This window comes from Curtobacterium sp. SL109 (assembly GCF_026672405.1).
GTDB lineage: Bacteria > Actinomycetota > Actinomycetes > Actinomycetales > Microbacteriaceae > Curtobacterium.
In genome coordinates this window covers 1527050-1584720 of the sequence record NZ_JAPPRB010000002.1, presented here as the reverse complement: position 1 = coordinate 1584720, position 57671 = coordinate 1527050, and the positions used below count along the sequence as shown (strand labels likewise).

The window sequence follows — 57671 nt, the reverse complement described above, 5'->3', positions numbered from 1 at the left end:
TCAGGACGCCCTTCGCCTTCACGACCTGCTGATTGTGCAGCGTGGCCTGGCGCACGACGGACCCGGCGACCTCGGCCGGCGCCATCACGGCGAACGGGGTGGCACGGCCCGTGCGACCGACGCTGACGACGATGTCCACGAGCTTCGTGTGGACCTCTTCTGGCGGGTACTTGTAGGCGATCGCCCAGCGGGGCGCCCGGGACGTCGAGCCGAGTTCCTCGTGCAGCCCCAGGTCGTCGACCTTGATCACGATGCCGTCGATCTGGTGTTCCACGGCCGACCGCCGTTCGCCGTAGTCCTGCACGAAGGCGAGCACGTCGTCGATGCCGTCGAAGACCCGGTGGTGCGTGCCGGTGGGCAGCCCCCACGTGTGCAGGAGCTCGTAGACCTCGGACTGGGAGCGGACGTCGGTGTCCCGCTCGAGCTCGGCGACGGGCCAGGCGCCGATGCCGTGCACGAGCATGCGGAGGCGCCGCAACCGGTCCACCATCAGCTCGCGCTTCGCCGGGGACTTGCCCTCTTCCTTCTGGCGGAGGGACCCGGCGGCGGCGTTCCGCGGGTTGGCGAAGAGGCGCTCCCCCGCGTCGCGCTGCCGGGCGTTCAGCTCGTCGAACTGCTCGACGGGGAAGAAGATCTCGCCACGGACCTCGACCAGGGGCGGGTGCCCGGTGCCGCTGAGGCGGTCGGGGATCGTGCCCATCGTGCGCACGTTGCCCGTGACGTCCTCGCCCACCACGCCGTCGCCGCGGGTGGCCGCCGTGACGAGCCGACCGTGCTCGTAGCGCAGGTTGATCGCCAGGCCGTCGATCTTCAGCTCGGTGAGGAACCGGACGCGCTCGGCGCCGGCGTCCCGCTGCACCTTGACCGCCCAGTCGGTGAGCTCGTCCGGGCTGAACACGTTGTCCAGGCTCAGCATCCGCTCGGCGTGCTCCACCGGGGCGAACTGCGTCGTCTGCGCCTGCCCGCCGACCGTCTGCGTGGGGCTGTCCTCGGTCAGGAGCTCCGGGAAGCGCTGCTCGACCGCGGCGAGCCGGTGCATGAGCGCGTCGTACTCGGCGTCGCTCGCCGGGGAGGCGTTGTCCTCGTAGTACCCGTGCCGCAGCTCGTTGACCAGCGCCCGCAGCCGGTCGACCTCGCGCTGCCCCTGGGCGGCGTCGAGCTCGGCGGGGTCGATGGTCTCGAACGTGGCGTCGGTCTCGCTCATGCAACAGTTCTACAGGGAGCCACCGACCCTGGCGTCAGCGGCCACGCACCCCGGGAGCGGCGGCTCGGGCCCAGGGACAGGCCCCGGGTCAGGCCTCGACGGGGACGGCGCTGACCGTGGTGTCGATCGTGCACTGGCCGAGCACCCGCGTGCCGACGTAGACCACCGCGGTCTGGCCGGGGGCCACCCCGTGCAGCGGCTCGTCGACGTCGATGACGAGCGTGCCGTCGTCCACCCGCGCGGTCGCGGGCACCGGGTCGGCGTGCGCGCGGATCTGCACGTCGCAGGCGAAGGGGGTCGTCGGGTCGGCGGGAGCGGAGCCCGCCCAGGTGAACCGGGAGCCGGCCATCGAGGACACGGCGAGCGCCTCCTTCGGTCCGACGACGACGGTGTTGTCCTTCGGGCGGATCTCGAGCACGAACCGGGGCTTGCCGTCCGGTGCCGGCCGACCGAGCGCCAGCCCGCGGCGCTGTCCGACGGTGTAGCCCGTGGCGCCGTCGTGCGCGCCGACGACCGTGCCGTCACGCTCCACCACGTCACCGGGTGCGGTCCCCACGCGGTCGGCGAGCCAGCCCCGGGTGTCGCCGTCGGGGATGAAGCAGATGTCGTAGGAGTCGGGCTTCTGCGCGACCGTCAGGCCCCTGGCCGCGGCCTCGGCTCGGACCTCGTCCTTGGACGGGGTGGCCCCGAGGGGGAACATCGCGTGCTGGAGCTGCTCGGCCGTCAGCACGCCGAGCACGTAGGACTGGTCCTTCGCCCACGCCGCGGAGCGGTGGAGCTCGCGGGAGCCGTCGGGCCCGGTGACCATCGAGGCGTAGTGCCCGGTGCAGACGGCGTCGAAGCCGAGGGCCAGTGCCTTCTCGAGGAGCGCGGCGAACTTGATCCGCTCGTTGCAGCGCATGCAGGGGTTCGGGGTGCGACCGGCCTGGTACTCGGCCACGAAGTCGTCGACGACGTCCTCCTTGAACCGCGCCGAGAAGTCCCACACGTAGTACGGGATCCCGAGGGCCGACGCGGCGCGCTGGGCGTCCATCGAGTCCTCGATGGTGCAGCACCCACGGCTGCCGGTGCGGAGGGTCCCGGGCATCCGGCTCAGCGCCAGGTGCACCCCGACCACGTCGTGGCCGGCATCGACCGCCCGGGCCGCGGCCACCGCCGAGTCGACACCACCGCTCATCGCCGCCAGAACACGCATGCGTCCAGGGTAACTCCGCCCCGGGCGTAGCGTGGAGTCCGCGATGACGACTGCCGAGCCCTCCCCCTTCGACTTCAAGGCCGTCCTGCTGTCCGGGTTCCTGCCCGCCGCGCTCTTCGCGATCGGCGAGGGCGCCATCATCCCGATCATCCCGATCGCCGCCGACTCCCTCGGGGCCAGCCTGGCGATCGCCGGGTTCGTCGCGTCGCTCATCCTGGTCGGTGAGCTCATCGGCGACGTGCCGTCCGGCGTCGTCGTGGCGCGGATCGGCGAGCGCAACGCGATGATCGGCGCCGCGCTGGTCTCCGTCGTCGGCCTGGTCGTCTGCACGGTCGCGCCGAACCCCGTCGTGCTCGCGGTCGGGGTGTTCCTCGTCGGGCTGTCCACCGCCGTGTTCGCCCTGGCCCGACACGCCTACATGACCACCGCGATCCCCCTCGCCGTCCGGGCCCGGGCGCTGTCGAGCCTCGGCGGCGTCTTCCGCTTCGGGTACTTCGTCGGCCCGTTCATCGCCGCCGGCGTCGTCCACCTCACCGGCACCACCCAGAGCGCGTTCTGGATCCACGTCGTCTGCTGCCTCGCGGCGGCGGTGACCCTGCTCGTGCTGCGCGACCCCGCGACGGGCGTGCGCGGTCTGCGACGGCCGAGCCGAGCCTCCCGTCCGGACCGACAGGACGGGCGCGACGATGGGTCGACCGCCGCCGGCGACGCGACCGACACGGGCGCGGTCCTGGTGCAGCAGGAGTCGCACGGCCTGTTCCGCACCATCGCCGCGAACCGGGCCGTGCTGCTGCGACTCGGCAGCGGGGCGGGCCTGATCGGTGCGATGCGTGCCGGGCGGCAGGTGATCCTGCCGCTCTGGGCGGTCAGCGTCGGGCTCGACGACGCGACCGCAGCCCTGGTCATCGGCATCGCGGGTGCCGTCGACTTCGCGCTGTTCTACACGAGCGGCCAGATCATGGACCGGTGGGGACGGCTCGCGAGCGCCCTGCCGTGCATGCTCGGGCTCAGCATCAGCTACTTCCTGCTCGCGTGGAGCGGGCACCTCGATGCCCGGGTGGGGTGGTTCGTCGGGATCGCCATGGGGATGTCGCTGGCGAACGGCGTCGGGTCCGGGATCCTGATGACGCTCGGGGCGGACCTCGCCCCGCGGGGGAACCCGGCACCGTTCCTCGGGGCGTGGCGGTTCACCGGCGACCTCGGGCAGGCCGCGGCACCGCTCCTCATCTCGGGCATCACGGCCGTGGCCACGATCGCCGTCGCCAGCGGGGTGATGGGCGTGCTCGGACTCGTCGGGGCCGGCGTCCTGCTCCGCTACGTGCCGCGGTACCTCCCCCGTCGCCTGCGCTGAGCGCTCGGCGACCCCGGAGCGCTGAGCGCTCGGCAGCCCCGGCTCGGTACGCTGTCGGTGCTCGCGGGAGTGGTGGAATCGGTAGACACGCAGGATTTAGGTTCCTGTGCTCAGGCGTGAGGGTTCGAGTCCCTCCTTCCGCACCAGTGCTGCGTCCTCCCGCATCTCGTCCGATCGGAGGACCGGCCGGACACGCCCGCGCTGTACCCTCGTCCTGCGGGTGACCCTCCCGTCTCCGCACCAGCACGACGGAAGAAGCATGCACAGCGTCGCACTCGCCCTGATCCCATGGCTGGATCCGCAGTACATCCTCGACCACTTCGGGGCCGTGGCCGTGCTCGTGGTCTGCGCGATCGTGTTCGCCGAGACCGGCCTGCTGATCGGCTTCGTGTTCCCGGGCGACAGCCTGCTCGTCATCACCGGCCTGTTCGCGTTCGACCGCGGCGGGGAGATCGGCGGGATCCCGATCTGGGTCGCCGCGCTGATGATCGGCGCGTCCGCGTTCCTCGGTGGTGAGCTCGGCTACCTCATCGGCAAGAAGGCCGGGCCGCCGATCTTCGAGCGCAAGGAGAGCGGTCTGTTCTCCAAGGCGAACGTCGACCGCACGAACGCCTTCTTCCACCGCTTCGGCGCCCTCGCCGTGATCCTCGCGCGCTTCGTGCCCGTCGTGCGCACGTTCGCGCCGATCGCCGCCGGTGTCGGGCGCATGAACTACAAGAAGTACTCGCTGTACAACGCCGTCGGCGCGGTCATCTGGGGCGTCGGCGTGACGTTCCTCGGGTACTTCATCGGGCACATCCCGTTCGTGGCGCACATCGTCCGCGAGTACATCGACGTCATCCTGCTCGCCGCCGTCGTCGTCACGGTCGTGCCGATGGTGCTCACCTACGTGCGGAACGTGCGCAAGGCGAAGAAGCACGAGCAGGGCATCTCCACCGCCGAGTAGCGCCGGTCGCGGCGGCGGCGCACCGGCGCCGCCGCCGCGCCTACGCCGTGAAGTACTCCCGCACGATCGGGGCGATCCCCCGGAACGCCTTGGCCCGGTGCGAGAGCGCGTTCTTCTCCGCCCGCGTCAGCTCCGCCGAGGAGCGGTCCGCGTCGTCCGGCTTGAAGACGGGGTCGTACCCGTGGCCGCCGTCCCCGACGGGCGCGGTGAGGACCTCGCCGTTCCACACGGCCTCGACCACGTGCTCGACCCCCGCGGGCGTGACGAACGCCGCGGCGCAGACGAAGGCCGCCGTGCGCTCCACGACACCCTCGAGGTTCGTCAGCAGCAGCGCGATGTTGTCCGCGTCCGACCGGGTGCCCGCATAGCGCGCCGAGTGGATGCCCGGCGCTCCGCCGAGCACGTCGACCGCGATGCCTGAGTCGTCCGCCAGCGCGGGCAGCCCCGTGTGCGCGACCGCTGCACGCGCCTTGATCAGCGCGTTCGCGGCGTAGGTGTCGCCGTCCTCGACGGGCTCGGGCCCGTCGTAGCCCTGCAGCTCCACGCCGTCGCCCAGGGCGTCGCCGAGGATGTCCCGCAGCTCGACGACCTTGCCCTGGTTGTGGGTGGCCAGGACGACGGCGCGGCTCACGCGAGCCCCAGTGCGGTCTTCTGGATGGCCGCGAGCGAGGTGTTGCCGGCGAGCCCGAGGTCGAGCAGCACGTTCAGCTCGTCACGGTCGAACGGCGCGTGCTCCGCGGTGCCCTGCACCTCGATGAACTTCCCCGAACCGGTCGTGACGATGTTCATGTCCGTGTCGGCGCTGGAGTCCTCGGTGTAGGCCAGGTCGAGCATCGGCTCGCCCTTGACGATCCCGACGGAGATGGCCTGCACGCTGTCCGTCAGCGGCGTCGCCTTCTTCGCGATGAAGCCCTTGCCGCGGCCCCACTCGATCGCGTCGGCCATCGCCACGTAGGCCCCGGTGATGGACGCGGTGCGGGTGCCACCGTCGGCCTGGAGCACGTCGCAGTCGAGCACGAGCGTGTTCTCGCCGAGCGCCTTCATGTCGACGACCGCGCGGAGCGAGCGCCCGATGAGCCGCGAGATCTCGTGGGTGCGGCCCCCGACCTTGCCCTTGATCGACTCGCGCTGCATGCGCTCGTTCGTCGAGCGCGGCAGCATCGAGTACTCGGCGGTGACCCAGCCGCTGCCCTTGCCGGCCATCCAGCGCGGCACACCGTTGGTGAAGGACGCGGTGCAGAGCACCTTCGTGTTGCCGAACGAGATGAGTGCGCTGCCCTCGGCCTGGGTGCTCCATCCGCGTTCGATCGTGACGGGACGGTGTTCCTCGGCCTGGCGGCCGTCGATGCGGGTGGTCATGGTGTTCCTCTCGGTCCGGCCTGGAGGCTCGGTGCGGGTGGTCGGGGCGGGCAGCGGCAGGCGGCTGGTCGCCGCTCAGAGCCGCCCGCGGGGAAGCGTGATGGCGCCGGTCTGGAGGTGGCCGACGTTGACGATCTCGGGGCCGAGGAACCGGCGGGCGAGCCGCAGGAAGGCGTCCTCGTCGTCGCCGGTGGCCTCGAACGCGTAGCTCGGGGGTTCGGTGGTGGTGCGCTCCAGGCCGTGTTCGACCAGGCGGCGGTAGACGTCGTTCGCGGTCTCCTCGGCACTCGACACCAGGGTGACGTCCGGCCCCATCACGTACTGGATCGCGGCGGACATCAGCGGGTAGTGGGTGCACCCGAGCACGAGGGTGTCGACGTCGGCGGCCCGGATCGGCGCGAGGTACCCGGCGGCGACCTCGCGGAGCCGGGGCGAGGAGGTGTCCCCGGCCTCGACGAACTCGACGAACCGCGGGCAGGCGGCGAGCGACAGGGTGACGTCGGCGGCGACCGCGAAGGCGTCCTCGTACGAGCGGGACGCGATCGTGCCGACCGTGCCGATGACGCCGATCCGGCCCGTCCTGGTCTGCTTGACGGCGGCACGGGCCGCGGGCTGGATGACCTCGACCACGGGGATGCCGTACGCCTGCTCGTAGCGTTCCCTGGCGTCGCGGAGCACCGCGGAGGACGCCGTGTTGCACGCGATCACGAGGGCCTTCACGCCCTGCTCGACCAGGTCGTCCATGACCTGCAGCGCGTAGCGGCGGACGTCGGCGATCGGCTTCGGGCCGTACGGGGAGTGCAGGGTGTCCCCGACGTACCGGATGCTCTCGCGCGGGAGCTGGTCGATGATCGCGCGGGCGACCGTCAGGCCACCGACGCCGCTGTCGAAGACTCCGATCGGTGCATCCGTCACGGCGACCAGCCTACCGACGCGCGCCGACGTGCCGGGCGTCACCCGAGCCTCCCCCACCGGCACGGCCGGGCCGCCGCTGGCGCGTCGCCCCGGAACCGGCGGCGTGGGCCCACAGTCAGGGTTTCTGTAGTGTCGATCGCGTGACCACCGCGCTCCTGACGGACCAGTACGAACTCACCATGGTCGACGCCGCCCTGAAGGACGGCACGGCCGACCGGCGCTGCGTCTTCGAGGTGTTCGCCAGGCGACTGCCCGACGGGCGTCGCTACGGCGTCGCGGCGGGGCTCGGTCGCTTCCTGACCGCGCTCACCGACTTCCGGTTCGGCGACGACGAGATCGCGTTCCTGCAGGGTCGGGGCGTCATCGACGGGGGCACCGCGTCGTGGCTGGCGGACTACCGGTTCACCGGCGACGTCCGGGCGTACCGCGAGGGCGAGGTGTTCTTCCCGAACTCCCCCGTGCTGCAGATCGAGGGCACCTTCGCCGAGTCCGTGCTGCTCGAGACCCTCGCGCTGTCGATCTTCAACGCCGACTCCGCCATCGCCTCGGCTGCCGCGCGCATGGTGTCCGCCGCCGACCGTCGCCCGCTCGCCGAGATGGGCTCCCGCCGCACGGGCGAGTGGAACGCGGTCGCCGCTGCCCGCGCCGCGTACATCGCCGGGTTCGGCGCGACGAGCAACCTCGAGGCGGGACGCACCTGGGGCATCCCGACCATGGGCACCGCGGCGCACGCGTTCACCCTGCTGCACGACTCCGAGGAGACGGCCTTCCGGTCGCAGCTCGACGCCCTCGGGGACGGCACCACCCTGCTCGTCGACACCTACGACATCGAGGCGGCCGTCGACACCGCCGTCCGCCTGACCTCCGGCCGGCTCGGGGCCGTCCGGATCGACAGCGGAGACCTGCCCTCGGTCGTGGCCGCGGTCCGTGCGCAGCTCGACCGGCTCGGCGCGACGTCGACGAAGATCACCGTGACGAACGACCTCGACGAGTACACGATCGCTGCCCTGCGAGCAGCCCCCGTCGACTCGTACGGCGTCGGCACGTCGGTCGTCTCCGGCTCCGGTCACCCGGCCGCCGGCATGGTGTTCAAGCTCGTCGCGCACCAGACCGAGGCCGGCGAGTGGGTGTCGGTGGCGAAGAAGTCCGCCGTGAAGGCCTCCGTCGGCGGCCGGAAGGACGCCGGACGGCGGCTCCGCAACGGCATCGCGACGGCCGAGGTCGTCCGGACGTCGGGCTCCCTCGGCGCGGACGAGCGGGCGCTCATGGTGCCCGTCGTCACGCACGGCGAGGTCGACCCGGCGTTCCTCGGTGAGCGCGGGGTCGAGGCCGCGCGGGCCCACCACAAGGGCGCCAAGGCCGAGCTGCCCGCGGACGCGGCCCGGATCGGCCGGGGTGACCCGGCGATCCCGACCCTGATCGACTAGCGCCTACTCGGACTTCATCTTCTCGTAGATGGCCTTGCAGTCGGGGCAGACCGGGAACTTCTCCGGGTCGCGGCCCGGGATCCACTTCTTGCCGCACAGGGCCTTGACGGGCTTGCCGCTCAGGGCCGACTGCAGGATCTTGTCCTTCTTGACGTAGTGCGAGAACCGCTCGTGGTCGCCGGGCTCGATCGCCTCTTCCTCGAGGAGCTTCTCGAGCTCGCGGTCCATCACGTCGAGTCCGCCGCCGCCGGGTTCCGTCATGCTCATGCTCCAAGAGTACGACGGTCGCGCGTGGCGCGTCGTGCGCGTGTGGGGGCGGAGAGCCAGCCGCGCTAGTTGCGCAGCGCCGCTGCGAGCAGGTCGGGCCCGCGGCGGTCGAAGGCCCGTCCACCGGCGAACACCCCGACCACGAGCACGACCACCCCGACGGCGAGTCCGACGACCAGCGTCAGCACGCCGGAGGACCGGGAGTCGTCCATGAACGCCAGCACCGCGAGCCAGCCGGCCGGCACCGAGAAGACCAGGATCCCGATGATCGTCACGGCCTGCGACACCGTCGACGTGACGCCGGCGGCCTGCGGCTGCTGGAACGGTCGGTCGCCCGGTCGCACCGTCGGGTAGGCCAGCAGGACGGACACCACGCTGGAGATCCCGAGCCCGATGAGCAGCGCCCCCACGCACACGCCAACCAGCACCGGGAACGCCGCCAGGTCGCCGAAGAGCCATGCGGAGAGCCACGAGCCGGCGACGACGACCGGGACACCGACGACGAGCAGCGGGGTGAGCCGTCCGAGCCGGTCGCTCCACCCGGGAGCGCCCGACGCCACGTGCAGCCAGACCGCCGTGTTGTCGTAGGCGACGTCGTTGTGGGGCAGGAAGCCCGCGATCACGGCCATGAGCGGCAGCGGGACGAGTGCCGTCCAGTGCCAGGGGACGCCGGCGACCCCGAGCGGGACGACGACGATCGGCACGAAGAGCAGGATCACGTAGGACGTGCGGTACCGCGGGTCACGCCCCCAGTAGGTCAGCGCGCGGGCCGCGACGGCGGCGACCGGGGCGGAACCCAGACGGTCGAACCACCCCAGCCCACGGTGGGTGCGCGCGGTCGTGCGGTCGTCGACGGTCCGCGTCAGGCGCCCGACGAGTGCCCACCACGCCCACGCCAGCAGCGCGACGACCCCGACTGCGATGAGGAGCTTCGCCACGCCCTGGCCCGCGTGCCCGGCGGCGACGTCGGCCGGTGCTGCCCAGGCGGCGCCCCACGGCGTCCACCCGGCGACGTCCGCGATGCGCTGGAGCTCCGCGCTCCGCGGGTCGAGCCAGTCCGCGCCGAGCAGCAGGGGGACGGCTGGCACGAGCAGCACGACCACGACGAACGCCACGAACCAGCCGGCGTCGCGGCCCGGTCGGTGCGACCCGATCAGCCACGCACCGAGCGTGCACCCGACGCGGACGAGCAGCCCGCACGTGGCGATGACGAGCAGCGCCGCGACGATCCCGAGCACCCCGCTGCCGGCACCGCGCATCCAGGCGACGGACTGTGCCACCGCGACGACCGCGACGCCGACGACCGGCACGCCGAGCAGTCCCGCCAGGGCGAGCCCGGTCGTCAGTTCGCGCCGACCCAGCCCGAAGACCGCGAACCGTCGGGGGTCGAACTGGTCGGCGTCCCCGAGTGCGAACGGGACGAAGGTGAACCCGAGGGTGACGAGCATGCCCACGGGCACGATCACGGCACGGGCCGCGACGGGGTCGACGGTCCGGAGGTCGACGACGGCCATGGCCACCAGGACGGCGACGAGGAGTCCGACGAGGCTGCCGAGGACCACGAGCACCGAGCGCCTGGCGCCGCCGCGGACCTCGCCCGCGAGCAGGTCGGCCCTCAGCCGGAGAAGCTGTGCAACCATTCCATGCTCTCTGCGACGACGCGTCCGCCGGCGAGTTCGACGAACTTGTCCTCGAGGCTCTTCCGCCCGCGGACCGCCGGCATGGTCCCCGACGCGAGCACCTTGCCGCCGACGATGATCGCCACGGAGTCGCACGTGCGCTGGACGAGCTCCATCGAGTGACTCGACAGGACGACGGTCCCGCCGCCCTGCGTGTACCGGCGGAGGACCTCGACGATGGTGGCCGAGCTGACCGGGTCGACGGACTCGAACGGTTCGTCGAGCACGAGCACGCGCGGCGAGTGGATCAGGGTGGCGGCGAGGGCGATCTTCTTCGCCATGCCGACGGAGTAGTCCGCGACCTGGCGTCCGAGCGCGTCCCCGAGCCCGAAGGCCTCGGCGAGGTCGGCGCTCCGGGCACGGGCGGTCCGGCCGTCCAGCCCGCGGAGGGTCGCCGAGTAGTACAGCAGCTGCGCACCGGTGAGCCGGTCGAACAGCCGCAGCCGGTCGGGCAGCACGCCCATGCTGCGCTTCGCGGCGGCGGGGTCGGCCCACACGTCGTGGTCGAGCACGGTCGCGGTGCCGGCGTCGGGACGCAGCAGGCCGGTGAGCATCGAGAGCGTCGTGGTCTTGCCGGCGCCGTTCGGGCCGACGACGCCGAAGAGCGAGCCGCGGCGGATCTCGAGGTCCACGGCGTCGACGGCGAGGGTCTGGCCGTAGCGCTTCACCAGGCCGTCCGCGCGGAGCACGACGGGCTGCTGCGGGGCGGACGTGCCCGGACGCTGCGTGGACGTCTGCTTCGGGGGCGCTTCTTCGCGGTCGCCCCGGTCGCCTTCTTGGTCGGTCGCGACGCCACGCCGGTCCGATGCCCGTCCGGTGAACCGTCACCGGGCCTCCCGGCATCGCGCGTCGCGTCGTCGGGACCGGTCGCTCCGTCCCGGACGGGAGGCTCGCCACGGCTGCCGTCGTCGGCCTGCGCCGCGTCCGTGGCCGGCTCCGGCCTGATCGCGGCTGCCGCGCCCTGCGGCCGCGTCGCGCGCACGGGACGCTTGGCCCGCGGCTTCCCCTTCGTGCTCGGGGCGACGTTCGTGCTCGGGGCGACCACGGCCGGCAGGACTGCCGGTTCGCGGACGTCCGTCAGGGCGTCGTCGTCGGTCATGCCGTCCTGTCCAGGGCGGTCGTCCGCATCGTTCTCCCCCGTGTCGATCTCACCCGTGTCGATCTCACCCGTGTCGTGCGCGGCCGGGTCGCCCCCGACCATGTCGTCCGTCATGCCCCCGACGGCCTCACGATCCGCCGCCGCCTCCGCGGCGTCGGCCGCGTCGTCGATCTCGGTCGTCTCCGTCATCCAGGCAGCATCCGACGTCGTGTACACGTCCTCGTCGTCCCCAGCAGCCACCACGCGCCAACCGTACCAACGCCGGAGGGCCATCGACGAAGCGGACTTCCCAGGGTCACGAAATGACCACGATCCGTCACGGAAGGGCGCTCTGGGCAGGACTTTCCGTATGATTCACCGGGGCACGACGGAGTGTTCACCACTTGGAAACCTGCCCGGCTCCACCACCGCACAGCCGCCTGACGCACCGTCCGGCGCGGCTCACGGACAATTCGGATGCATCCGGAGCAGACTCGACGAGGCCCGCCCGTGCCCCAGGGCGCGCGGGCGGACACCGGAAGGGACCACCATGACCACGCAGATCGTCATCCTCGCAGCGGGGATGGGCAGCCGCCTCGGGCGCAGCCTGCCGAAGCCGCTCACCGAGCTCCGCGACGGCCGCACCATCATGCAGCAGCAGTTCGACAACATCCGCGCAGCGTTCGGCTCGAGCGCCAAGGTGACCGTCGTCGTCGGCTACAAGTCCGAGTACATCATCGAGGCCTTCCCGGAGGCCTCCTTCGTGCACAACGAGTCCTACGACTCCACCAACACCTCGAAGAGCCTGCTCCGTGCCCTCAAGGCCACGGGCAAGGACGGCGTCCTCTGGATGAACGGCGACGTGGTCTTCGACCCGCGCGCCCTGGTCCGCGCCGCCGACATGATGGACCAGAAGCGGTCCTTCGTCAGCGTGAACACCGAGAAGGTGTCCGACGAAGAGGTCAAGTACACCGTCGACGCCGAGGGCTTCATCCAGAAGCTCTCGAAGCAGGTCGTCGGTGGCCTCGGTGAAGCCGTCGGCATCAACTACGTCGCCGCGGCGGACAAGCAGGCCCTGATCCACCACCTCGGCCGGGTCGACGACCAGGAGTACTTCGAGGGCGGCATCGAGGCAGCCATCGCCGAGGACGGTCTACGCTGGACGCCGATCGACATCTCCGACCTGTACGCGGTCGAGATCGACTTCGCCGAGGACCTCGAGCGCGCGAACGAGCTGTTCGCCTGAGCATCGGTCTCCTCTCGGTGATCCCGGCCGGAAGGACCCCATGACGACAGCGAGTGCGCCGACCGCACCGGTGACCGCCGCACCGCCGGCGTCACGCGGTGCAGGTCGGCGCTATCGTCATGCGCTCTGGTTGCTGACCAAGCGCGACCTGCGCGTCCGCTACTCGACGTCGGCGCTCGGCTACGTCTGGTCGATCCTCGACCCGCTGGTGATGTCGGGGATCTACTGGTTCGTCTTCACCCAGGTGTTCCACCGTGGTTCGGTGGGCGAAGAGCCGTACATCGTGTTCCTCCTGGCGGCCCTGCTGCCGTGGATGTGGTTCACGGGGAGCGTCTCCGACTCCACGCGCGCGTTCATCAAGGAGTCGAAGCTCATCCGCTCGACGACGATCCCCCGGAGCATCTGGGTCGCCAGGATCGTCGCGTCGAAGGGGATCGAGTTCCTCCTGAGCATCCCGGTGCTCGCGGTCTTCGTCATCGGGACCGGTGCCCACGTGCACTGGCAGGTCGTGCTCTACCCGCTGGCGATCGTGCTCCAGTGCGCGCTCGTCTACGGGCTCGGGCTGATCGTTGCTCCCCTGGTCGTCTTCTTCCGCGACCTCGAGCGTGCCGTGAAGCTGGTGCTCCGCTTCGCGTTCTACGCCTCCCCGATCATCTACAGCACCCAGGCGCTCCCCGACTCCCTGCACGACCTCGCGGCGGTCAACCCGCTGACCGGCATCTTCGGGATCTACCGATCGGCCTTCTTCCCGAGCCAGCTCGACTGGTTCGAGGTCCTCGTCTCGGTCGTCATCACGGCGGTCGTGGTCGTCGTCGGCCTCGTCGTCTTCCGGCGCAGCGAGCACCGCGTCCTCAAGGAGCTGTGATGACCGCCACCCAGTCCAGCCCGTCGACCACGGCCGGCGCCCCGGTCATCTCCGTGCGCGACGCCGGCATCCGGTTCAAGCGCAACCGTCGTGCCAGCCGCAGCTTCAAGGACCTGTTCGCCGGTCGGACGCGACGCAAGCGCGGCGACGAGTTCTGGGCCCTGCGTCACGTCTCGTTCGACGTCCGCCCCGGTGAGGCCATCGGGGTCGTCGGACGCAACGGTCAGGGCAAGTCGACCCTGCTGAAGCTCGTCGCCCAGGTGATGCTGCCGGACGAGGGCCGGGTCCACGTCGGTGCGGGTGTCGCGCCGCTCATCGAGATCACCGGCGGGTTCGTCGGCGACCTCTCCGTGCGCGACAACGTCTACCTGACGGCCGGGCTGCACGGCATGACCCGTGCCGAGATCCGTGCCGACTTCGACGAGATCATCGAGTTCGCGGAGATCGGCGACTTCGTCGACACCCCGTACAAGCACCTGTCGAGCGGCATGAAGGTGCGGATCGCGTTCGCCGTGATCTCCCGGCTGGACGAGCCGGTCATCCTCGTCGACGAGGTGCTGGCGGTCGGCGACAAGGCCTTCCGCGAGAAGTGCTACAAGCGCATCGAGGAGCTGCTCGCCGGCGGTCGGACGCTGTTCTTCGTGTCCCACAGCGACAAGGACCTGCGACGCTTCTGCGACCGCGGGCTGTACCTGGACAAGGGCCGTCTGCAGCTGGACGGCCCGATCGAGGACGCGCTGGCGCGGTACTCGGCGGACTACGGGGTCTGAGCGCGGCGGCGTCCTGCCTCACCTCCCCACCACAACCCGCCCACCCCGCACCCCCTCCACAACCCCGTGCCCCCGGGGCCGTCCCCGCGCCCCCACCGTCGGACCCTCCCCCTACCCTCACCACCATGCCCACCACACCAACCGCCTACGCTGTCCCCTTCGCAGTCGACCGCACGGCCGCGCCCCGCCGCTACGACCTCGTCAACATCGGCGACGAACCCGTCGACGGACTCAGCCTCACCCACCTCGGCACCGGGTACTGCCCGCCGCTGGTCGTCCGTCGGCTCGATCCCGGTCGCAGTCTCGGCATCGCGGTGTTCGGCGCCGCACCCGACGAGACCGGCGTGGTCATCGTCCGCTGGCGTCGGCCCGACCGCTCCGAGTACCTGTGGCGCATGTCGCTCGTCGGGCCCGGCATGGCGCCCTGACGACGCCTCACGCCGGTCGTGGTGGCGCGCCGCTGTGCGTCAGGCGGCGCCGCGGTCCCGAGCGACCTCGTGCCAGCGGGCGATGAGCCGCTCGACGGCGTCGTGGAAGCGGGCCGTCGCGGTGCCGGGCGTCGTGTCCCCGAAGTACCGCTCCACCCACCGTCGCAGGTCCGCGAGCTGGCTCGCGTCGTGTGCCGCGGCGTCCACCCGGGCCACCACCTGGTCCGCGTCCTCCGCCAGCAACCAGTTCGCCGCGGTCAGGTAGCCGCGCTCGTCGACGTCGGCACCGGGCGCCACCGGGCGGGTGACGATGAGGGGCTTCCCCACCGCCAGTCGGTCGTAGATCATCGCGCTGATGTCCGTGATGGCGACGTCCGCGTCGGCGAGCTGCCAGCCCAGCGCGGGCCCGTCGTCGTGCACGTGGTGCGCCGACGGGTCCGCGGTGTTGGCGGCTGCGATGGCGGCGACGATGCGCTCGTGCGCGGCCCGGTACGCCGGGTCGACGACGCCGCTGCGTGGGTGCGGGCGGTACACGAGCCGGTGCCGGGGCGACGCGAGCACCCGGTCGGCGATGGTGGTGCCGTGGCTCGCGATCGACCCGTAGGCGGCGGCCTCCCGGTCCCCCTCCCAGGTGGGCGCGTAGAGCACGACGGTGCGGTCGTCAGCCGGGTACGGCGGCTTCCCCGCGAAGTGGTCCGCCTGTGGGCGCCCGATGGCGATCGCCCGGTGCTCGACGTCGTAGTCCCAGAGCGCCTCGGACAACCGGTCACGCGCGGCCGCACCAGCGATCAGGGCGTAGTCGTACGCCTTGAACTGGTTCGTCGTCATGTACATCTTGTCGCTCTCGCCGTGGTTCACGAAGACGTGCCACATGCGCCCGTACCGCATCATCTGGAAGTTGCGGGCGTTCTGGTTGACGTACAGCACCAGCTTCGGCGCCTGCTCGTCGACGAACCGCTCCAGGTCGACGACCTGTCGGGCGTACACCGCGGCGACGGGCGCCTCGTCGAGCAGGGTGAGCATCGTCCCCGGGTTCCGCGAGACGATCGCGACCCGGTGCGTGCGGGAGAGCTCGGCGAGCGGCTCGTACCACTGCCGCACCTGGTACATGTTCACGGGCCCGTCGGCGAAGTACACCGCGACCTCGATGCGCCCCGGCGCCAGCCGCTCCTGCGTGGGGAGCCGGCGTGCCAGGGCCCGTCGGCTTGATCGGGACCGCAGGAGCCGTCGGACGAGCCGGACGGCAGTGCGGGCGTCGCGGAGGATCGACATGCTGCGCTGCTCTCTCGTGGTGCGGTCGGGATCGGGTCAGACGACGGGTGGACGGCCGGCCAGGGTCATCCGGGCGATGGTGAGCCAGCCCATGGGTCGGACCGGACCGCAGTCACTCGTCCAGCCCTCGCGGACGCCGTCGAACCACACCCGCAGGCGGCGCGGGTGCCGCCACCAACGCAGGACCTGGATCACGGCCCACGACCCGACGTACACCGGGCGGAGCGGCGCCGGCAGGTTGCGCCGTGCGAGCCAGACACGGTTCCGGGCGTTCAACCGGACGTACTCGCTGTGGCGGGCCGGGTCGATCGCCGGGTGGTGCGCGACGAGGTCCCCGGCGTACCAGGTCCGACGGCCGGCGTCCCAGACGCGCCAGGCGAGCTCGATGCCCTCGTGTGCGTAGAAGTACGGCGCGCCCCAGCCCCCGACGGCGCGGTACACGTCCATCGGCAGCACCACGGCGCCCTCCCACACGGAGAATACCGGCGACGACTCGGTGGGGTCGCCCTTGCGGATACGAGGCACCCACCGCAGGGGGCTCGCCGTGCCGGACGGGTCGACCACGCGCGGCTGCACGAGCCCGAGGGAGGGGTCCCGCTCGAACAGCGCGACGGCGTCCACCAGGAACGTCGCCGACGGGATGGACGCGTCGTCGTCGAGGAAGAACAGGTAGTCGCCGTCGACGACCTCGGCGCCGGCGTTCCGCCCCGCCGGGATCCCGACGTTCTCCGGCAGGGCCAGCGACCGGACGCCCTCCGGCAGCCCCGTCGGTTCCCAGCCGTTGCCGACGCAGACGACGTCGAGCTCGACGCCCTGCTGCGCGAGCACGCTGTCGAGGCCGCGTCGCAGGTCTGCGGGCCGGGTGCCCTGGGACAGGCTGACGACCCCGACGCGCGGGCGCTCGCGGTGCGGGACCGCGTGGCGTCTGGCGGTGGCCGGGGTCACGCGCGGACCCGCTTCGACGAGATGATCGCCAGGAAGTGTCCGGCGGTGGCGACGACGGCCAGCGGCAGGAGCGCGCCCACCAGGACCCGGTCGATCAGCGGGTGGCCGACGACGAGCCCGATCAGTGCGAAGACGAACGCCAGGATCGAGAGCTCGACGGAGTGGTACAGCCGGTGGAACGGCAGGAAGCGGGCGACCTTGCGCAGCGAGGCGAGGCGTCGTCCGGACGGTGCCGTCGAGGCGTCCCGACGGTCGACGAGCTTCTCCAAGCCGGAGTTGGCGCGTGCCACGTGCACCATGTCGTTCAGCGCCTTGTTCAGCACGATGACCAGGCCGAGCGCGCACCCGATCGTCGTCCACATCCAGTCCGCGCCGTGGATCGGCCACGTCGCCGCACGGACGCCGAGGGCGATGGGGATGAGCCCCTCGGTCGTGTAGTGCCCGACCTTGTCGAGGAACACGCCTGCGGGCGACCGGGTGCCGCGCCACCGGGCGACCTCGCCGTCCGAGCAGTCGACGAGCATCTGGAGCTGCCCGAGCACGAGCGCGAGTGCGGCGCCCCAGAACCCCGGGATCAGCAGTGCCGCGGCGACCGACCACCCGACCAGGATCATCAGGCCGGTCACCTGGTTCGCGCTGACACGGGTCTTCAGCAGCACCCACGTCAGGTACGGCGAGATGTCCCGGAGGTACAGCGACGCGGTCCAGTGCTCCGCGTTGGCGCGCGCTCGGACCTCGTCCGGCTGCGCGACCGCCCGCAGCTCGGCGATGGAGGTGGGGTGGGCGTAGCCGCGTTCGCCGCGGTCGTGCTGGGGGTCGCTCACGTGCGTCACCGTCCGGTGTGGGTCGTCAGCTCGGAGGTCCGCGTCAGGAACCCGACGATGAACCCGACCCCCCAGCCGATGTGGATGCAGGGCAGGACGACGAGCAGCCACGCGCGTGTGGCCGCGTCCGAGCGCCGGGACACCGCGAGGGCCCCGACGACGACGAACACCAGGTAGACCGCCGGGACGACGAAGCCGAGCAGCGCCCAGGCGGCACCGCTGCCGAGCGCCGCGCCGACGATGCCGACGATCCCCGCGACGAGCCCGAGGCCGAGCCCCGCGACCATCACCGGGGGCACGAAGTAGCGCAGGCCGTTGCCCGCCGGGAACCGTCGTGCGAGTTCGCCACGCCACAGCCCCGTGGCGACGAACTGCCGGATGAGACGTTTCAGACCCGGCCGGGGCCGGTAGGTGACGACGAGCTCCGGCGTGAACCAGACGGTTCCACCGGTGGTGCGCAGCCGCCGGTTCAGCCCCCAGTCCTGGCCACGCTTGATACCCTCGTCGAACAGGCCGACCGCGAACAGGCGGTCACGGCGGAAGACGCCGAGGTAGGCCGTCTCCGCCGGTCCGGCCTGGCCGCCGACGTGGTGGGGCGTGCCGCCGAGGCCGACGCGGCTGCCGTACGCGAGGGCGACCGCCTTCTCGAACGGCGTCCGACCCTCGGCGCGCATGATGCCGCCGACGTTGTCCGCGCCCGACTCGGTCAGGGTCCGGACGGCGATGCGCGTGTAGTCCCGCGGCAACACGGAGTGCGCGTCGACGCGGACCACGACGGGGTGCTCGGAGGCGCGGATCGCCAGGTTCAGGCCGGCGGGGGTCGAGCCCACCGGGTTGTCGACGGCGCGGATGCGGGGGTCGGCGGCGCTCATCTCGGCGACGAGTTCGTTCGTGCCGTCGATCGAGGGGCCGAGCGCCAGCACGACCTCGAACGGTCCCGCGTAGTCCTGGTCGAGGAGGCTCGCGACCGCAGCGCGCACCTCGGTCACCTCGTTCAGGACGGGCATCACGTACGAGACGCCCGGCAGGCGCTGTCCGTCTGTCTGCATGCGATCCCTCGGGGTCCTGGCGGTGAGCGACCTGCAGCCTATCAATCCCCGGACTCCCCCACCTGTCGCCGCCCTGGGCACCGGTCCCGCCGCTCGTCCCTCCCTCTCCCCCTCGCTCTCCCCCTCGCCGAGCGGGCGGAAGCGCGGGGTCGGTCCGCCCCGCACGCCGGCATTGCGCCCGTTCGGCTTCCCGAGGGCGAGCGGGCTGAAGCGCGGGGTCGGGTCCGTCCCGCACGTCGGCATTCCGCCCGTTCGGCCCGGCCACCGCCGAGCGGGCGAAATCGCGGGGTCGGGTCCGCCCCGCACGCCGGTATTTCGCCCGCTCGCCCCTTCCACCGCCGAGCGGGCGGAAGCGCGGGGTCCGGTCCGCCCCGCACGGCGGCATTTCGCCCGTTCGGCCCGGCCATCGCCGAGCGGGCCGAAGCGCGGGGTCGGGTCCGTCCCGCACGTCGGCATTCCGCCCGTTCGGCCCGGCCACCGCCGAGCGGGCGGAAGCGCGGGGTCCGGTCCGCCCCGCACGTCGGGATTTCGCCCGCTCGGCCCGGCCACCGCCGAGCGGGAGGAAGCGCGGGTTCCGGTCCGGCGGGCACCACGGCATTTCGCCCGTTCGGCTTTCCGAGGGCGAGCGGGCGGGAGCGCGGGGTCGGGGCCCGCCCGCACGCCGGCATTTCGCCCGTTCGTGCGTGGGCGGTGCGACGACGACGGGAACGGGCGCATGGCGGCGCAGGGACAGACAGACGGGAGGCACGGTGCCAGCTGGCACCGTACCTCCCGTCTGTGGTGGGGTGCGTCAGCTCTTGCTGTCGTACGTCCCGAGGGTCACGTCCGCCTGGCGGGTGTCGCCGTTGCGGACGTAGGTGATGGTGGTCTTCGCGCCTCCGGCGAAGAACCGGACCTGCGCGGTGAGGTCGGTCGCGTCCGCGACGGTGGCGTCACCGATCTTCGTGACGACGTCGCCCTTCTGCAGACCGGCGCCGGCGGCGGCACCGCCCGAGGAGACGGACTTGATGAGGGCGCCCATCTGGGTGGCGTTGGTGTCCTCGTTCGCGTCGCCGACCGTCGCGCCGAGCAGGCCGTGCGTGGCCGAGCCCTTGTCGATGATCTCGTTCGCGACGCGCTTGACCAGGTTCGAGGGGATGGAGAACCCGACGCCGATGCTGCCCGCCTGCGACCCGGACGACTCCGAGGCACCGGCGCTGGCGATCGCGACGTTGATCCCGATCAGCTTGCCCTTGGAGTCCAGGAGCGCACCGCCCGAGTTGCCGGGGTTGATCGACGCGTCGGTCTGGATGACCGGGAGCGAGACGGTCGCGGAGGCGCCGGAGCTCGAGCCGTTGTCGCCGTTGCCCCAGAAGTCGAACGGGCCGTTGCCGTTGTTGCCCTGGCCTTCGTTCGAGTCGCCGCCGGCCTTCGGGTCACTCGACGTGACCTGGATGCTGCGGTTCAGGGTCGAGACGATGCCGTCCGTGACCGTGTTCGAGAGCCCGAGCGGGGCGCCGATCGCGACGGCGGTGTCACCGACGTTGAGGTCGGACGAGTCCGCGAAGGTCATCGGCTTCAGGTCGGTGGCGTCGATCTTGATCACGGCGAGGTCGACCGTTGGGTCGGTGCCGATGAGCTTGCCGGTGTAGATCTCGCCGTTCGACGTCGTCACCTTGATGGTGCCGCCGGAGCTGTCGCCGTCGAGCGTCACCACGTGGGTGTTCGTGACGATGTAGCCGTCCTTGGTGAGGACGACGCCGGAGCCGGTGCCGGCCTCGCTCGAGGCGGAGACGTTGATCGTCACGACCGAGGGTGTCGCCGCCGCGGCCACCGCGGTGACGACGGTCGCCGAGTCGTAGTCGTTGACCGTGAGGTTGCCGCCGCCGGAGCCCGACGAGCTGACGATCGAGCCGCCGTTCGAGGTGGCCGCGACCCAACCGCCGCCGGCAGCGCCACCGACGAGGGCGGCGGCGATGAGGCCTCCGACGATCGGCAGCACGAGACGCGACCGGCGCTTCGGCTCGGTGGTGGTGCCTGCCGCTGCGCCCGACGCACCGGCAGCGGTGGCGCCGGAGAAGTAGTGGCCGTTGCGGGGTGCGCCGTCCTGGTCGGCGTAGGCGCTCGAGGTGGGCGCCTGTGCGGACTGGCCGTAGCCGTACTGGCTGTTCGTCGGCTGCTCGTACGCGGAGGTCGGAGCCTGCGCGGAGCCCTGGGCGTACTCGCCGTAGCGGGGACGGTCCTGCTGGCCGGACTGGCTCTGGCCGTACTGGTCCGCCTGACCGTACTGCGACTGCTGCCCGTACTGCGACTGCTGACCGTACTGACCGGAGTTGCCCTGGCCGTACTGGCTCTGCCCGTACTGGCTCTGCCCGTACTGTCCGGTGTCGCCCTGGCCGTACTGCGAGTGCTGGCCGTACGGCGACTGCTGCCCGGACTGGCCGTACCCGGACTGCTGTCCGTACTGGCCCTGCCCGGACTGCTGGCCGGACCCGTACTGCTGGCCGGACCCGTACTGCTGGTCGCTGCCGTACTGCGCCGTGGGGTACGGCGCCGTGTAGCGGTCGGTGTCGCCGGCCGAGGAAGCTGGGTGGATCACGTCGGTGTGGTCGGCATCCGTGCTCGCGCCGGGGGCCTCCTGCCCGCTCGCGCTGGTCGGTGCGTCGTTCGGCGTCGACGCGCCGGCGTCGCCCGTCTGCTGCGCGGCATCGTCGGCGGCGACCTCAGAGGTCGTGTCGTCCGGACGGATGTCGTCGCCGTGCCCGTTGGGCGTGGTGTCGGTCATGCTGGACGTGCTCCTTTCAAGCTCGTGCAGTCTGTCGCACGAGCCTGGGCAGTCCTGATGACGACCCTGCAAGTGCCTTGAGGCGAGCTTATGCGTCACCTGTGGACGCACTCCCGGGAGCGGCAGCGCCGACGCACTAGGTTGGGGACCGTCCAGCGCGAGCGCCCGTCGGAGGGAACCCCATGCGGCACACCGGACCCTGGCTGCGAGCGGCGGAGGGCGCGATGCTCCTCGGCCCCGACGGCGTCCCCGCCCCCACCGTGTTCGCCGAGATGAGCGCGCTGGCGGCCAGCACGGGTGCGGTCAACCTCGGGCAGGGCTTCCCGGACGAGGACGGTCCCGTCGAGGTCCTCGACGCCGCGGTGCAGGCCATCCGCGACGGCGTGAACCAGTACCCGCCGGGGCGCGGGACCCCCGACCTGCGTCTGGCGATCGCCGAGCACCAGCGCCACTGGTACGGGCTCGAGGTCGATCCCGACCAGGAGGTCCTCGTCACCGCCGGCGCGACCGAAGCGCTCGCGGCGACGCTCCTCGCGCTGGTCGAGCCGGGCGACGAGGTGGTCACGTTCGAGCCGTTCTACGACGCCTACGGTGCCCTGATCCGCCTCGCCGGTGCCACCCACGTGACGGTGCCGCTGACCGCGCCGGACTTCCTGCCCGACGAGTCCACGCTCCGCGCGGCGTTCTCGGACCGGACCCGCGCGGTCCTGGTCAACACCCCGCACAACCCGACCGGACGTGTGCTGCCGACCGAGGTCCTGCGTGTCGTCGTCGAGCTCGCCGAGCGCCACGACGCGGTCATCATCACCGACGAGGTCTACGAACACCTCACCTTCGAGACGGAGCACGCGCCGCACGTGCCGCACGTGCCGCACGTGCCCATCGCCACGCTGCCCGGCGCCCGGGAGCGGACGGTGACGGTGTCGAGCGCCGGGAAGACCTTCAGCACCACCGGCTGGAAGATCGGCTGGCTCACCGCTCCCCCGGCGCTCGTGACCGCGATCACGACCGTCAAGCAGTACCTGACCTTCGTCAACGGAGCGCCGTTCCAGCCGGCGGTCGCCGCGGGCCTCCGCCTGCCGGACACGGTCTTCGCCGGGATCGCCGCGGACCTCGCGGCCAAGCACGCCGTGCTCGCGGCAGGACTCACCGCAGCGGGCTTCGGGGTGCACCGGCCCGACGGGGGCTACTTCGTCATCGCGGACACCGCCCCGCTCGGGTACGAGGACGCGCGCGCCTTCTGCCTCGAGCTGCCGCACCTGGCGGGCGTCGTCGGTGTGCCGGTGTCGGCGTTCGTCCGCCCGGACCACGCCGCCGGCTACCGGTCGCTGGTGCGCTTCGCGTTCTGCAAGAAGCGCTCCGTGCTCGAGGACGCGGCCGCCCGCCTCGCCACCCTCAGCCGGGCGTGACGTCCGCGGCACCGCGGACCGTCACGTCCGCGGTGCCGCGGCGGTCACGTCCGCGGCGCCTCGGACCGTCACGTCGTACCGCCGCAGTGACAGCGAGGGGTTCGTCCGCCGCACTCCGTCCGTGACGTCGGTGTCCACCGTGGTGACGAGCAGCCCCGGTGCCGGCCCGAGCGCGGCGACGGCGACACCCGACGGGTCGAGGGCCACCGATCCCCCGATGCCGATCGGCGGCGCCTGGCCGACACCGACGACCCAGACGGTGTTCTCGATCGCGCGTGCCGTGAGCAGCGTCCGCCAGTGGTGTTCCTTGCCCGGCCCACGCACCCACTCGGCGGGCACGAGCACGACGTCGGCAGCAGCACCACCGGCGAACACGCCATCCGAACCGGAACCGGCACCGGCACCGGCACCGGCACCGGCCGACCCTGCGACGAGCCGCCGGGTCACCTCGGGGAACCGCAGGTCGTAACAGGTCTCGAGACCGACCAGCACGCCGCCGAGCTCGAACACGGGCAGCTGCTCGGGGTCCCCCGCCTCGATCCGGTCGGACTCCCGCGACCCGAACGCGTCGTACAGGTGCACCTTCCGGTACGTGCACACGAGCGAGCCCTCGGGGTCGATCGCGACGAGCGTGTTGCGGAACCGCGCGGTGTCCGGGCCGGCCTCGGCCACCCCGACCACGAGCGCCACCCCGGTGCTCCGCGCGATCCGCCGGAGCCCGGTGACGAAGGGCCCGTCGAGCGGCTGCGCTGCCGCGACGAACCGGTCGTCGATGTCCGCCGTGAAGTACGACGTGTACTCGGGCGTCACCAGGAGCTGCGCGCCACGGGCCGCCGCGTCCTCCGCTGCCGCCCGCACGGTCTCGAGGTTCACGGCGGGGTCGTCCACGGGGGCGAACTGCGCCGCGGCGATGGTCAGTGTCGTCACCGGGCCAGGCTAACCGGGGCCACGACCGCGCGCGACGCCCGGCGCCGCGCCCGGTGCAGCTACCGCACGTCGAGCACGTCGAACGACCGCCGCAGGATCCCCGTCACGTCGCCGTCGTCCCCGGTCGCCCACGCTGTGATCGACACGTCGAAGCACCCCAGCGCAGCCTGGACCACCGTCCGCGCCCACAGATCGGCATCAGCCCCGACGGACCGTTCCGCACCACCGAACCGCGTGGCGACCAGCGGTGTGAGCACCTCGGCCCACGCGTGGTGCTTCTCGAGGTTCCGCGCCCGGAGCGACGGCGTGCTCGTCATCACCCGGACGGACCGACGAGCCGTCTCCGGGTCACCGCCGTCGCCGCGCAGGAGCATCGTCGCGAAGGCCTCGCGCAGGGCGCTCCAGACCGGCTCGTCCGCCGGCCGGTCGAGGAACGCCGCGGCGAGCACGTCGCTGTGGCGCGCCGGGTCGCCGATGACGGCGTCCTCCTTCGCCGGGAAGTACCGGTGGAAGCTCCTGGCGGAGATCCCCGCCTCAGCCGCGACCTGGTCGACGGTGACCCGGTCGAACCCGTCGGCGTCGAACCGCGCCATTGCGACGGCGGCGATGCGGGCGCGCACGGCCTCGCGGGTGATGTCCCGCAGTCCCGGTCGGCTCTCTGCCGTGCTCTCACTCATCGAAAAAGCATATCGCCGTGTCAGTGGCAGCCCTTCTTGACAGTCTCTGCCATGTCTGGCGTACAGTGCCACTGGTATTCAACCCGTCTCGGAAGGACGACCATGCAGCACCGCACACTCGGACGACAGGGCCTCGTCGTCAGCGCCATCGGCTACGGCGCGATGGGCACGACGTTCGCCTACGGACCCGGCGACGACACCGAGTCGATCGCCGCGATCCGCCACGCCCACGACCTCGGCGTCACCCACTTCGACACCGCCGAGCTCTACGGCTGGGGCACCGGCGAACGACTCCTCGGCGCCGCCCTAGCCCCGGTCCGGGACGAGGTCACCATCGCCACCAAGTTCGGCTTCACCGACACCTACGGCCAGGACTCCCGCCCAGACCACATCCGGCAGGTGGTCGACACGAGCCTCCGCAACCTCGGGACGGACTCGATCGACCTGCTCTACCAGCACGTCCACGATCCCCAGGTCCCCATCGAGGACGTCGTCGGCGTGATGCAGGAGTTCGTCCAGGCCGGCAAGGTCCGGTACCTCGGGCTGTCGAACACGGACGCCGAGAACATCCGGCGGGCGAACGCGGTCCACCCGATCTCGGTGCTCCAGACCGAGTACTCGGTCTTCGCCCGCGAGTCCGAGGACCTCTTCCCCGTCGTCGACGAACTCGGCATCGGCATCGTCGCGTACTCGCCGCTGGCACGCGGCTTCCTCAGCGGTGCGGTCCAGCCCCGGAGCGCCTACGCCCAGGAGGACATCCGGCAGTTCCTGGAGTGGTGGGCACCCGAGCACTGGGACGCCAACACGGGCGTCGTCGCCGGCCTGACCGAACTGGCCGACACGAAGGGCATCTCGCTCTCACAGCTCGCGCTGGCCTGGATACTCGCGCAGCGGGACGACATCGTCCCGATCCCGGGATCACGGAACCCCGGACGTGTCGCCGAGAACGCCGCCGCAGCAGCCGTGACCTTCACCGCAGAGGACCTCGAGCGGATCACGACGCTCGGTCAGGGGGTCCGCGGCAAGCGCCACCGGCTGAGCCACAGACCGAGTCGCGACGCAACCAGGGGACGGACGGGAGGCTCCCCACCAGCTGGCAGGGAGCCTCCCGTCCGGAACGGCGTCCGGACTCACGACGCCCACAACGCGAAGAAGCCCCGGTCCGAGAGGACCGGGGCTTCTCGTGTCGCGTTGGTTGCGGGGGCAGGATTTGAACCTACGACCTCTGGGTTATGAGCCCAGCGAGCTACCGAACTGCTCCACCCCGCGGCACGTTTAGAAGCTTACACGGCAACGGGCGGGGTGCCAAATCGGCCACCCCGCCCGTGTCGTCAGTTGCCGGACGAGCCCGATTCCTCGGCTTCGACCGCGGCCTGGATCGCGTTCTGCAGGCGCTGGTCGGCCTCGGCGGCAGCGACGAGGTCGTTGTCCGCGTAGGCCTGCTGGCGGTCCTGCAGGGCAGCGCTGGCGTCGGCGAGCGCCTTCTGCACGGCGGGGTTGTCCGAGTCGGACGCCGAGCCGCCGGTCGAACCGGTGCCCGAGGACGAACCCGAACCGGAGTCCGAGTTCCCGTTGTCCGAACCGTTGTCGGTGCCGGTGTCGGAACCGCCCGCAGCCGCGCCCTGGTCACCCGCCGCCGCACCGGAGTCACCACCGAACAGCTGGTTGAGCGCCTCGTCGAGGGTGTCCTCGAACGCGATCTTGTCGCCGAAGGCCACCAGGACCTTCTGCAGCAGCGGGTAGGAGCCACTGGACGTCGACTGCACGTAGACGGGCTGCACGTAGAGGAACCCACCACCGACGGGCAGCGTCAGCAGGTTGCCCTGCTTGACGGTGCTGTTGCCGCGCTTCAGGATGTTCAGCTCCTGCGACACCGTGGTGTCGGAGTTGAACAGGTTCTGCACCTGCAGCGGACCCGGGATGTTGTCCGTCTTGGGGATCGTCAGCAGCGTGAGCTTGCCGTAGCCCGACGCCCGCTTGCCCTCGCCAGCGCCGCCGGCGTCGGAGTCGACGGCGAGGTACCCGGTCAGCACGTTCCGCGCGTTCGAGCCCGTCTGCTGCGGGATGTACGTCGTGTAGAGGCGAGTACGCGGTCCCCTGCCCCGGCACCTTCATCGTCAGGTAGTACGGGTCCTGCAGGTTGGCCCGTGCCGCCGACGTCTGGGTGCCCAGCGCGGTCGTCGTCGTGGTGGTGTTCGCCGCCGTCGTGTCGGCGTCGTTCGACCCGCTCGTCGGCTCGGTGGGCGTCGTCCAGGCGTCGTCACCCGAGTAGAACGAGTTGGCGTTGGTGACGTGGTACGTCCCGAGGATCGAGCGCTGCACCTTGAACAGGTCGGTCGGGTACCGGACGTGGTCGAGCAGGTCGGCGCTCATCGCGGAGACCGGCTTGAGCGACGTCGGGAAGACCTTCTGCCACGTCTTCAGGACCGGGTCCTTGGTGTCCCACGTGTAGAGGGTCACCTTGCCCGTGTAGGCGTCGACCGTGGCCTTCACCGAGTTGCGGATGTAGTTGACCTGGTCGGTGCGGAACGTCGAGGACTCGGTGCCGTTGATGCTGTCGGCGAGGCTCTGGCTCTGCGAGTACGGGTACGCGTCCGAGGTCGAGTAGCCGTCGACGATCCACTGCAGGCGGTGGTTCACGATCGCCGGGTAGGCGTCGCTGTCGAGCGTCAGGTACGGCGCGACCTTCTGCACACGGGTGATCGGGTTGCGGTCGTACAGGATCTGCGAGTCCTTGTTCACCGCGTTCGAGAGCAGGATCTGCTCCGACTGGAACTTCGCCGCGTAGACGAGCCGGTTGAAGAAGTTGCCGATCGACGGCCCGCCGTCGCCCTTGTAGGTCGTCGTCGCGTTGCCGCCGTTGTCGTCGTCCGAGCCGGACGGGTAGTCGAGCTCGACGTTCTTCGACCCCTCGGGTGCACCGACGATCGAGTAGCCGGGCGAGGTCTCGCCGAAGTACACGCGCTGCTGGTAGTCGCCGAGGGCCCCGGTGGACGGGATGCCGGACTCGAGGAACACCGGCTTGCCGTCGCTGGCGCGCTGGTTGCCGTAGGCCGCCGCGACGCCGTAGCCGTGCGTGTAGACGAACGTGCGGTTGTACTGCGTGTTCGCCTTGGCGCTCAGGCCGTCGAGGTCGATGTCGCGGACCGCGATCACGGTGTCCTCGGTCTGGCCCTTGATCTGGTAGCGGTCGACGTCGAGCTCCGACGGGAACTTGTAGTACTGCCGCGACTGCTGCAGCTGGCTGAACGTGTCGGACACGATCTTCGGGTCGATCAGTCGGATGTTCGCCGTGGTCTGGGCGTCCTGCGCGAGGGCTCCGGTGGACGGCGAGGTGGTGGCGTCGTAGTTCGACTCCTTCACCCCGGACACGTCGTAGGCGTCTCGCGTGGCGTCGATGTTCCGCTGGATGTACGCGGACTCGAACGACCGCTCGCTCGGGGCCACCTGCAGGCGCTGGACGATCCACGGGTAGATGCCGCCGATGACGATCGCGGAGACGAGCAGCAGCCCGGTGCCGACGATCGAGATGCGCCAGCGGCCGATGACCGCCGTGACGATGAAGAGCAGGGCGACGATCGCCGCGATGCCCGCCATGATCTCGCGACCGGGGATCGTGGCGTTGACCTCGGTGTACTGCGCACCGGTGATGAGCGAGTTGTTCTTGGTCAGGGCGGCGTACTGGTCGAGCCACAGGCTGACGGCCTGCAGCGCGATGTAGAGCGCGGCCGTGATCGCGAGCTGCACGCGGGCGGCGCGGGAGATCCGGACCTCTCGCCCACCGAAGCGCATGGCGCCGTAGAGGTAGCACGCGGCGAGCGCGGCGAGCCCGGCGATGAGGACCACCGCGGACGAGTAGGCCACGACGGAGCGCCAGAACGGCAGCTCGAAGACGTAGAAGCCGATGTCCAGGCCGAACTGCGGGTCCTTCTTGCCGAAGGGGGTCCGGTTGAAGTACTCCAGGACCATGCTCCAGCGCGGAGCGGTCGCGAGTCCGGCGAAGATGCCGAGGACGACCGGGATGCCGATCATGACGACACGGCGCAGCGGTTCGATGACCTGCTGGTAGCGGTCGAGCTGGGACCCGAGCTTGGCGTAGACCGGTCGGAACCGGAACGCGAACAGGATGCTCAGGTACACCGGCACGGCCATGCCGAGGAACCCGGCGAAGAACATCACCGCCCCCGCGATCCACCGCGTGGTCAGCACCTGCTGGAAGCCGAGCTGCGCGAACCACGCGTAGTCGGTGTACAGGCTGGCGAAGATGAAGAAGGCGATCACCAGTGCGGCCAGCACGATGATCGTGACCACGATCGGGACACGCGGCGAACGCCGGCCCGCAGTGGACGAGGTGGACGAGGTTGTCGTCACGTGATGTGCTCCAGACGTGTCGGACCGGCCGGCCCGGCGCACCGGGCCGTCAGTCCCACGATCCTATGGGACGTCACCGCCAGAGAACCTGTACCCGACCTCAGGAAGACCCCCCGATCCTCCCCTCCGGTCTGGAGGCTCGGTGCATGTCACCGACGCCGGTCCCGTTGACGAGACCCGCGGCCTGCGACCGGCGGTCAGCGACCGCAGGTGGCCAGGCCGGCCGTGCTCTTCCCGCTCGCGATCGTGCCGAGGTCGGAGACCGCCTGGTCCAGGGTCTTCACGGCGTAGACGTCGAGTCCGTCGGGGACGTGACCGACGACCTCGTCGCAGTTCGACGCCGGGGCGAGGAACACGGTCGCTCCCGCCGCCTTCGCGCCGTAGAGCTTCTGGCGGATGCCGCCGATGGGGCCGACCTCGCCGCCGGCGGTGATCGTGCCGGTGCCGGCGACGTGCTTGCCGCCGTTGAGCTTGCCCGGGGTGATCTCGTCGATGATCCCGAGGGCGAACATCATGCCGGCGCTCGGGCCGCCGACGTCCTGCAGCTTGATGGTCACGTCGAACGGGAAGTCGTACCGCTCCACGACGCCGACCCCGAGCAGGGCGGTGCCGTCCTGCTCGACCGGGGTGACCTCGACCTGGCGGGTGGCGTCGCCGCGACGGACCGTCACGGTGGCCGGGCTGGCGGTCCCGTGGTCGGCGACGAGTCCGCGGAGCGTCGTGGCGTCCGCGTTCGTCGTCAGGGGCGTGCCGCCGAACGCGGTGATGACGTCACCCTTGCGGATCGGGCCGTCCGCCGGGGAGCCCTCTGCGACGGTGCCGACCTCGAGCGTGGTGGGGATCCGCTCCCCCTGGTGGATGAGGGCCGCGGCGACGGCGGACTGCTGGGAGTTCGTCATGTCGGCGGCGTCCTGCTTGTCGACCTGCTCGGTCGTCGTGCCGGGCGGGTAGATCGCCGAGGCGGGGACCACTGCCTGCGACTTCGTGAAGAGCGCGCGGATCACGCTCGTCCACGGGGGTCGCTGTGTCGCCGTGCCCTGGACGCTGACGGTGAGCATGTCGAGCGCGCCGGCGGTCGGGTAGGTCTGGTGGCCGTCGACCTCGATGAGCTCGACGTCCTTCGCGTCCTTGCCGGTCCCCTGCTCCTGCGTGCCGATCGTGTTGAAGACCGGGCCGGGCAGCTCGATGACGTACGGGCTCGGCAGCACGCTCGCCACGATCGCCAGCACGACGGCGCCGACGACGAACGTCCAGCCGATGGTCCGACGGCGGGAGCGGCGGCGGGGAGCGGTCGCGAAGATGGTCAACGGGGTCCTTCCGGCAGGGTGCTCGGGAGCTGTCGGCCCGGTCGTCACCGACCGGTCGTCGACGGGCTGTTCGCCCTGGGCGCACCCGCAGGAGCGTTCCCACGGGGCCGTCCCAGGCGCGGTCCCACGAGCAGCGATTAGCGTAGTCGGCATGCCTGATGAACCGCAGCCGGGGCCGGACGACGACTTCCAGGAGATGCTCCGCAAGCTCCTCGCCGGAGAGGGCCAGATCGACCCGTCGCAGCTCGCGGGCGCCGCTGGCCTGCCGAACGACCCGGCCTTCGTGGCCAACCTGATGAGCCAGCTGCAGCGCGCGGCGCAGAACGGCGGCGACGGCATCGACTTCACGGTGACGGCCGAACGCGCCACCGCGATCGCGAAGGACGGCGCCCACGGCATCGACCCGGCGACCAGCCAGGCGAGCGTGCAGGCCTTCCAGGTCGCGGCGCTGTGGCTCGACGAGGTCACCACCGTCGCGGAGCTCACCGCCACCCCGAGCCTCTTCACGCGCGACCAGTGGGCGAAGGCGACCGCCCCCGTGTGGACGCAGATCGCCGAACCCGTGGCCGCGAGCATCGCCGGTGCCCTGACCGAGGCGATCGACCAGCGCGCACCCGAGGAGCTGAAGGCGATGCTCGGCGACGTCTCGAAGGCCATGCGCGGCGTCGGCGGAGCGCTCTTCGCGATCCAGCTCGGCCAGGTCGTCGGCCAGCTCTCGAAAGAGGTGGTGTCCGGCGGTGACGTCGGCGTGCCCCTCCTCGACGAGCAGGTCGCCGCGCTCCTGCCGCAGAACGTCGCCGAGTTCGCCGAGGGCCTCGACGTCCCCGAGGACGAGGTCCGCATCTACCTCGCCGTCCGCGAGCTCGCCCACGCCCGGCTGTTCCGCTCGGCGCGCTGGCTGCGACTGCACATCATCTCCTCCATCACCGAGTACGCCCGTGGCATCCACATCCCGTTCGACCGGGTCGAGGAGCTCGCGGCCGACATCGACCCCACCGACCAGGAGCAGCTCCGCGACGCCCTCGCGTCCGGCGCGCTGATCCCGCCGCGCACCCCCGAGCAGGACGCCGCGCTGGCCCGCCTCGAGACGATGCTCGCCCTGGTCGAGGGCTGGGTCGACACCGTCACCGCCGCGGCCACGGCGCGCCTGCCCCGGTCCGGCGCGATCGCCGAGACCGTCCGACGCCGTCGAGCCGCCGGCGGCCCGGCCGAGTCCGCGTTCGCCACGCTGGTCGGCCTCGAACTCCGCCCCCGTCGACTGCGCGAGGCCGCGGCGATGTGGCAGCGGGTCACCGACGAGCTCGGCGCCGAGCAGCGGGACGCCCTGTGGGAGCACTTCGACCTGGTGCCGACGTCCGAGGACGTCGATGCCCCGGACGCGCTCGTCGCGCGGCTCCGGAACCCCGGGCACACCCAGGAGGACGACGAGTTCGACCGGGCGCTCGAGGACCTGTTGAACGACGCCACCGGTTCCCGTCCGCGTGAGGACGAGTCCGGCGGGATCGACGACGAGCCCGGCGACGGTCCGGACGCGACCGGTCCGGACGCGACCGGTCCGGACGCGACCGGTCCGGCGCCCGACACCGGCTCGCGCTGACCCGACCGGGAGGCCCTGGTCGGCTCCGGCTGTCGGCTGGCGGTCCGGCGGGTTCTCCACAGATCCCCCGGCGACCGCCCGTCGGCTCCTCGCGTCCGCCACGGTGGACGCATGGGCATCCGCATCGACCCGTCGCTCGAGTTCGTCTGGCGTGACCCGGCGACCGTCCAGCTCGGCGTCGACCCGCCGCGTGCCGTGATCGGCGTGCCGACCACGGCCGAGGAGCGCTTCCTCTGCGCCCTCCGGCGGGAGACCAGCCGAGACGCCCTCTCCGGCCTCGCAGCGAGTGTCCGGTGTCGACCCGAGATGGCGGCGCAGGTGCTCGGTGCGGCGTCCCCTGCGGTGCTCGACATGCTGCCGGAGCCCCTCACCCGGGTGGAGGTCCACGGCAGCGGTGCCCTCGCGTCGACCCTCGACGCCTTCCTCACGGGCGAGGGCATCACCGTCGTCCGCACCGCTGCTCCCCGCGGCGGTCCCGTCACGCTGCCGGACCCGGAACCGCGTGTCGCCGTCGTCGTCGCGGACCACGTCGTGGACCCGGCGCTCCGCTCGGCCTGGACACGACGCGGCACACCGCACCTGCCGGTCGTGGTGGGCGACGGTCGGGTCCGCGTGGGGCCGCTCGTCGTGCCGGGCAGCGGCCCGTGTCTGCAGTGCCTGGAGTACGCGCACGTCGACGACGACCCGGCGTGGCCCGCGATCGCCGCGCAGGTCTGGGGACGTCCCGCGGCGCCGCTGTCCCCGTGGCGCTCCGGAGCGGTCGCGGCGGCGGTCACGCGGTCGGTGGTCGAGCTCCTGCCGCGCGCCGCGGTGACCCCGGGCACCGACCAGCTCGTGTTCGAGCGGGACGACCTGTCGGTCAGCCGCCGACCGGTGCGCCCGCACCCGCGGTGTGCGTGTCGAGCGCTGCCAGGAACCGACTCGGCGCCCGGGACCCCCCGCGCGACGACCCCTGCCGTGACCACGTGACGGTCACGGTGCGACGCGCTCGGGTCAGGCCGACGTAGAACAGACGGCGTTCCTCGTCGACCTCGTCCTCGGTGATGGCGTGCGAGATCGGCAGCAGGCCCTCGGCGGCGCCGACGATCATCACGTTCTCCCACTCCAGGCCCTTGGACGAGTGCAGCGTCGCGAGCGTGACGGTGTCGAGCTCGGGCTCGTGGTGCGTCGCGGCGCGGTCGACCAGGTCCTGCGTGAACTCCTGCATGCTCGTGCCGGCGGGGGCGTCCTCGGCGAGGCCCATGATCGCCTGCAGGGCCTCCCACTGCTCGCGGACGGCGCCGGTGCCCTCGGGTGCGGTGGGGGTCCATCCGCTGACCTGCAGCACCAGGCCGACACGGCGCGTGAGCTCGTCGTCCGTCTGGCGGATCGCCTCGCCGCGCATGTGGTGCACGGCGAGCTTGACCTCGGGTCGGTCGAAGAACCGGGTGCCGCCCTGCACGCGGTACGGGATCCCGGCGCGACCGAGCGCTGACTCGAGCGCGGCGGACTGCGCCCCGACGCGGAACAGCACCGCGCAGTCGCCGTACGCCGACCCGGCCTGCACGAGCTCGGTGATGTGCCGGGAGACCGTGGCGGCCTCGTCGCCGTCGTGCACGCAGGGCAGGACGACGGGCGCCGGGCCCGGTTCGGTCTGCTGCGCGGCGAGGTCGAGCGCACCGGGACGCCCGCGCATCAGGGCGTTGGCGGCGTGCACGACCTCGCGCGTGGAGCGGTAGTTCCGTTCCAGGCGCAGGACGGACCCGCGCGGGAACTCGGAGCCGAACCCGAGCAGGTACCGGCTCGACGCCCCCGCGAACGAGTAGATGGTCTGGCTGGCGTCCCCGACGACGCAGAGGTCCTGCCGGTCGCCGAGCCAGGCGCGGAGCAGGTCGTGCTGCACGGGCGAGACGTCCTGGTACTCGTCGACCACGAAGAACCGGTACTGCTGCCGGACGTAGCTGGCGACCCGCGGCTCGGACTCGACCATGCCGAGCGTCGCGAGCAGCACGTCCTCGAAGTCGAGCTGACGGCGGTCGTCCTTCAACCGCTCGTACGCGCGCATCAGGTCGATGACCCGGGACGGCGAGGTCTCGCGGGGCATCACCCGGTCGGCGGCGGCGGCCTCGTACTCGTCGTACGTCAGGCGCTGCACCTTGCGCCACTCGACCTCTCCCGCCAGGTCGCGCAGCACGGGCTTGTCGACGCGCATGCCGACGGTGTCCGCCGCGTGGGCGATGATCCGCGCCTTCGACTCGACGATCTTCGGGGCGTGCCCGCCGACCGTGTCCGGCCAGAAGTAGCTGAGCTGGGACATCGCGGCCGCGTGGAAGGTGCGCGCCTGCACCGCTCCGGCACCGAGTGCCCGCAGGCGCGAGCGCAGTTCACCGGCGGCGCGGGTGGTGAAGGTCAGCGCCAGGACGTGGTTCGGCGAGTACGTGCCCGTCGCCACCCCGTACGCGATCCGGTGTGTGATCGCCCGGGTCTTGCCGGTGCCCGCACCCGCGAGGACCGCGACCGGGCCGAGCAGGGTCGTCGCGACCGTGCGCTGTTCCGCGTCGAGCGCGGCGAGCAGGGCCTCGGGCGACGGCGGCTGTGGCAGGGGTCGCGGCTGGGACTGCGGCTGCGCGCCCGACGGTGGGCCTGGGTTCACGGCAGGTCCAGCGGGGCGCCGTACCACTCCTCGATGATCGCCCGCGCGATGGACGTCCGACCGGGCAGCATCAGGGTGGTGCCGGCGCGCTCGCGGATCTCGTCCCGCGAGAACCACCGGACGTCGAGGATCTCCACGCCGTCCGGGCGGACGGTGGACGGGTCGCCGTCGAGGGCCCTGGCACGGAAGCCGACCATCAGCGACGCCGGGAAGGGCCACGGCTGCGAACCGAGGTACTCGGGTTCCTCGACGTGCACGCCGGACTCCTCGTGGACCTCGCGGCGGACGGCGTCCTCGAGCGACTCCCCCGGTTCGACGAAGCCGGCGAGCAGCGAGTAGCGGTCGTCGTCCCACGCGGCGTTCGAGCCGAGCAGGATGCGGTCGTCACGGTCGGTCACGCCGACGATGACCGCGGCGTCGGTGCGCGGGAAGAGCTCGTGGCCCTGGTCGTCGCGGCGCACCCACCCACCGGTGACGACCTCGGTGTCGGAGCCGGTGCGGGGCGAGAAGCCGTGCACCGCGTGCCAGTTCGCCATCGCCACGGCCTCGACCGCCAGGCCCTGGTCACGAGCGGACAGCTCCGTGCCGAACATCCGCAGGTTCTCCCAGACGTCCGTGTCCGGCTCGATCCGGGCAGCGGTGTCGGCGTCGACGAGCGCGGCGACGAAGCGGGTGCCCGCGGGGGCGTCGGCCGCGTCGGACAGGGAGCGTCCGAGGTAGACCAGCGGCGCGGACTCCGGGACGGACTCGGCGGGGACGAACCGCAGCGTGCCGTCGGCGTTGCGCAGCATCGCGGCACCGTGCACGGCCAGGAACCGCGTCGAGGGGTCTTCGCGCAGGACCCGTCCGAGGTCGGGGGTGCTGCGGTACTCGGCATCGCGGTCGAGCTCGTTGCGGGCGAGCGGCAGCCGGGCGGCGAACTCCTCGGTCACAGGGTGACTCCTCGGGTCGGGATCGAAGCGGCTCGCACTCGGCGAGCCGACGGCGGGCATCCGGTCGGGCCAGCGTGGCGCGCACCGTTCGTGACGCCGACGGACCTACCCTGTGGGGCATGGCGGGATCCCAGTTCACTCTAGCGGCGTTGGCGACGACGACCGTCCCCGGACTCGAGGTCACGGGCACACGCACGCTCGGCTCGGTCGCCTCTGGCGACTACGAGTCGGCGCTCCTCCACGACTCCGAGGGCCGCGCGTCGGTGATCCGGCGTCCGCGCAACCAGCGGGCGGAGGCCCGGCAGTCAGCCGACCTCCTCGCGATCCGGGCGCTGAGCGCCGGGATCAGGTCGCGCCTCCCGTTCGCCGTCCCGGAGTACCGCGGACAGGCGCCCGTCGGGTCGACCCGCGCCATCCTCACCACGTACGTCCCCGGCGCGCACCCCGCCCTCGGCACGCTCGCGGAGCGTCCCGAGCTGGCGACCAGCGTCGGACGCGCGATCGCCGCCGTCCACGTCCTGCCCACCAGCTTCGTGACCGACGCCGGCCTGCCGTCCCTCACCCCGTTCGAGGTCCTGCGCTCCGCCGTGTCTGTGATGGACCGCGCGGTCGCGACCAAGCTCGTCCCCGCCGCCCTGCAGGAGCGCTGGGAGGGCGCAGCCCGTGACCAGCAGCTCTGGCAGTTCACCCCGACCGTGGTGCACGGTGCCCTCGGCACCGAGGCCCTGCTCGTCGACGGCGACGAGGTCAGCGGCGTGCTCGGCTGGGGCGAACTGCGGCTCGGCGACCCGGCCAAGGACCTGGCCTGGGTGCTCCCCGGCCGGCGTGAGGCCTTCGCCACCGTCCTCGCCGCGTACGAGGCGAACGGTGGCGGTCGCGACCGCCAGCTCGCCCAGCGGGCGCGGGTGTACCACGAGCTCGAGACCGCGCAGTGGCTGCTGCACGGGGTGCAGGCGAAGAGCACGGAGGTCGTCGACGACGCCGTCGCGATGATGCACCGCCTGGTCGACGCCGTGCACGCGCCCTCGGCGGCGCCGCTGCAGTCGGTCTCCCCCGAGACGATGGAGATCGGCGAGGTCGAGCAGCTGCTGACGTCGACGGAGCGTCGGCACGGCTAGACGCCGTTCCTCCGGCTGACACGTTCCGTCCGGCTGGCACGGCCTGGAGGCCCGGGGCGCGTCCGCTCCGCCGGTCCGGTCAGCCCACGGCCTGCTGCCAGGCTCGCTCGAGTCCGGCGCGGTCGAGCAGTTCCCGGGGCCGGACCTCGAGGTCGTCGGCCACGAAGTAGAACACGGCGTCGACCTGGTCGATCGGGCGTCCGGTGAACTCGGCGTACGCGACCCGGTACAGCGCCAGCTGGAGCTGCCGCTGCTCGAGGTCTGCCACCCCGGACGGCGCCTTCCCCGTCTTCCAGTCGACGACCTCGATGCGGCCGTCGATCTCGTAGACGGCGTCGAGCTTGCAGACGACGCTGTGGCCGAGGAACGGGATGTGGATCTCGCGCTCGACCTCGACCGGCGTCAGCGCCGCCCAGCGCGACCGGGCGAACGTGGCCTGGAACTCGCCGAGCCGGTGGGCGTCGTCGTCGCTGACGACCGCGTCCGTCGGGGTCGTCGTGCCTTCATCCGGGTCGAGGTCGAGTTCGCCGTCCCACACGTCGAGGGTCTCGAGCGCACCGCCGGACCGACCGCGGGTCTCGACCCACTGGTGGAACAGCGTGCCGAGACGGGTGGCGCGGTAGGGACGCTCGGGCATCGGGCGCCGGAGCCGCTCGGCCACCGCGTCCGGGGCGGTGAGGTAGTCCTTGAAGCCGGACGCCGGGACACGGTGCGGCACCACGACCCGGTGCCTGGCGGACCGGGCCGCGCGGCGCTCCGCGAGCAGCAGGTCGATGTCCGCCGCGTACCGGCCGGACGCGCCCGGGTTCGCGTTGCGCACCCGGTCGGCAGCGGCCAGCACGCGGGGTGCCCGGTCGCCGAACGGCACGTGCGGCCAGGTCTGGGTCGCGCCGGCGTCCCCGAGGGGGTTGGACTCGTGGGTCGTGGTCTCCGGGATCGCCGACGCCGGCAGCACGTCGGCCTCGACGAGGTCCGCGAGGTACCGGCTGGGCATCGTGGGCTTCACGCCGCCGGCCCAGAACGAACCGCTGACCAGGAGCTCGTGCCGTGACCGGGTCAGGGCGACGTAGGTCAGGCGGCGTTCCTCGTCCTCGTTGCGGGCCTTGACCTCGTCCTTGAAGGCCTCGATCGCCAGGGTGACGTCCTTCTGCGAGTCGTGCCCGCGCCAGGCCAGTCGTGGGAGCTCGTCGGCGTCGCCGCGGAACTCGTACGGCAGGCGTCCGAACCCGATCCAGCCGGAGGAGCCCTCCTGCGGCCGGGCGGGCAGCGCGCCCTCGACCATCCGGGGCACCGCGACGGCGTCCCACTCCAGGCCCTTCGACCCGTGGATCGTCAGGATCTGCACCGTGCCGCCCTCGGGTTCCTCGGACCGCGGCCCCATGTCGTCGCGGCGCGCGGCGGCGTCGACCCAGCCGAGGAAGGCGCCGAGGTCCGCACGGTCGTCCGTGCCGACGAACCCGGCGAGCTCGTCGACGAAGGCGTCGAGGTAGGCGCTGCTGCCCTGCTCGTGCGCCGCGACCTCGATGTCGAGGTGCATCTCCTGGATCACGAGCGTGACGAAGTCGACGAGGTCCCCCGCGGCGCGGGACCGGAGCGCCGCGAGCTGCTGGCCGAGCCGACGCATGCGGTCCCGCCCGGCGTCCGTGATGCCCTGCAGGGCGCCGTGGTCGTCGGGGGCGACGGCCACGAAGTCGAGCGCGTCGACCACGGAGCCGTGCTCCCCCGCCGCGACCGAGGCCCGGAACGCGGCGGTCACGTCGTCGTCGAGGCGCTGCTGGGTGTGGTCGCGCTTGAACAGCCAGCTCGCGAGCGCGTGCAGCGCCGCCACGTCAGCAGCGCCGACGCGCCACCGGGCCCCGGCGAGCAACCGGATGAGGTCGTTGCCGGCAGCCGGGTCGTGGAGGACCCGCAGGCACGCCACCAGGTCCACGATCTCCGGTCGCTGCAGCAGCCCGCCGGTACCGAGGACGTGGAACGGCACGCCACGGTGCGTGAACGCCGCGGTGAAGGCGGCCAGGTCCTTCCGCGCCCGCAGCAGGAGCGCCATCGACCCGGACGGGTTGCGCCGTCGATGGTCCTCGAACCACGCGGCCACCGCGAGTGCCTCGTCCGGGAGGGTCTCGGTGAAGACGACGTCGACCGTGCCGTCGTCGGCACCCGGCCGCGGGGACAGGCGCTCGACGTCGACCTCTGAGGCCTCGGACAGCGGTGCGACGACGGCGTTCGCGGCGGCGAGGACGTCGACCGGGTTCCGCCAGCTCGTCGACAACGCGAACGTGTGGGCCGTCTGCTCCCCGTCCCCGCCGAAGTCACGAGGGAACCGGGCGAGGTTCGCGGCGCTCGCCCCGCGGAAGCCGTAGATCGACTGGTGCGGGTCGCCGACCGCCATCACCGCGTGCTCGCGGAAGAGCCGGGCGAGGAACCGGGTCTGCACGACCGAGGTGTCCTGGTACTCGTCGAGGAGCACGACGCGGAAGCGCTGCCGCAGGTCCGACACGACGCGCGGGGCCGCCTCGGCAGCGGCGAGGGCGAGGGCGATCTGGTCGGAGAACTCGACGAAGCCCCGGTCGACCTTCTGCCGTCGGAACTCCGCGACCAGGTCGGTCAGGGGCTCGAGCGCGCCGATCGCCGAGACGGCAGCGGTGACCGCGGCGTAGGGCTTGCCACGGTTGCCCGGCAGTTCGAGCAGCTCGGAGAACTCGATGGCGAACCGGCGCAGCTGCTCGGGTTCGACGAGGTGCTCGGACGCGGCGCCGGCGAGCGACACGACCGCCGCGGTGATGGTGTCGACGTTCCGGTCGAGTCCGGCGAGGCGGTCGTCCCGCGCCGCCACGACCACGCGGCGTGCGAGCTGCCAGGCCGACGGCTCGGTGAGCACCTGGGACTCGCCGTCACGGCCGACGAGCAGCGCGTTCTCACGGAAGACGCTGTTCGCGAAGGCGTTGTAGGTGGAGACCGTCGGCGCTTCGAAGGCGTCGCCCGGGGCGATCAGGCCGGCGTCCTCGAGCGCGCGGATCCGGTCGTTGATGCGGATGGAGAGCTCGCCGGCGGCCTTGCGGGTGAACGTCAGTCCGAGGACCTGGTCCGGGCGCACCAGGCCGTTCGCCAGGAGGCAGACGACGCGGGACGCCATCGTCTCCGTCTTGCCGCTGCCGGCTCCGGCGACGACGAGCGCCGGCGCCAGGGGGGACTCGATCACGGCCCGCTGCTGCGCGGTCGGGCGGGGGCGGCCGAGTGCGTCGGCGATGGTGTCCGCGTCGCGCGTGGGCGGTGTCGTCGTCTCCGACTCCGTGGCTGTCGCTGCGGTCGTCACGACCAGGTCCTCGTTCACCAGGTGACCTCCCCGACGACGTGGATGCGGCACTCGACGCCGGTGCGGGCCTTCTCGCAGTGGTCGTCGACGTTGGCGATGAAGGTGCGGTCGGCCATGCCCCGGGCGACCTCGTGCAGGCGCTCGCGGTAGGCCTGGCGTGCGTCGGGGTCGAAGGCCTGCTGGGTGCGCTCGGAGTAGGCGTGGCCGCCCTTCGGGTTCTGCACGAACACCAGGCGGGCATCGGCCATCGGCGACCCGGCTGGCACGCCCTCGACGGCACCGTCCTCGACCGCGAGCTGGTACGCGCCGAGCTGCGGGTGCTCGGGCATGTCGTTCTTCTCGCTCGGCATGCCGCGGCCGGTCTTCAGGTCGACGACGCTCACCCGGCCGTCGGGGTCGATCTCGATCCGGTCGATGCTGCCGCGCATGCGGGCGGGGCCGGTGACGAGCGCGAAGGAGGTCTCCGCGCCGAGCAGCCGACGACCGACGCTGGCGAAGGTCCGGAGGTAGTCGCTCAGGCCCTCGATCATCCGTCGGGTCCTGGCGCGCTCACGGTCGGCGATCCACGGCGACTCGAACGTCAGCTCGCCCCAGCGGGACTCCACGCGCTCCCAGAGCGACTCGACGTCGACCTCGGTCGCGTGCTCCATGGCCTCGTGCACGATCGTGCCGATGCCCATCGCCGGGCTCGGGGCACCGCCACCGAAGGTCTGCACGAACCAGTGCACCGGGCACTCCTCGAACGTGCCGATCCGCGACGGGGACACGGAGACGGTCGGGGCGACGTCCTCACCGGTCACGGGGTCCTGCTCGGGGTCGGCGGTCAGGTCGACGAGCGGGTCCTCGGTCGTGGGCTCCGCCGTGCCGTACCAGTCGTCGGGTGAGGCCCCCGGGACGTCCTCGGCCGCCAGCCGGGCGAGGGCCGACGCCGCTTCGTGGTCCCCGGTCGTGACGACACGTCGGCGGAGGGTGCCGGCGAGGCCGCGGAGCGAGAGCGGGTGGGCCGACGGCTGCCGGTCCGGCGGGACGGGGACCAGGCGGACGAACGGCGACGGGCTCTCGTCGTCGTTCGCGATCGTGCCGATGACCACCTGCGTGGTGGCCCGGGACACGGCGCGGGCGAACAGTCGGAGTTCGTCGGCGACGACGGCCGCGCGGTCGTCCACCGGGGTCTGTTCGAGCCCGTCGGCGGCACGGACCAGGCCGTCCGGGTCGAGCAGACTGCCGCGCACGCGGGTGTTCGGCCAGACGCCGTCCTGCAGCCCGAGGACCACGACGACGTCGCACTCGACACCGATGGTCGCGGAGGGCGTCAGCACGCGGACCCGCCCCGCCGTCCGGTCGGGGCCGATGCTGTCCTCGGCCAGGTCAGCACCGAGCAGGTCGTCGACGAACACGCGGGCGGGGGCGTCGGGTGTGCGCTCGACGAACCGCTTCGCCGCGGTGAACAGCCCGAGGACGGCGTCGAGGTGCCGGTCGGCCTCGGCCGCACCGACCCCGCCGGCGAGCGACTGCCCGCCCCAGACCTTCGCCAGGCCGCTGCGCTCCCAGAGGCCCCAGAGGATCTCCTCGATGCTCGCACCGGTGTCGGCGTCCGTCCTGGCCTGCACGAGGCTGCGCGCCAGCCGGGTGGCACGACGGGCGAAGGCGGCGTCGACCGTGGCGAGTCGTTCCGGGGCGCCGAGTGCGTCCACGAGCAGCTCGTCGGCGGTCCTGGTGCCGCCGCCCGCGAGCTCCTCGCGCCGCAGGGCGAGCCGGAGTCGGCGCATCGCGAGGGTGTCGAGCCCACCGAGCGGACCCGTCGCGAACGCGGTGGCCAGGTCGGCGTCGAGGGGCAGCACACCGAGTGCGACCCCGGCGGCGTCGAGGAGCGACCGCGCGGCGGAGTCGTCGCGGGGGCGGGTGGGGGCGGACCCGGCCGTGGCGGGGACCTCGGCCACGGAGAGGGCCCGGACGAGTTCGGGGATCGCCGCACCGCTGCGGGTGACGACGACCATCTCGTGCCACGGGACCCCGTCGAGCAGGTGGTGCTCACGGAGCCGCCGGGCCACCGCCACGACGAGCGCCGATCGACTGCCGCCCTCGAGGTGCAGGACGGAGTCCCCACGACCGTCCGTCCGGCTGGCGAGGGCGGTGCGCTGTCGCCCGGCCGCCGCCGCGCCCACGCGCCCGGTGATGCCCGTGACGAGCGTGCGGATCGGCGCGGGGTGTCGGTGCACGGTCCCGAGCACGACGTCCTGCACGTGGTCGACGCCGAGGCGGGACGCCAGTCGACCGAGCACGTCCGGCTCGGCGCCACGGAAGGCCGAGGCCGCGATGTCGGGATCGCCGAACGCCACGACCTGCACGCCGGCACGGGCCAGCGCGCCGAGGAGCGCGACCTCGCCCTCCACGAGCTCCTGGGTGTCGTCGACCACGAGCAGCCGCAGTGCGGCGACGGCCGGCGGCAGCTCCCCACGGAGCACGGCGGCGGTCGCGAAGGCCACGAGCTCCGCGGCGTCGAGGCTGGTCGTCCGGAAGGCCGTGAGCGCCGCGCGGTACTCGTCGACGAGGTCCCCGACGGCACGCCACTCGGGTCGGCCGTGGTCGTCCGCGAGCTCCCGCATGTCGTCCGGCTCGACCCCGGCGGCGACGGCGCGCATCATCACGTCGCGGAGCGCCGTGCGGAACCCGGCCCGCTCGCGGACGACCGCGGTGATCGGGTCCGGCCAGTGCGGTCCGGTGCCGTCGGCATCGTGCCCGGCGAGCAGGTCGCCGAGGATCCGGTCCTGCTCCCCACCCGTCAGCAGCGTCGGGGCCGGCTGGCCCTGCTGCGCGGCGGCGTGGGTGACGATCTGGAACGCCAGGGAGTTCACGGTGCGTGCGAGTGCGCCGGGGGTCACGCGCTCGACCGTGGCGGCCAGTCGGTCACGCAGCCCGGTCGCCGCGGTGCGTGCGGACGTCAGTGCGAGCACGGTCGCGTGGCCGTCGGCGCTGACGGCGTCCGGACGACGGAGCCGGGCGGCGACGAGCCGGGCGAGCGTGGAGGTCTTGCCCGTCCCCGGGGCACCGATGACCGCCGCGTGGACCCCGTCGGGCAGGGCCAGCACCTCGGCCTGCGCAGGGTCGTCCACCAGCGCGCGCGACACCTGCGTCAGCGCGGGAGCTGGCGTCAGCGTGGTCGTGGGCACATGCGTACGGTACCGAGCGCGACCGACATCCCCGGGCACCGCGCCACGGCCGTGACGAGCCCTGCCGTGCGCCCGCGGCGAACGTGCGGGACCGGTCGGAGGTGCTCGGATATGGTGAGCACGTGGACATCAAGATCGGCATCATCAACAGCCCCCGCGAGATCGCCTTCGAGTCGAAGCAGACCGCTGAGGAGATCGAGAAGGCCGTCTCCGAGGCGCTCACCTCCCAGACGCACCTGGCCCTCCAGGACGAGAAGGGCCGCAAGTACGTCGTGGCCGCAGCAGCCCTCGCCTACGTCGAGTTCGGCTCGGAAGAGGCCCGTCGCATCGGCTTCGTCGCCTGACCGACCCCGCCTGACCAATGGAGCTCCTCTTCGCCGTCCTCGGTGGTGTCATCTGCGGTGCCGTCGCGCACCTCGTGCTGCCGTGGCACTCGACGCGCGGACAGCTGCTCGGCCCGGTGGTCGGCGGCATCACGGCCGCCGTCCTCTGGGAGGTCCTGACCTGGGCGGGGTGGCAGTACGACGCCACCTGGATCTGGGTCGTGGCGCTGGTGGGCTCCGGCGTCGTCGCGCTCGGCGCGGAGTGGCTGCTCGGACGCCGCCGCATCGCTGCTGACGTCGCGTACTACGAGGCCGCCAAGGCCCGCGGCGCCAGCACCACCTGACGGACCCGACGCAGACGATCGCGACGGCAGCTGTCGGCCGTGACGCAGCTGTCTGCCGCGACCCAGCCGTCGGCGCGACAGACCGCCCTACGCGGTGAGCCCGAGGGCGTCCATCCGGCGCGTGTGCGCCGCGATCAGCTCGGTCCAGACCGGCTCGAGCCGCTCCTGGTCCTCCCGGGCGTGGGACGCCAGGGCCGAACGGGCGACGAGCAACGTGTCGCCGACCAGTCGTCGTCCCCACATCGCCAGGCGTGACGCCACCTGGGGCTCCTCGTCGATGCGCGCGCTGAGCTCCTCGACGACGGCGGCGGCCTCGCGCGAGTCGAACACCGTGCGCAGCCGCTGGCGGACGTCGGCCGGCAACGACCGCAGCAGGTTCGCGAACAGGTCGTTGAGGATGCCCGCCGTGACGTACCCGGTCAGCATCGACTCGTACCAGTCCGCGCCGCTCGTCCGTTCGAGGAAGCGGTCGATGGCCTGCCGGTGCGGCGCCATCAGCTCGGCGGGGTCCTGCCCCATCTGCTCGATCTCGGCGACGATCGACCGGTGGCGTTCGAGCGCCGTGGTCGCGAGCACGCCGGTGACCAGGCGGCCGGAGAGCGTCGGGGCGCCGGCTCCGGCGCGGCCCATCGTCTCGTACAGCGAGAGCTGGAGGTAGGCGGCCTGGCCGAGGAACACGTCGAGCTCGGGGCTGACGTCGTCGAGCTGCAGACGCTCCACCTGGGAGGTGTTCTTCGGGTTCCGCGACGCGAGCCACGCGGCCGCGAGCTGCGCCGCGCGCTTCCGGTTCCACCACGACACCACGCCACCAGCATAGGGGGAACGACCGGAGGGCTCTGCGCGCCGGTAGACTGCCCGGGACTCCCCGATAGGACAGGGTGACCTTTTTGACTTTCTCAGACCTCAACATCGAGCAGGACATCGTCGATGCCCTGGCCGGCAAGGGCATCATCGAGCCCTTCCCGATCCAGGAGCAGACGATCCCGCTCGCCCTCACCGGCCAGGACATCATCGGCCAGGCCAAGACCGGTACCGGCAAGACCCTCGGGTTCGGCCTCCCCCTCATCCAGCGCCTCGGCGCCGACCCCGCGCACGGCGTCAAGGCCCTCGTCGTGGTCCCGACCCGCGAACTCGCGGTGCAGGTGGCCGAGGACCTCGAGCTCGCGACCTCGAACCGCCCGACGGCGGTCGCCGCGATCTACGGCGGCAAGGCGTACGAAGGCCAGGTCGAACAGCTCAAGGCCGGCGCACAGATCGTCGTCGGCACCCCCGGGCGCCTCATCGACCTGCAGCGTCAGCGGATGCTCGACCTCTCCCACGTGCAGGAGATCGTCCTCGACGAGGCCGACCGCATGCTGGACCTCGGATTCCTCTCGGACATCGAGCGGATCTTCCAGGCCGTCCCCGACGTGCGCCACACGATGCTGTTCTCGGCCACGATGCCGGCGCCGATCGTCGCTCTCGCACGTCGGTTCATGTCGCGTCCGGTCCACATCCGCGCGACGGACCCCGACGAGGGCCTCATGCAGGCCAACATCAAGCACCTCGTCTTCCGGGCGCACTCGCTCGACAAGGACGAGGTCATCGCCCGCATCCTCCAGGCCGAGGGCCGCGGCAAGACCGTGATCTTCACCCGCACCAAGCGTGCGGCGGCGAAGCTGGTCGAGGAGCTGAAGGACCGCGGCTTCAACGCCGCGGCCGTCCACGGCGACCTGAACCAGGAGCAGCGCGAGCGCGCCATGGCCGCCTTCAAGGCCGGCAAGCACGACGTGCTCATCGCGACCGACGTCGCCGCCCGTGGCATCGACGTGGACGACGTCACGCACGTCATCAACCACACGATCCCGGACGACCCCGACACGTACCTGCACCGCGCCGGCCGCACCGGCCGCGCCGGCAAGACCGGCATCGCGGTCACGTTCGTCGACTGGGACGACCTGCACAAGTGGACGCTCATCGACAAGGCCCTCGAGTTCGGCATCCCCGAGCCCGTCGAGACCTACTCGTCGTCGCCGCACCTCTTCGAGGAGCTCGACATCCCCGCCGGCACGAAGGGCCGCCTGCCCGGCGCGTCGTCGCACGCCGCCACCGCCGGTGCCCCCGCGCAGCGCACGGGGAGCGCGCGTCCGCCCCGGGAACCGCGCGAGTCGCGTGAGTCGAGCGACTCGCGTCCCCGTCGTCGGACCCGCTCGGGAGGCTCGGACCGGCCCGCAGCGTCGGCCCCGGAGTCGAAGCCGGAAGCCCAGAGCACCGGTCCGGACAGCACGGACGGCGAGGCAGCCGCCACCAAGCGTCGTCGCCGCCGCCGTCGTCGCGGAGCCGGCGCGGGGGGCGAGGCGACCGCCTCGTCGCCGCAGCCGGCGTCGGACGGCGAGTAGCGCCTCCCGGCAGAAGGGCCCGTCGCTGACGCGACGGGCCCTTCGTCGTCCCAACGCGCACCGAGTCTCGCCCGGGCGGGCAGAGCACGCGGGCCGGGGCCCGCACGGTGTCCGCGGGGCCGGGTCCCGGTCAGGACAGGCGCGAGCCGGGGCCGACCACGGGCGCGCTGCCGGTGGCCTGCGCGACGATGGCGTCGAAGGAGCGCCGAGCCGTGCGGTGTTCGCCGAGACGGTTGGGCTTGCCCGTGCCGTGGTAGTCGCTCGACCCGGTGACGAACAGACCGTAGCGGTCGGCCCACTCCAGGAGCGTGCGCTTGCCGTGTGCGACGTTCTCGCGGTGGTCGACCTCGACACCGCCGAGGCCGGCGTCGACGAGTTCGCGGAGGTCGTCCTCGTCCATGACGACCCCGCGGGACGACGCAGCCGGGTGAGCGATCACGGGCACGCCGCCGGCAGCGCGGATCAGCTCGACGCCGCGCAGGGGCGAGGGAGCGTCGTGCGGCTCGTAGTAGCCGGAGGCCGGGTGCAGGATCCCGCGGAACGCCGCGCTCCGGTCGGGCTCGAGGCCGAGCACGACGAGGGCGTCGGCGATGTGCGGCCGGCCGATCGTCGCGCCCGTGCGGGCCTGCGCGAGGACGTCGTCCCACGTGATCGGGTGGTCCTGCCCGATGCGTTCGACCATGCGCCGCGCGCGGGACAGTCGACCCTCGCGGATCCGTCCGGTCTCGGCGGCCAGGCCGGGGTCAGCGGGGTCGACGAGGTACCCGAGGACGTGGACGCTGCGGTGGCCGACGCGCGTGCTCAGCTCGAGGCCCGGGACGAGCGTCAGGGGCAGTTCGCGGACCGCGGCGACGGCCTCGTCCCACCCCGACGTGGTGTCGTGGTCGGTGAGCGCCACGCCGTCGAGACCGGCGGCGACGGCTGCCCGGACGAGTGCTGCGGGCGGTTCGGTGCCGTCGGAGACACTCGAGTGCGTGTGCAGGTCGATGAACGGATCAGGCACGCCGCTGATCCTATCCACAGGTCGACGGAAGCACGGACCGCCGACCGGCCTCGATGCGATGATGGGTCCATGGCCGACACCACTCCCCGCGCGACGAGCAACCGCTCCACCACTCCCGGATCCGCCACGTTCAAGGACTTCATCGGGTCCCAGTGGGCCGAGCACGACCGCCCCCTGCCCGCACAGCGCGAGCAGGCGCCCTTCGCCGCCGCGCGTCGGACCCGGGTGTCCGAGCTGCACCCCGGCCGCACGGTCGTCGTGCCCGCCGGCACCGCCAAGGTCCGCTCGAACGACTGCGACTACCCGTTCCGCCCGCACTCCACGTTCGCGCACCTCACCGGCTGGGGCACCGACACCGTCGTCGGCTCCGTGCTCGTGATGACGCCGACCGCCGACGGGCACGACGCCACGGTGTACCTCCGTGCCACCGCCGGCCGGGACTCCGAGGAGTTCTACGCCAACCCGGAGATCGGCGAGTTCTGGGTCGGGCCGCGTCCGTCCCTGCAGGAGGTCTCCGCGGACCTCGGGGTCGCGACCGCCGACCTCGCCGAGCTCCCCGCCGTCCTCGACGCCCTCGACGACACGGCGCTCCTCGTCCGTGACGCCGACGCCGAACTCACCCGGTCCCTCGACGAGCGCCTCGGCTCCCCCGTCGGCGGTGCCGGCGAGACCGACGGCGTTCCTGCGACCGCGGACGTCCTGTCGCGCGACCTGTCCGAGCTCCGCCTGGTCAAGGACGCGTACGAGGTCAACGAGCTCCGCAAGGCCGTCGACGCCACCGCGCACGGCTTCGCGGACGTCATCGCCGACTTCGACGCCGTGCTGGCACACCCCCGCGGCGAGCGCATCGTCGAGGGCACCTTCAACCGCCGTGCCCGCGCCGACGGCAACACGGTCGGGTACGACACGATCGCGGCCTCGGGCCACCACGCGTGCATCCTGCACTGGACGCGGAACGACGGCGCCGTGCAGCCCGGGGACCTCATCCTGATCGACGCCGGGGTGGAGGTCGACTCGTTCTACACGGCGGACATCACCCGCACGCTGCCCGTCAGCGGGACGTTCACCCCCGTGCAGCGCATGGTCTACGAGGCCGTGCTCGAAGCCGCCGACGCCGCGTTCGCGATCGTGAAGCCCGGCATCACCTTCCGCCAGGTGCACGCCACGGCGATGGAGGTCATCGCGCGGAAGACCGCCGAGTGGGGCTTCCTGCCCGTCTCTGCCGAGGACTCCCTGCAGCCGGACAACCAGTTCCACCGCCGCTACATGGTGCACGGCACGAGCCACCACCTCGGGCTCGACGTCCACGACTGCGCGAAGGCCCGCCGCGAGCTCTACATCGACGGTGTGGTGGAGGCCGGCATGGTCTTCACGATCGAACCCGGACTGTACTTCCAGCAGGACGACCTCACCGTGCCCGAGGAGTTCCGCGGCATCGGTGTCCGCATCGAGGACGACGTCCTGGTGACGGCCGACGGTGCCGAGAACCTGTCGGTCGGCATCCCCAGGACCCCCTCGGACGTGGAGGGGTGGATCGCCGGCTCCGGCGCTAGCCTGAACGGGTGAGCACCCCCGAGGTCACCCCGCAGAGCATCACGATCGACGTCGAGCACTTCGACTCGCCCGACGCCCAGCGGCTTCGTGCTGCCCAGCGCATCGAGATCGACAGCAGCTACGGCGGCGACACCGAACCGGGGCGCAAGCCGACGGCCGAGTCGATGGCCGTGTTCTTCGTCGCCCGCGACCAGGACGGCACCCCGCTCGGGTGTGGTGGCCTCCGGCTCGTCGACGACGGCATCACCGAGATCAAGCGGATGTACGTCCGACGTGAGTCCCGCGGTGCCGGCGTCGCGACGGACATCCTGCGCCGCCTCGAGGAAGCCGCGCTCGACCTCGGGTCCCCCGCCGTCGTGCTCGAGACCGGGCCCGCGCAGACCCGGGCCATCCGCTTCTACGAGCGAGAGGGCTTCACCCGCATCGCGAACTTCGGCCCGTACCAGGGCGCTCCCCTGTCGATCTGCTTCTCGAAGCTCCTCTGACCCCGGCGGCACACGCCGCTCGGCAGCACACGCCGCGACGACGAACGGCCACGAATCGTCCACCCGCTGTTCAGCAGGCGACGATCCGTGGCCGTTCGGCGTCGGGATGCGGGGTGTCGTGACCGCTCAGCGGCGGTCGTCGCCCCGGGGCTGGTCGTCGTCCCGGCGTCGCTCGGGGGCGTCGTCGGAGGTCGGGGCCGGCGGTGTCGCACCGGCGACCCGCTCGCCGTAGCGCGGCGGCTCGTCCGCACGCGGGCCGGGTGCGGCGGTGGGCTGCTGCGGCGGCCGCTGTCCCTGCTGCGGCGTCTCGCCGTAGCGCGGACCGTCGTTCGTGCCGTAGCGCGGCTGCGTCCCGGGGGCCGGAGCCGACGGACCGGACTGCGAGGGGCCTCCTGGCTGGTTGTGCGGGGTGGCGTGTCCACCGTACGGCGAGCCCTGGTCCGGACCCGGACGCCATGGCTGCTGCTGAGGCTGCTGCGGTGCCTGCTGCTGCGGCGGACGCCCCTGGAAGGGCGCGTTCGAGGACTGACCGGGGTTCCAGGCGGCGTGCGGGGTGGCCCCGAACTGCCCGAGGATCCGCTGCGCCTGCCCGACGAGCTGCGGGTCGACGATGATCTGGTAGTTCGTGGCGAGCACCTGGTGCACGCTCGTGAAGTCGCGCTGCCGCTTGGTGATCGCGAACGACACGACGCCGTAGAGCACGCCGAAGGCCGCGCCGATGAGGGCGGCGGCGAAGATCAGCCCGCTCGCGGTGGGCGAGAACAGCGTCAGCACGATGCCGAAGAAGAACCCGAGCCAGAGACCGGAGAGCGCTCCTGCCAGGGCGGCGCGGCCGTAGGTCATCTTGCCGGTGACGCGCTCGACGGTCTTGAGCTCGTTGCCGACGATCGAGAGCTTGTTCACGGGGAAGTCGGACTCGGCCAGCTTCGCCACCACCGCCTGGGCGTCGGGGTAGCTGTCGAAGGTGCCGAGGACGTCGCCGCGGGGCAACGTGGGGAAGACCTGCGCCGTACGTCCGCGGAAGGGGCTCTGAGTGCTCACACAGTCATCTTCCACCGTTCCCCTTGCGATCGCACGAGAGCCGCCAGGGAAGGGCCCGTGCGAGCGGCTACGCTGGTCAGGTGAGCGCCACGAAGGTATTCGTCGCCCGCCTGGCCGGGTGCTCCGTCTTCGACCCCGCCGGCGACCGCGTCGGCAAGGTCCGGGACGTCCTGGTCGTCTACCGACGGGCGGACCCCCCGCACGTCGTCGGGCTCATCGTCGAGGTCCCCGGCAAGCGCCGCATCTTCGTGTCGGTCGGCCGGATCACCTCGATCGGTGCCGGGCAGGTCATCACCACCGGCCTCGTGAACATGCGCCGCTTCGTGCAGCGCGGTGGCGAGGTGCGGGTCATCGCCGAGATGCTCGGCCGCAAGGTCCTCATCACCCGCGACCGCATCCGCGCCACGATCGAGGACATCGCGATCGAGGACCGCGGTCAGGGCGACTGGGAAGTGGCGCAGCTGTTCCTGCGCAAGCCCAAGACCACGCCGTCCCCGTTCGGCAAGGGCCCGACGACGTTCGCGACGTGGAACGAGGTCACCGAGGACGAGCTCCCCGGTGAGTCGCAGTCCGCCGAACACGTCATCGCGGCGTACTCGGACCTCGTCGCAGCCGACCTCGCGTCGACGCTGCTCGACCTGCCCGTGGAACGACGGCTCGAGGTCGCCGAGGAGCTTCCCGACGACCGGCTCGCCGACGTGCTCGAGGAGATGCCCGACCAGGACCGTGTCGAGATCCTGTCCTCGCTCGAGGACGCCCGCGCCGCCGACGTCCTCGATCAGATGCAGCCCGACGACGCCGCCGACCTGCTTGCCGAGCTCTCCGACGAGCGGAGCGAGGCCCTCCTGCAGCTCATGGAGCCCGAAGAGGCGCAGGACGTCCGCATGCTCCTGGAGTACGAGCCCGACACGGCCGGTGGTCTCATGACGACCGAGCCGGTGATCGTCTCGGCGGACGCCACCGTGGCCGAGGGGCTCGCCCTGATCCGCCGCCACGAGCTCGCGCCCGCCCTCGGTGCCAGCGTCTGCGTGACGCTGCCGCCGTACGAACCGCCGACCGGCCGGTTCCTCGGGCTCGTGCACTTCCAGCGGATGCTGCGCTACCCGCCGAACGAACGCCTCGGCACGCTCATCGACCAGCAGACCGAACCGGTGCGCGTGGACGCCAGCGCCGCCGAGGTCACGCGCGTCATGGCGACCTACAACCTCGTGTCCGTCCCCGTGGTCGACGACGCCCACCGCCTGGTCGGGGTGGTGACGATCGACGACGTGCTCGACCACGTCCTGCCCGACGACTGGCGAAGTCAGGGTGACGGTGAACCGGCACGGCTGCGCACCCGCAGCCGCAGGACCCCGATGACGACGGGAAGGAGGACGACCCGTGGCACGAACGGATGAGAACCGGCGCGACCGGCCCGACGAACGGCTCGACTCCCCGAAGGGCATGCGCACGCGCGTGCTCCCCACACGCCGCCGCAACGGCCGCGGTGACGCGTTCGGTCGTGCGACCGAAGGCATTGCACGTGCGATGGGAACGCCCTGGTTCCTCGTCGGCCTGACGCTCTTCTGTGTGGTCTGGATGGCGTGGAACATCCTGACCCCGAAGGCGCTGCAGTTCGACTCGGCAGCCATCGGCTTCACCGCCCTGACCCTCGTGCTCTCGCTGCAGGCCTCGTACGCCGCCCCGCTGATCCTGCTCGCGCAGAACCGGCAGGACGACCGCGACCGCGTGCAGTTCGAGCAGGACCGGCAGCGCGCCGAGCGCAACCTCGCCGACACCGAGTACCTCGCTCGCGAGGTCGTGGCACTCCGCCTGGCGATGCGCGACATGGCCTCGAAGGACTTCATCCGCGCCGAGCTCCGGTCCCTGCTCGAGGAGCTGGACCGCCGCGACGCGATCGACGACGGTGACCCGGAGCGCACGGCGGACCTCCGTGGCTGACGCCACGCGCCCCGTGGACGACGAAGCGCTCGGCGCCGCGGTCCTCGTCGCGCTCGGCCGCGTGATCGACCCCGAGATCCGCCGCCCCGTCACCGAGCTCGACATGATCCGTGGTGTCGACGTGCAGCCAGGAGGCTCGGTGCGGGTCGACCTGCAGCTGACGATCGTCGGGTGCCCGGCCGCCGACACGATCGAGCGGGACGTCCGCGCCGCCGCCGGCTCGGTCGCGGGCGTGGCGACCGTGGACGTCGACGTCTCCGTGATGGACCCCGCCGTGCGCCGGGCCCTGACGGAACGGCTGCGCGAGGGCCGACCGCAGGGCGTCCAGTTCACGCCCGACTCGCTGACCCGGGTCATCGCGGTCACGAGCGGCAAGGGCGGTGTCGGCAAGTCCACCGTGACGGTCAACCTCGCCGTGGCGCTGGCCCGTCGTGGGATGCGGGTCGGGGTCGTCGACGTCGACGTGCACGGCTTCAGCGTCCCCGGGCTCATGGGCCTGACCGACGAGCACGGTGTCGCGCCCCGCCCGACCCGGGTCGACAGCATGATCCTGCCGCCGGTCGCCCACGACGTGAAGGTCATCTCGATCGGGATGTTCGTCGACGACGCCTCGACCGCGGTGTCCTGGCGCGGGCCGATGCTGCACCGCACGGTGAACCAGTTCCTGTCGGACGTGTGGTTCGGCGACCTCGACGTGCTCCTGCTCGACATGCCGCCGGGCACCGGTGACGTGGCCATCTCCGTCGGCCAGCTGCTCCCCCACGCCGAGGTCCTCGTCGTCACCACGCCGCAGGCCGCCGCGGCCGACGTGGCCGAGCGCAGCGGGATCGTCGCACGGCAGACCGGCCAGCGGGTCATCGGCGTCATCGAGAACATGTCCGGGCTCGTGCAGCCTGACGGCTCCGTGCTGCACCTCTTCGGCGAGGGCGGTGGCGACGAGACCTCTCGGCGGCTCTCCCGCGGGCAGGACGCCCCTGTCCCCGTCCTCGGCAGCGTGCCGCTCTCAGTGCCCCTGCGCGAGGGCGGCGACTCCGGCACGCCCGTGGTGCTCGGTGCGCCGTCGGACCCGGCTGCGGTCGCGCTCGTCGCCGTGGCCGACCGGGTGACGTCGATGGGCCGCGGGCTCGCCGGTCGGAAGCTCGGGCTCTCGCCCTCCTGACCCGATCTCGGCCTCGGTCTCGGTCTCGGTCTCGGTGCGGCACGCTGCGCGTCGTCCCGCGCGGGCACCATGGGTGCCGAACGCGCGTGCGAGCGGGAGCGCGGTGCCGGACGCGACCACCGACGGACTGGAGGCCCGGTGCCAGCTGGCACCGGGCCTCCAGTCCGTCAACGGGTCACGGACGACGCGTCAGGTGGCCTCGACGTCGAAGGGCGCGGCTTCGCCGGCGGCGAGCGGCACAACCGGTGACGGTGCACGCACCCTGCTCGCGGTGACCTGTGTCGGGGCGGCGTCGGCCATGCCGGAACCGGTGGCGGAGTCGATGAGGGCGTCGCGGATGATGCGCCGCGGGTCGTACTGGCGAGGGTCGAGCTTCTGCCAGTCGACGTCGTCGAAGTCCGGCCCCATCTCGTCGCGCATGCGGTCCTTGGCGGTGTCGGCGAACCGACGGACGGCCTTGACGAACTCCGCGAGCTTCTGTGCGTACATCGGCAGGCGCTGCGGTCCCAGCAGCAGCACCGCGATGATCCCGATGATCAGGATCTTGTTGAAGTCGATGGACACGCACCGAGCGTAACGCCTGACACCGCACGCTCACCTAGAGTTGTGCACCGAGGAGTGTGCGTGTCAGAGAAAGAGTCGAACTGGAAGTTCGCGGAGGACATCGTCTCCGAGTCCGAGGCGATCGCCCGAGCGCGGGAACACTCCCTGGAACTGGGTGTCGAGGCGATCTCGCCGGCGATCGGTGCGCAGATCGGGGTGATCGCGGCGGCGTCCCGAGCCACCAGCATCATCGAGATCGGGACCGGTCTGGGCGTGTCCGGGCTGTACCTGCTCGGCGGGGCCCCGAAGGCGACGCTGACGACGATCGACGTCGAGGTGGACCACCAGCAGTACGCCCGTGACGCCTTCATCGCCGCCGGGACCGCACCCTCCCGCGTGCGGCTGATCCCGGGGCGTGCGAACCAGGTGCTCCCCCGGATGAACGAGGCCTCCTACGACGTCGTCCTCGTCGACGCCGACCCCGAACACGTCATCGAGTACGTCGAGCACGGGCTGCGGCTCGCACGCCTCGGCGGGACGGTGCTCGTCCCGCACGCCCTGTGGCGTGGACGGGTCGCTGACCCGGTGAAGCGCGACCGTGCCACCACGGACTTCCGGCTGCTCCTGACCGAGGTCTCCACCTCCGGGGCGGTCATCAGCAGCCTGTCGCCCGCCGGCGACGGACTGCTGCAGATGACGAAGGTCACCGCGTAGGCGACTGCTGTCCGTGGTCGCCGTCGGCGGCTCCGTCGAGGTGGCGCAGGTACTGCTCCGGAGCTGCCAGGAACGCGCGTTGGTTCCGCACCAGGTCGAGGTCGGCCCACGCGCTGCGCCGGAGGCCCCACTCGCCGACCTCGTGGATCGTCGCGCCGGGGAACGCGGCGAGCACGGGCGAGTGCGTCGACAGGACCACCTGCCCGAGGCCGTCGTCGACGATGGCCTGCAGCAGCCCGATGAGCGCCAGGCAGCCCTGGAAGGACAGCGCCGACTCGGGCTCGTCGAGGATCCAGAGGCCGGGCCACTGCGACCGGTCGATCACGAAGTCCAGGAACGACTCCCCGTGGCTGCGCTCGTGGAACACCGGTTCGGGACGGGGACCGGGGTGCTGCTCGAGGAACGTGAACACGCCGTGCATGGTCTCCGCCCGCAGGAAGAAGCCGCTCTTCGGCGCTCCGGGCTCACGGTGCAGCGCGACGTGCTCCCACAGCTGCGACTCGCTCGGCCGGGTGCTGTGGCCGGACCTGGTCGAGCCCGCCCTCCGGTCCCATGCCGAAGGCCAGGGCGATGGCCTCCACCAGGGTGGACTTGCCCGCGCCGTTCTCCCCGACGAAGACGGTCACCGTGTCGAGGTCGAGGCCGTGGTCGAGCAGCTGCGCCACCGGGGCGAGCGTCGCCGGCCAGGTGTCGCGGGGCATCGGGTCGGCCGTGTACTCCTCGACGCGGCGGTCGGGGCGGCGGGGTCGGGGCACGGCTCCATCATGGCGGCGACGGACGACAAGAGGCCCGGGACGATGATGTCCCGAGCCTCTTCCGTGGTGCTTCGTGCTTCTGGTGCTTGTCGTACCGTGGTGCTGTGGAGCGTCGACTTCTCTAGGCCGAGACGACCTCGGCGAGTGCGTCGTGGAGTTCCTTGGCCTCGGCGTCGTTGACCGAGACGACCAGGCGGCCTCCTCCTTCGAGCGGAACCCGCACGATGATGAGTCGACCCTCCTTAACAGCCTCCATCGGCCCGTCACCGGTCCTCGGCTTCATGGCTGCCATCAGATGTCCCCTTTCGCGCAGTACATGCGCGCCCATTATCCCGTACGGAGGGGTCATCTGCGAAACCGCCCAGGTCGAGGGCCCTGGATCGGGTCGTTCTCGCGGTTCGACTTCCTAGCCTGAGCGCGTGCCGATCATCCGCTCCACGCCTCGTCCGAGCCCTCAGGACGCCCTTGCCGAGGGGCCCGACGCCGTCCCGGTCGGCATGCGGATCGCGGCGTCGTTCTCGTGGCGGCTCCTCATCGTCGCCGCCGCACTCGCCGTGGTCGTCGCGCTCGTCGTGGTGCTGCAGGACATCGTCGTGCCGTTCCTCATCGCGCTGCTGCTCTGCGCGCTGCTCGGCCCCATCTCCGCGTTCCTGCAGCGGCACCGCTGGCCGAAGTGGACCGCGGTGCTCTCGAGCCTGGTGGTCCTGGTCCTGGCGATCGGCACCCTCGCACTCGTCGTCACCGCGCAGATCCGCTACGACCTGCCGTCGCTCGAACACCGCCTGCACCGGAGCGTCCTGTCGCTGCAGACCCTGCTCGACAGCCAGCCGTTCGGCATCACCGTGCACGACGTCAACTCCTGGGTGTCGAAGGGCACCGACTACCTGCAGGCACACGCCTCGTCGATCCTGTCCGGGTTCCAGGCCGCCGGGTCCAGCGCGGTGCACGCGCTGGAGGGCCTGTTCATCGTGGTCTTCACGACCCTGTTCGTCCTCATCGACGGGCGTCGCATCTGGGGCTGGGTCGTCCGCCTGTTCCCCCGCCGGGCCCGCGCACGGATCGGTGTCGCCGGCGAGGCCGGGTGGCACACGCTCACGAGCTTCATCCGCGTGCAGCTCATCGTCGCGGTCACGGACGCCCTCGGCGTGGCGATCGGCGCGCTCGCGTTGCAGGTCCCGCTCGCGGTGCCCATCGCCGTGATCGTCTTCCTCGGCGCGTTCGTCCCCGTGGTCGGTGCGATCGTCGCCGGGACCGTGGCCGTCATCGTCGCGCTCGTGTTCAACGGCTGGGTGACCGCGCTGTTCATGCTCGGGGTCGTGCTCGTCGTGCAGCAGATCGAGAGCCACGTGCTGCACCCGTTCCTCACCGGCAGCGCGGTCAAGGTGCACCCGCTCGGCGTCGCGCTCGGGGTCGTCGCGGGCACCACGCTCGCCGGGGTCGTCGGGGCGTTCTTCGCGGTGCCGTTCATCGCCACGGTCAACGCGATGGTGCTCGCCGCGGCGCGGTGGCGGCCGGAGGACGGGGATGGTTCCGGGGACGGGGCGAGCGCGGCGATGGCGGCCCCGACGTCCGTGGATTCGACGACGGCGCCGTCGTCGTCGTCGTCGTCGTCGACGTCGACGGAGTCAGCGTCAGGTCCGGCGGACTCCGCGCCGGGCGCCGATCACGGCGGGGTCCAGTCGTAGCCGTCGACCCACCAGCACCAGTCCAGCCACACCCACTGCAGCACCAGGAACAGCACCACGACGACGACGCGGTACAGCCGTGACCGCGGCAGTGCCACGATCCCGAGCAGCGGTGCGATGGGCAGCAGGATCCGCCAGGTGCTCGACTGCGGGAAGAACACGGCGAGCAGGTACACGAGGTAGGCGACCGCCCACAGCCGCAGCTCCAGCCCGAGGCGCCGCGATGCCGGCATGACCACGAAGGCGACGAACCCGACCAGCACCACCACGAGCAGGACGCTGCCGGTCGGCTGCCGGAACCACCACCCGAAGCCCTGCACCCACGGCGCGAAGGGCACGAGGTCCTTCCACCCGATGTACGAGGACCGCCACGCGAGCTCGGTGTCGGTGTACGCGCGCGGCACCCCGGTCACGGCCCAGGCGATCGCCGGCCACGCGAGCCCGACGACGCCGGAAACCACGGCCACCACCACGGGCGGCACGAGCTGACGGACGCTCGGTCGGTGGTCGTGCCGGAGCCACGTCGGGCGGACGACCCAGACGACGACGAACGCCCCCATGAGCAGCGCGAAGGCGAGCCCGGTCGGGCGGGTCATCCCGAGCAGCAGCACGACGGGCACCATCGTCCAGAAGCGCCGCTCGACCAGCAGCAGCAGCGCGACGAGGAGCAGGAACAAGCCCATCGACTCGGCGTAGGCGACCTGGAACA

51 protein-coding genes, 2 tRNA genes and 1 pseudogene (2 of these 54 running past the window's edge) are annotated in these 57671 nt (G+C 72.0%); 23 read left to right on the top strand and 31 right to left on the bottom strand.

Annotation, left to right across the window (positions count from 1 at the left end):
* Window positions 1-1204: the 5' portion of an NAD-dependent DNA ligase LigA gene (gene ligA, locus OVA28_RS09065; protein ID WP_268096689.1), read on the bottom strand. The gene continues 1151 nt to the left of window position 1, outside the view; 1204 of the gene's 2355 nt are visible here — the first part of the coding sequence; the start codon lies at window positions 1202-1204; its stop codon lies off the left edge, out of view.
* 88 nt (window positions 1205-1292) lie between these two features.
* A complete protein-coding gene (mnmA, locus tag OVA28_RS09060; protein ID WP_268096688.1) occupies window positions 1293-2399 on the bottom strand; it encodes a tRNA 2-thiouridine(34) synthase MnmA in 1107 nt (368 codons plus the stop codon).
* A 43-nt stretch (window positions 2400-2442) separates the two neighbouring features.
* On the opposite strand from mnmA, the gene OVA28_RS09055 reads away from it, so the two are divergent.
* From OVA28_RS09055 to OVA28_RS09045, 3 genes are all read left to right on the top strand, one after another.
* Window positions 2443-3750, top strand: coding sequence for an MFS transporter (locus tag OVA28_RS09055; protein ID WP_268096687.1), 1308 nt, complete (start codon window positions 2443-2445; stop codon window positions 3748-3750).
* A 63-nt stretch (window positions 3751-3813) separates the two neighbouring features.
* Window positions 3814-3896, top strand: a tRNA-Leu gene (locus tag OVA28_RS09050).
* Window positions 3897-4009: 113 nt separating this feature from the next.
* A complete protein-coding gene (locus OVA28_RS09045) occupies window positions 4010-4696 on the top strand; it encodes a DedA family protein (protein WP_194660625.1) in 687 nt (228 codons plus the stop codon).
* A 40-nt stretch (window positions 4697-4736) separates the two neighbouring features.
* Here the strand turns inward: OVA28_RS09045 and rdgB are convergent, their stop codons facing one another.
* From rdgB to murI, 3 genes are all read right to left on the bottom strand, one after another.
* Window positions 4737-5327, bottom strand: a complete 591-nt coding sequence (rdgB, locus tag OVA28_RS09040) for an RdgB/HAM1 family non-canonical purine NTP pyrophosphatase (RefSeq protein ID WP_268096686.1) — start codon at window positions 5325-5327, stop codon at window positions 4737-4739.
* A complete protein-coding gene (gene rph, locus OVA28_RS09035) occupies window positions 5324-6055 on the bottom strand; it encodes a ribonuclease PH (RefSeq protein ID WP_194660623.1) in 732 nt (243 codons plus the stop codon). Before rph ends, rdgB begins: the two co-directional genes overlap by 4 nt.
* A 75-nt stretch (window positions 6056-6130) precedes the next feature.
* Complete coding sequence (gene murI / locus OVA28_RS09030) at window positions 6131-6970, bottom strand: glutamate racemase (RefSeq protein WP_268096685.1); 840 nt, start codon at window positions 6968-6970, stop codon at window positions 6131-6133.
* Between the two features lie 140 nt (window positions 6971-7110).
* On the opposite strand from murI, the gene OVA28_RS09025 reads away from it, so the two are divergent.
* A complete protein-coding gene (locus OVA28_RS09025; RefSeq protein WP_268096684.1) occupies window positions 7111-8397 on the top strand; it encodes a nicotinate phosphoribosyltransferase in 1287 nt (428 codons plus the stop codon).
* A 3-nt stretch (window positions 8398-8400) separates the two neighbouring features.
* Here OVA28_RS09025 and OVA28_RS09020 read toward each other — a convergent pair whose 3' ends face one another.
* The 4 genes from OVA28_RS09020 to OVA28_RS09005 all read right to left on the bottom strand — a co-directional run bounded on the left by OVA28_RS09020 (window position 8401) and on the right by OVA28_RS09005 (window position 11631).
* A complete protein-coding gene (locus OVA28_RS09020) occupies window positions 8401-8664 on the bottom strand; it encodes a DUF3039 domain-containing protein (protein WP_194628889.1) in 264 nt (87 codons plus the stop codon).
* A gap of 65 nt (window positions 8665-8729) precedes the next feature.
* Window positions 8730-10304, bottom strand: a complete 1575-nt coding sequence (locus OVA28_RS09015; RefSeq protein WP_268096683.1) for an ABC transporter permease — start codon at window positions 10302-10304, stop codon at window positions 8730-8732.
* On the bottom strand, window positions 10280-11032 hold the full coding sequence (locus OVA28_RS09010; protein ID WP_268096682.1) for an ABC transporter ATP-binding protein: 753 nt from the start codon (window positions 11030-11032) through the stop codon (window positions 10280-10282). Before OVA28_RS09010 ends, OVA28_RS09015 begins: the two co-directional genes overlap by 25 nt.
* Window positions 11008-11631 (bottom strand): hypothetical protein, encoded by a 624-nt coding sequence (locus OVA28_RS09005; RefSeq protein ID WP_268096681.1) that lies wholly within the window; start codon window positions 11629-11631, stop codon window positions 11008-11010. The genes OVA28_RS09010 and OVA28_RS09005 overlap by 25 nt, the downstream gene beginning before the upstream one ends.
* A gap of 340 nt (window positions 11632-11971) precedes the next feature.
* Here OVA28_RS09005 and OVA28_RS09000 point away from each other — a divergent pair, with 340 nt between their 5' ends.
* From OVA28_RS09000 to OVA28_RS08985, 4 genes are all read left to right on the top strand, one after another.
* Entirely contained in the window at window positions 11972-12667 is a 696-nt protein-coding gene (locus tag OVA28_RS09000) for a phosphocholine cytidylyltransferase family protein (RefSeq protein WP_194660619.1), read from the top strand.
* A gap of 40 nt (window positions 12668-12707) precedes the next feature.
* Window positions 12708-13532, top strand: coding sequence for an ABC transporter permease (locus OVA28_RS08995; protein ID WP_194660618.1), 825 nt, complete (start codon window positions 12708-12710; stop codon window positions 13530-13532).
* Window positions 13532-14302: an ABC transporter ATP-binding protein gene (locus OVA28_RS08990; RefSeq protein WP_194660617.1), complete on the top strand. Its 771-nt coding sequence runs from the start codon at window positions 13532-13534 to the stop codon at window positions 14300-14302. Before OVA28_RS08995 ends, OVA28_RS08990 begins: the two co-directional genes overlap by 1 nt.
* A gap of 125 nt (window positions 14303-14427) precedes the next feature.
* Window positions 14428-14730 (top strand): hypothetical protein, encoded by a 303-nt coding sequence (locus tag OVA28_RS08985; protein WP_071271762.1) that lies wholly within the window; start codon window positions 14428-14430, stop codon window positions 14728-14730.
* Window positions 14731-14769: 39 nt separating this feature from the next.
* Here the strand turns inward: OVA28_RS08985 and OVA28_RS08980 are convergent, their stop codons facing one another.
* From OVA28_RS08980 to OVA28_RS08960, 5 genes are all read right to left on the bottom strand, one after another.
* Window positions 14770-16002 (bottom strand): hypothetical protein, encoded by a 1233-nt coding sequence (locus tag OVA28_RS08980; protein ID WP_268096680.1) that lies wholly within the window; start codon window positions 16000-16002, stop codon window positions 14770-14772.
* Window positions 16003-16038: 36 nt separating this feature from the next.
* Entirely contained in the window at window positions 16039-16947 is a 909-nt protein-coding gene (locus OVA28_RS08975; protein WP_268096679.1) for a glycosyltransferase family 2 protein, read from the bottom strand.
* A complete protein-coding gene (locus tag OVA28_RS08970) occupies window positions 16944-17771 on the bottom strand; it encodes a CDP-alcohol phosphatidyltransferase family protein (RefSeq protein ID WP_268096678.1) in 828 nt (275 codons plus the stop codon). The genes OVA28_RS08975 and OVA28_RS08970 overlap by 4 nt, the downstream gene beginning before the upstream one ends.
* Before the next feature lie 5 nt (window positions 17772-17776).
* Entirely contained in the window at window positions 17777-18820 is a 1044-nt protein-coding gene (locus tag OVA28_RS08965) for a glycosyltransferase family 2 protein (RefSeq protein ID WP_268096677.1), read from the bottom strand.
* A 790-nt stretch (window positions 18821-19610) separates the two neighbouring features.
* The gene (locus tag OVA28_RS08960; RefSeq protein WP_268096676.1) at window positions 19611-21584 is read right to left on the bottom strand and encodes a S1C family serine protease; all 1974 of its coding nucleotides are present in this window, start codon (window positions 21582-21584) and stop codon (window positions 19611-19613) included.
* Window positions 21585-21766: 182 nt separating this feature from the next.
* Between OVA28_RS08960 and OVA28_RS08955 the strand changes: the two genes are divergently transcribed.
* On the top strand, window positions 21767-22993 hold the full coding sequence (locus OVA28_RS08955; protein WP_268096675.1) for an aminotransferase class I/II-fold pyridoxal phosphate-dependent enzyme: 1227 nt from the start codon (window positions 21767-21769) through the stop codon (window positions 22991-22993).
* Window positions 22994-23014: 21 nt separating this feature from the next.
* Here the strand turns inward: OVA28_RS08955 and OVA28_RS08950 are convergent, their stop codons facing one another.
* Window positions 23015-23920 (bottom strand): carbon-nitrogen hydrolase family protein, encoded by a 906-nt coding sequence (locus OVA28_RS08950; protein ID WP_268096674.1) that lies wholly within the window; start codon window positions 23918-23920, stop codon window positions 23015-23017.
* A gap of 59 nt (window positions 23921-23979) precedes the next feature.
* Complete coding sequence (locus OVA28_RS08945) at window positions 23980-24597, bottom strand: acyl-CoA-like ligand-binding transcription factor (protein WP_268096673.1); 618 nt, start codon at window positions 24595-24597, stop codon at window positions 23980-23982.
* A gap of 51 nt (window positions 24598-24648) precedes the next feature.
* On the opposite strand from OVA28_RS08945, the gene OVA28_RS08940 reads away from it, so the two are divergent.
* Window positions 24649-25833, top strand: a complete 1185-nt coding sequence (locus tag OVA28_RS08940; protein ID WP_326493767.1) for an aldo/keto reductase — start codon at window positions 24649-24651, stop codon at window positions 25831-25833.
* Here the strand turns inward: OVA28_RS08940 and OVA28_RS08935 are convergent.
* The 3 genes and pseudogenes from OVA28_RS08935 to OVA28_RS08925 form a co-directional block, all read right to left on the bottom strand.
* Window positions 25790-25866 (bottom strand) — tRNA-Met (locus OVA28_RS08935). The genes OVA28_RS08940 and OVA28_RS08935 overlap by 44 nt on opposite strands.
* A 62-nt stretch (window positions 25867-25928) precedes the next feature.
* A pseudogene (locus OVA28_RS08930) lies at window positions 25929-28968 on the bottom strand (UPF0182 family membrane protein).
* Window positions 28969-29165: 197 nt separating this feature from the next.
* Window positions 29166-30275: a YlbL family protein gene (locus OVA28_RS08925; RefSeq protein ID WP_268096672.1), complete on the bottom strand. Its 1110-nt coding sequence runs from the start codon at window positions 30273-30275 to the stop codon at window positions 29166-29168.
* Between the two features lie 151 nt (window positions 30276-30426).
* On the opposite strand from OVA28_RS08925, the gene OVA28_RS08920 reads away from it, so the two are divergent.
* Complete coding sequence (locus OVA28_RS08920; protein WP_268096671.1) at window positions 30427-31872, top strand: zinc-dependent metalloprotease; 1446 nt, start codon at window positions 30427-30429, stop codon at window positions 31870-31872.
* A gap of 111 nt (window positions 31873-31983) precedes the next feature.
* Window positions 31984-32841, top strand: a complete 858-nt coding sequence (locus OVA28_RS08915; RefSeq protein ID WP_268096669.1) for a TOMM precursor leader peptide-binding protein — start codon at window positions 31984-31986, stop codon at window positions 32839-32841.
* Here OVA28_RS08915 and OVA28_RS08910 read toward each other — a convergent pair.
* On the bottom strand, window positions 32732-34504 hold the full coding sequence (locus OVA28_RS08910; protein ID WP_268096668.1) for an ATP-dependent helicase: 1773 nt from the start codon (window positions 34502-34504) through the stop codon (window positions 32732-32734). The two genes, OVA28_RS08915 and OVA28_RS08910, sit on opposite strands and share 110 nt — an antisense overlap.
* The gene (gene nudC / locus OVA28_RS08905; RefSeq protein ID WP_268096667.1) at window positions 34501-35436 is read right to left on the bottom strand and encodes an NAD(+) diphosphatase; all 936 of its coding nucleotides are present in this window, start codon (window positions 35434-35436) and stop codon (window positions 34501-34503) included. Before nudC ends, OVA28_RS08910 begins: the two co-directional genes overlap by 4 nt.
* A 119-nt stretch (window positions 35437-35555) precedes the next feature.
* On the opposite strand from nudC, the gene OVA28_RS08900 reads away from it, so the two are divergent.
* The gene (locus OVA28_RS08900; protein WP_268096666.1) at window positions 35556-36554 is read left to right on the top strand and encodes a phosphotransferase; all 999 of its coding nucleotides are present in this window, start codon (window positions 35556-35558) and stop codon (window positions 36552-36554) included.
* 79 nt (window positions 36555-36633) lie between these two features.
* Here the strand turns inward: OVA28_RS08900 and OVA28_RS08895 are convergent, their stop codons facing one another.
* Entirely contained in the window at window positions 36634-39867 is a 3234-nt protein-coding gene (locus OVA28_RS08895; protein ID WP_268096665.1) for an ATP-dependent DNA helicase, read from the bottom strand.
* 14 nt (window positions 39868-39881) lie between these two features.
* On the bottom strand, window positions 39882-43037 hold the full coding sequence (locus OVA28_RS08890) for an ATP-dependent helicase (protein ID WP_268096664.1): 3156 nt from the start codon (window positions 43035-43037) through the stop codon (window positions 39882-39884).
* Window positions 43038-43159: 122 nt separating this feature from the next.
* Between OVA28_RS08890 and OVA28_RS08885 the strand changes: the two genes are divergently transcribed.
* Both OVA28_RS08885 and OVA28_RS08880 read left to right on the top strand, forming a co-directional pair.
* Entirely contained in the window at window positions 43160-43381 is a 222-nt protein-coding gene (locus OVA28_RS08885) for a DUF3107 domain-containing protein (protein ID WP_071271723.1), read from the top strand.
* Window positions 43382-43398: 17 nt separating this feature from the next.
* The gene (locus OVA28_RS08880) at window positions 43399-43704 is read left to right on the top strand and encodes a hypothetical protein (protein WP_268096663.1); all 306 of its coding nucleotides are present in this window, start codon (window positions 43399-43401) and stop codon (window positions 43702-43704) included.
* 87 nt (window positions 43705-43791) lie between these two features.
* Here the strand turns inward: OVA28_RS08880 and OVA28_RS08875 are convergent, their stop codons facing one another.
* Window positions 43792-44508 (bottom strand): ferritin-like fold-containing protein, encoded by a 717-nt coding sequence (locus tag OVA28_RS08875; protein ID WP_268096662.1) that lies wholly within the window; start codon window positions 44506-44508, stop codon window positions 43792-43794.
* An 83-nt stretch (window positions 44509-44591) separates the two neighbouring features.
* Here OVA28_RS08875 and OVA28_RS08870 point away from each other — a divergent pair, with 83 nt between their 5' ends.
* Window positions 44592-46082 carry a DEAD/DEAH box helicase gene (locus tag OVA28_RS08870; protein ID WP_268096661.1) on the top strand — a complete coding sequence of 497 codons (1491 nt, stop codon included), beginning with the start codon at window positions 44592-44594 and terminating at the stop codon, window positions 46080-46082.
* A gap of 130 nt (window positions 46083-46212) precedes the next feature.
* Here the strand turns inward: OVA28_RS08870 and OVA28_RS08865 are convergent, their stop codons facing one another.
* Window positions 46213-47085, bottom strand: coding sequence for a PHP domain-containing protein (locus OVA28_RS08865; RefSeq protein WP_194660601.1), 873 nt, complete (start codon window positions 47083-47085; stop codon window positions 46213-46215).
* 69 nt (window positions 47086-47154) lie between these two features.
* Between OVA28_RS08865 and OVA28_RS08860 the strand changes: the two genes are divergently transcribed.
* Together OVA28_RS08860 and OVA28_RS08855 are read left to right on the top strand one after the other, a co-directional pair.
* The gene (locus OVA28_RS08860; protein ID WP_268096660.1) at window positions 47155-48651 is read left to right on the top strand and encodes an aminopeptidase P family protein; all 1497 of its coding nucleotides are present in this window, start codon (window positions 47155-47157) and stop codon (window positions 48649-48651) included.
* Window positions 48648-49124: a GNAT family N-acetyltransferase gene (locus OVA28_RS08855; protein ID WP_194660599.1), complete on the top strand. Its 477-nt coding sequence runs from the start codon at window positions 48648-48650 to the stop codon at window positions 49122-49124. Before OVA28_RS08860 ends, OVA28_RS08855 begins: the two co-directional genes overlap by 4 nt.
* Window positions 49125-49250: 126 nt before the next feature.
* Here OVA28_RS08855 and OVA28_RS08850 read toward each other — a convergent pair whose 3' ends face one another.
* A complete protein-coding gene (locus OVA28_RS08850; protein WP_268096659.1) occupies window positions 49251-50165 on the bottom strand; it encodes a general stress protein in 915 nt (304 codons plus the stop codon).
* 80 nt (window positions 50166-50245) lie between these two features.
* Here OVA28_RS08850 and OVA28_RS08845 point away from each other — a divergent pair, with 80 nt between their 5' ends.
* From OVA28_RS08845 to OVA28_RS08835, 3 genes are read left to right on the top strand one after another with little or no spacing between them, the layout of a single operon-like run.
* Window positions 50246-51562 (top strand): magnesium transporter MgtE N-terminal domain-containing protein, encoded by a 1317-nt coding sequence (locus OVA28_RS08845; RefSeq protein WP_071271702.1) that lies wholly within the window; start codon window positions 50246-50248, stop codon window positions 51560-51562.
* Between the two features lie 46 nt (window positions 51563-51608).
* Window positions 51609-52106, top strand: a complete 498-nt coding sequence (locus tag OVA28_RS08840) for a DUF1003 domain-containing protein (RefSeq protein WP_194660830.1) — start codon at window positions 51609-51611, stop codon at window positions 52104-52106.
* Window positions 52099-53265 carry an Mrp/NBP35 family ATP-binding protein gene (locus OVA28_RS08835; protein ID WP_268096658.1) on the top strand — a complete coding sequence of 389 codons (1167 nt, stop codon included), beginning with the start codon at window positions 52099-52101 and terminating at the stop codon, window positions 53263-53265. Before OVA28_RS08840 ends, OVA28_RS08835 begins: the two co-directional genes overlap by 8 nt.
* Window positions 53266-53454: 189 nt before the next feature.
* Here the strand turns inward: OVA28_RS08835 and OVA28_RS08830 are convergent, their stop codons facing one another.
* The gene (locus OVA28_RS08830) at window positions 53455-53829 is read right to left on the bottom strand and encodes a twin-arginine translocase TatA/TatE family subunit (RefSeq protein ID WP_194660596.1); all 375 of its coding nucleotides are present in this window, start codon (window positions 53827-53829) and stop codon (window positions 53455-53457) included.
* 60 nt (window positions 53830-53889) lie between these two features.
* Between OVA28_RS08830 and OVA28_RS08825 the strand changes: the two genes are divergently transcribed.
* Window positions 53890-54522, top strand: coding sequence for an O-methyltransferase (locus tag OVA28_RS08825; RefSeq protein ID WP_194660595.1), 633 nt, complete (start codon window positions 53890-53892; stop codon window positions 54520-54522).
* On the opposite strand, the gene OVA28_RS19125 is transcribed toward OVA28_RS08825, so the two are convergent.
* From OVA28_RS19125 to OVA28_RS08815, 3 genes are all read right to left on the bottom strand, one after another.
* Window positions 54512-54934, bottom strand: coding sequence for a hypothetical protein (locus tag OVA28_RS19125; RefSeq protein WP_326493749.1), 423 nt, complete (start codon window positions 54932-54934; stop codon window positions 54512-54514). The genes OVA28_RS08825 and OVA28_RS19125 overlap by 11 nt on opposite strands.
* A 52-nt stretch (window positions 54935-54986) precedes the next feature.
* A complete protein-coding gene (locus OVA28_RS19120; protein ID WP_326493748.1) occupies window positions 54987-55277 on the bottom strand; it encodes an AAA family ATPase in 291 nt (96 codons plus the stop codon).
* 121 nt (window positions 55278-55398) lie between these two features.
* On the bottom strand, window positions 55399-55569 hold the full coding sequence (locus tag OVA28_RS08815) for a DUF3117 domain-containing protein (RefSeq protein WP_017887054.1): 171 nt from the start codon (window positions 55567-55569) through the stop codon (window positions 55399-55401).
* Between the two features lie 127 nt (window positions 55570-55696).
* Between OVA28_RS08815 and OVA28_RS08810 the strand changes: the two genes are divergently transcribed.
* Entirely contained in the window at window positions 55697-56962 is a 1266-nt protein-coding gene (locus OVA28_RS08810; RefSeq protein WP_268096651.1) for an AI-2E family transporter, read from the top strand.
* Here OVA28_RS08810 and OVA28_RS08805 read toward each other — a convergent pair.
* Window positions 56941-57671: the 3' portion of a mannosyltransferase family protein gene (locus OVA28_RS08805; RefSeq protein ID WP_268096650.1), read on the bottom strand. Its footprint extends 466 nt past the window's final position; only the last 731 of its 1197 coding nucleotides appear in the window; the start codon falls outside the window, past its right edge — the gene reads right to left on this strand; it ends in the stop codon at window positions 56941-56943. The two genes, OVA28_RS08810 and OVA28_RS08805, sit on opposite strands and share 22 nt — an antisense overlap.

Excerpts from the sequence above, each read along its gene's own strand:
- mnmA (WP_268096688.1), bottom strand. The coding sequence starts at position 2,399 with ATGCGTGTTCTGGCGGCGATGAGCGGTGGTGTCGACTCGGCGGTGGCC.
- OVA28_RS09055 (WP_268096687.1), top strand. The coding sequence starts at position 2,443 with ATGACGACTGCCGAGCCCTCCCCCTTCGACTTCAAGGCCGTCCTGCTG.
- OVA28_RS09045 (WP_194660625.1), top strand. The coding sequence starts at position 4,010 with ATGCACAGCGTCGCACTCGCCCTGATCCCATGGCTGGATCCGCAGTAC.
- rph (WP_194660623.1), bottom strand. The coding sequence starts at position 6,055 with ATGACCACCCGCATCGACGGCCGCCAGGCCGAGGAACACCGTCCCGTC.
- OVA28_RS09020 (WP_194628889.1), bottom strand. The coding sequence starts at position 8,664 with ATGAGCATGACGGAACCCGGCGGCGGCGGACTCGACGTGATGGACCGC.
- OVA28_RS09015 (WP_268096683.1), bottom strand. The coding sequence starts at position 10,304 with ATGGTTGCACAGCTTCTCCGGCTGAGGGCCGACCTGCTCGCGGGCGAG.
- OVA28_RS09005 (WP_268096681.1), bottom strand. The coding sequence starts at position 11,631 with ATGACGGAGACGACCGAGATCGACGACGCGGCCGACGCCGCGGAGGCG.
- OVA28_RS09000 (WP_194660619.1), top strand. The coding sequence starts at position 11,972 with ATGACCACGCAGATCGTCATCCTCGCAGCGGGGATGGGCAGCCGCCTC.
- OVA28_RS08995 (WP_194660618.1), top strand. The coding sequence starts at position 12,708 with ATGACGACAGCGAGTGCGCCGACCGCACCGGTGACCGCCGCACCGCCG.
- OVA28_RS08990 (WP_194660617.1), top strand. The coding sequence starts at position 13,532 with ATGACCGCCACCCAGTCCAGCCCGTCGACCACGGCCGGCGCCCCGGTC.
- OVA28_RS08985 (WP_071271762.1), top strand. The coding sequence starts at position 14,428 with ATGCCCACCACACCAACCGCCTACGCTGTCCCCTTCGCAGTCGACCGC.
- OVA28_RS08980 (WP_268096680.1), bottom strand. The coding sequence starts at position 16,002 with ATGTCGATCCTCCGCGACGCCCGCACTGCCGTCCGGCTCGTCCGACGG.
- OVA28_RS08965 (WP_268096677.1), bottom strand. The coding sequence starts at position 18,820 with ATGCAGACAGACGGACAGCGCCTGCCGGGCGTCTCGTACGTGATGCCC.
- OVA28_RS08960 (WP_268096676.1), bottom strand. The coding sequence starts at position 21,584 with ATGACCGACACCACGCCCAACGGGCACGGCGACGACATCCGTCCGGAC.
- OVA28_RS08955 (WP_268096675.1), top strand. The coding sequence starts at position 21,767 with ATGCGGCACACCGGACCCTGGCTGCGAGCGGCGGAGGGCGCGATGCTC.
- OVA28_RS08945 (WP_268096673.1), bottom strand. The coding sequence starts at position 24,597 with ATGAGTGAGAGCACGGCAGAGAGCCGACCGGGACTGCGGGACATCACC.
- OVA28_RS08940 (WP_326493767.1), top strand. The coding sequence starts at position 24,649 with ATGTCTGGCGTACAGTGCCACTGGTATTCAACCCGTCTCGGAAGGACG.
- OVA28_RS08920 (WP_268096671.1), top strand. The coding sequence starts at position 30,427 with ATGCCTGATGAACCGCAGCCGGGGCCGGACGACGACTTCCAGGAGATG.
- OVA28_RS08915 (WP_268096669.1), top strand. The coding sequence starts at position 31,984 with ATGGGCATCCGCATCGACCCGTCGCTCGAGTTCGTCTGGCGTGACCCG.
- OVA28_RS08900 (WP_268096666.1), top strand. The coding sequence starts at position 35,556 with ATGGCGGGATCCCAGTTCACTCTAGCGGCGTTGGCGACGACGACCGTC.
- OVA28_RS08880 (WP_268096663.1), top strand. The coding sequence starts at position 43,399 with ATGGAGCTCCTCTTCGCCGTCCTCGGTGGTGTCATCTGCGGTGCCGTC.
- OVA28_RS08860 (WP_268096660.1), top strand. The coding sequence starts at position 47,155 with ATGGCCGACACCACTCCCCGCGCGACGAGCAACCGCTCCACCACTCCC.
- OVA28_RS08840 (WP_194660830.1), top strand. The coding sequence starts at position 51,609 with ATGCGCACGCGCGTGCTCCCCACACGCCGCCGCAACGGCCGCGGTGAC.
- OVA28_RS08815 (WP_017887054.1), bottom strand. The coding sequence starts at position 55,569 with ATGGCAGCCATGAAGCCGAGGACCGGTGACGGGCCGATGGAGGCTGTT.